The 42712-nt window shown below is 41.7% G+C and carries 39 protein-coding genes and 1 pseudogene; 34 read left to right on the plus strand and 6 right to left on the minus strand.

Going from position 1 to position 42712, the window contains the following annotated elements; genetic code table 11:
- A partial coding sequence (locus tag DS2_RS16055; RefSeq protein WP_235188634.1) for a TMEM165/GDT1 family protein occupies positions 1 to 331 on the plus strand: 331 nt, incomplete at its 5' end.
- 152 nt (positions 332 to 483) lie between these two features.
- On the opposite strand, the pseudogene DS2_RS16060 reads toward DS2_RS16055, so the two are convergent.
- Together DS2_RS16060 and DS2_RS16065 are read right to left on the minus strand one after the other, a co-directional pair.
- Positions 484 to 669: pseudogene (locus DS2_RS16060) on the minus strand (integrase core domain-containing protein); the annotation flags it as partial.
- Between the two features lie 236 nt (positions 670 to 905).
- Positions 906 to 1466, minus strand: coding sequence for a hypothetical protein (locus DS2_RS16065; protein ID WP_035015908.1), 561 nt, complete (start codon positions 1464 to 1466; stop codon positions 906 to 908).
- Between the two features lie 248 nt (positions 1467 to 1714).
- Here DS2_RS16065 and DS2_RS16070 point away from each other — a divergent pair, with 248 nt between their 5' ends.
- The 8 genes from DS2_RS16070 (at position 1715) to DS2_RS16105 (ending at position 13265) form a co-directional block, all read left to right on the plus strand.
- A complete protein-coding gene (locus tag DS2_RS16070) occupies positions 1715 to 5050 on the plus strand; it encodes a DUF2126 domain-containing protein (RefSeq protein ID WP_051479946.1) in 3336 nt (1111 codons plus the stop codon).
- 104 nt (positions 5051 to 5154) lie between these two features.
- Positions 5155 to 7677: a circularly permuted type 2 ATP-grasp protein gene (locus DS2_RS16075; RefSeq protein WP_035015909.1), complete on the plus strand. Its 2523-nt coding sequence runs from the start codon at positions 5155 to 5157 to the stop codon at positions 7675 to 7677.
- Positions 7674 to 8552, plus strand: a complete 879-nt coding sequence (locus DS2_RS16080; RefSeq protein ID WP_035015910.1) for a transglutaminase family protein — start codon at positions 7674 to 7676, stop codon at positions 8550 to 8552. The genes DS2_RS16075 and DS2_RS16080 overlap by 4 nt, the downstream gene beginning before the upstream one ends.
- 41 nt (positions 8553 to 8593) lie before the next feature.
- Complete coding sequence (locus DS2_RS16085; protein ID WP_051479947.1) at positions 8594 to 10099, plus strand: circularly permuted type 2 ATP-grasp protein; 1506 nt, start codon at positions 8594 to 8596, stop codon at positions 10097 to 10099.
- Positions 10050 to 10970: an alpha-E domain-containing protein gene (locus DS2_RS16090; RefSeq protein WP_035015911.1), complete on the plus strand. Its 921-nt coding sequence runs from the start codon at positions 10050 to 10052 to the stop codon at positions 10968 to 10970. The genes DS2_RS16085 and DS2_RS16090 overlap by 50 nt, the downstream gene beginning before the upstream one ends.
- Positions 10971 to 11228: 258 nt before the next feature.
- Positions 11229 to 11930, plus strand: a complete 702-nt coding sequence (locus tag DS2_RS16095) for an AAA family ATPase (RefSeq protein ID WP_035015912.1) — start codon at positions 11229 to 11231, stop codon at positions 11928 to 11930.
- On the plus strand, positions 11887 to 12237 hold the full coding sequence (locus tag DS2_RS16100; RefSeq protein WP_035015913.1) for a hypothetical protein: 351 nt from the start codon (positions 11887 to 11889) through the stop codon (positions 12235 to 12237). The genes DS2_RS16095 and DS2_RS16100 overlap by 44 nt, the downstream gene beginning before the upstream one ends.
- 134 nt (positions 12238 to 12371) lie before the next feature.
- Entirely contained in the window at positions 12372 to 13265 is an 894-nt protein-coding gene (locus DS2_RS16105; RefSeq protein WP_035015914.1) for a phosphoribulokinase, read from the plus strand.
- Positions 13266 to 13334: 69 nt separating this feature from the next.
- Here DS2_RS16105 and plsB read toward each other — a convergent pair whose 3' ends face one another.
- Entirely contained in the window at positions 13335 to 15788 is a 2454-nt protein-coding gene (plsB, locus tag DS2_RS16110; protein ID WP_035015915.1) for a glycerol-3-phosphate 1-O-acyltransferase PlsB, read from the minus strand.
- Positions 15789 to 15945: 157 nt separating this feature from the next.
- On the opposite strand from plsB, the gene lexA reads away from it, so the two are divergent.
- The 5 genes from lexA to DS2_RS16135 all read left to right on the plus strand — a co-directional run bounded on the left by lexA (position 15946) and on the right by DS2_RS16135 (position 21178).
- Positions 15946 to 16569: a transcriptional repressor LexA gene (lexA, locus tag DS2_RS16115; RefSeq protein WP_035015916.1), complete on the plus strand. Its 624-nt coding sequence runs from the start codon at positions 15946 to 15948 to the stop codon at positions 16567 to 16569.
- Positions 16570 to 16913: 344 nt separating this feature from the next.
- Entirely contained in the window at positions 16914 to 18059 is a 1146-nt protein-coding gene (coxB, locus tag DS2_RS16120) for a cytochrome c oxidase subunit II (protein WP_035015917.1), read from the plus strand.
- Between the two features lie 13 nt (positions 18060 to 18072).
- On the plus strand, positions 18073 to 19689 hold the full coding sequence (ctaD, locus tag DS2_RS16125; protein ID WP_419177450.1) for a cytochrome c oxidase subunit I: 1617 nt from the start codon (positions 18073 to 18075) through the stop codon (positions 19687 to 19689).
- 16 nt (positions 19690 to 19705) lie between these two features.
- Positions 19706 to 20281, plus strand: a complete 576-nt coding sequence (locus DS2_RS16130) for a cytochrome c oxidase assembly protein (protein WP_035015918.1) — start codon at positions 19706 to 19708, stop codon at positions 20279 to 20281.
- Between the two features lie 12 nt (positions 20282 to 20293).
- Positions 20294 to 21178, plus strand: coding sequence for a cytochrome c oxidase subunit 3 (locus DS2_RS16135; protein ID WP_035015919.1), 885 nt, complete (start codon positions 20294 to 20296; stop codon positions 21176 to 21178).
- 3 nt (positions 21179 to 21181) lie between these two features.
- Here the strand turns inward: DS2_RS16135 and DS2_RS16140 are convergent, their stop codons facing one another.
- A complete protein-coding gene (locus tag DS2_RS16140; protein WP_035015920.1) occupies positions 21182 to 21385 on the minus strand; it encodes a DUF2909 domain-containing protein in 204 nt (67 codons plus the stop codon).
- Positions 21386 to 21409: 24 nt separating this feature from the next.
- On the opposite strand from DS2_RS16140, the gene DS2_RS16145 reads away from it, so the two are divergent.
- The 12 genes from DS2_RS16145 to amrA all read left to right on the plus strand — a co-directional run bounded on the left by DS2_RS16145 (position 21410) and on the right by amrA (position 32325).
- Positions 21410 to 22177: an SURF1 family protein gene (locus DS2_RS16145; protein ID WP_035015921.1), complete on the plus strand. Its 768-nt coding sequence runs from the start codon at positions 21410 to 21412 to the stop codon at positions 22175 to 22177.
- Positions 22150 to 22731, plus strand: coding sequence for a hypothetical protein (locus DS2_RS16150; RefSeq protein ID WP_035015922.1), 582 nt, complete (start codon positions 22150 to 22152; stop codon positions 22729 to 22731). Before DS2_RS16145 ends, DS2_RS16150 begins: the two co-directional genes overlap by 28 nt.
- A gap of 9 nt (positions 22732 to 22740) precedes the next feature.
- The gene (locus DS2_RS16155; protein WP_035015923.1) at positions 22741 to 23760 is read left to right on the plus strand and encodes a COX15/CtaA family protein; all 1020 of its coding nucleotides are present in this window, start codon (positions 22741 to 22743) and stop codon (positions 23758 to 23760) included.
- Entirely contained in the window at positions 23757 to 24665 is a 909-nt protein-coding gene (gene cyoE / locus DS2_RS16160) for a heme o synthase (protein WP_051479949.1), read from the plus strand. The genes DS2_RS16155 and cyoE overlap by 4 nt, the downstream gene beginning before the upstream one ends.
- A 37-nt stretch (positions 24666 to 24702) precedes the next feature.
- Complete coding sequence (locus DS2_RS16165) at positions 24703 to 25317, plus strand: SCO family protein (RefSeq protein WP_035015924.1); 615 nt, start codon at positions 24703 to 24705, stop codon at positions 25315 to 25317.
- Between the two features lie 76 nt (positions 25318 to 25393).
- Positions 25394 to 25663 carry an STAS domain-containing protein gene (locus tag DS2_RS16170; protein ID WP_035015925.1) on the plus strand — a complete coding sequence of 90 codons (270 nt, stop codon included), beginning with the start codon at positions 25394 to 25396 and terminating at the stop codon, positions 25661 to 25663.
- A gap of 37 nt (positions 25664 to 25700) precedes the next feature.
- Positions 25701 to 26063, plus strand: a complete 363-nt coding sequence (locus DS2_RS16175; RefSeq protein ID WP_035015926.1) for a response regulator — start codon at positions 25701 to 25703, stop codon at positions 26061 to 26063.
- A 5-nt stretch (positions 26064 to 26068) separates the two neighbouring features.
- Positions 26069 to 28195, plus strand: coding sequence for a chemotaxis protein CheA (locus DS2_RS16180; protein ID WP_035015927.1), 2127 nt, complete (start codon positions 26069 to 26071; stop codon positions 28193 to 28195).
- Between the two features lie 2 nt (positions 28196 to 28197).
- Positions 28198 to 28701: a chemotaxis protein CheW gene (locus DS2_RS16185; protein ID WP_081754307.1), complete on the plus strand. Its 504-nt coding sequence runs from the start codon at positions 28198 to 28200 to the stop codon at positions 28699 to 28701.
- A 13-nt stretch (positions 28702 to 28714) separates the two neighbouring features.
- Positions 28715 to 31093, plus strand: coding sequence for a methyl-accepting chemotaxis protein (locus DS2_RS16190; RefSeq protein ID WP_035015928.1), 2379 nt, complete (start codon positions 28715 to 28717; stop codon positions 31091 to 31093).
- Positions 31094 to 31207: 114 nt separating this feature from the next.
- Positions 31208 to 31597 carry a DUF413 domain-containing protein gene (maoP, locus tag DS2_RS16195; protein ID WP_035015929.1) on the plus strand — a complete coding sequence of 130 codons (390 nt, stop codon included), beginning with the start codon at positions 31208 to 31210 and terminating at the stop codon, positions 31595 to 31597.
- Between the two features lie 125 nt (positions 31598 to 31722).
- Positions 31723 to 32325, plus strand: a complete 603-nt coding sequence (gene amrA, locus DS2_RS20050) for an AmmeMemoRadiSam system protein A (RefSeq protein WP_051479950.1) — start codon at positions 31723 to 31725, stop codon at positions 32323 to 32325.
- Here amrA and DS2_RS16205 read toward each other — a convergent pair.
- Positions 32318 to 33142: an EAL domain-containing protein gene (locus DS2_RS16205; protein WP_051479951.1), complete on the minus strand. Its 825-nt coding sequence runs from the start codon at positions 33140 to 33142 to the stop codon at positions 32318 to 32320. The genes amrA and DS2_RS16205 overlap by 8 nt on opposite strands.
- A 136-nt stretch (positions 33143 to 33278) precedes the next feature.
- Here DS2_RS16205 and DS2_RS16210 point away from each other — a divergent pair, with 136 nt between their 5' ends.
- From DS2_RS16210 to ilvN, 3 genes are all read left to right on the plus strand, one after another.
- Positions 33279 to 33485 carry a DUF1289 domain-containing protein gene (locus tag DS2_RS16210; RefSeq protein ID WP_035015931.1) on the plus strand — a complete coding sequence of 69 codons (207 nt, stop codon included), beginning with the start codon at positions 33279 to 33281 and terminating at the stop codon, positions 33483 to 33485.
- Positions 33486 to 33562: 77 nt separating this feature from the next.
- The gene (locus DS2_RS16215) at positions 33563 to 35281 is read left to right on the plus strand and encodes an acetolactate synthase 3 large subunit (protein ID WP_035015932.1); all 1719 of its coding nucleotides are present in this window, start codon (positions 33563 to 33565) and stop codon (positions 35279 to 35281) included.
- Positions 35281 to 35778 carry an acetolactate synthase small subunit gene (gene ilvN, locus DS2_RS16220; RefSeq protein ID WP_035015933.1) on the plus strand — a complete coding sequence of 166 codons (498 nt, stop codon included), beginning with the start codon at positions 35281 to 35283 and terminating at the stop codon, positions 35776 to 35778. The genes DS2_RS16215 and ilvN overlap by 1 nt, the downstream gene beginning before the upstream one ends.
- 120 nt (positions 35779 to 35898) lie before the next feature.
- Here the strand turns inward: ilvN and queG are convergent, their stop codons facing one another.
- Positions 35899 to 37050 carry a tRNA epoxyqueuosine(34) reductase QueG gene (queG, locus tag DS2_RS16225; RefSeq protein ID WP_152537632.1) on the minus strand — a complete coding sequence of 384 codons (1152 nt, stop codon included), beginning with the start codon at positions 37048 to 37050 and terminating at the stop codon, positions 35899 to 35901.
- Positions 37051 to 37140: 90 nt separating this feature from the next.
- Between queG and DS2_RS16230 the strand changes: the two genes are divergently transcribed.
- The 5 genes from DS2_RS16230 to miaA form a co-directional block, all read left to right on the plus strand.
- On the plus strand, positions 37141 to 38661 hold the full coding sequence (locus DS2_RS16230) for a bifunctional ADP-dependent NAD(P)H-hydrate dehydratase/NAD(P)H-hydrate epimerase (RefSeq protein ID WP_035015936.1): 1521 nt from the start codon (positions 37141 to 37143) through the stop codon (positions 38659 to 38661).
- Between the two features lie 2 nt (positions 38662 to 38663).
- On the plus strand, positions 38664 to 39128 hold the full coding sequence (gene tsaE, locus DS2_RS16235; RefSeq protein ID WP_035015937.1) for a tRNA (adenosine(37)-N6)-threonylcarbamoyltransferase complex ATPase subunit type 1 TsaE: 465 nt from the start codon (positions 38664 to 38666) through the stop codon (positions 39126 to 39128).
- Positions 39129 to 39160: 32 nt separating this feature from the next.
- The gene (locus DS2_RS16240) at positions 39161 to 40492 is read left to right on the plus strand and encodes an N-acetylmuramoyl-L-alanine amidase (protein ID WP_035015938.1); all 1332 of its coding nucleotides are present in this window, start codon (positions 39161 to 39163) and stop codon (positions 40490 to 40492) included.
- A complete protein-coding gene (gene mutL, locus DS2_RS20335; protein WP_081754308.1) occupies positions 40492 to 42330 on the plus strand; it encodes a DNA mismatch repair endonuclease MutL in 1839 nt (612 codons plus the stop codon). The genes DS2_RS16240 and mutL overlap by 1 nt, the downstream gene beginning before the upstream one ends.
- 8 nt (positions 42331 to 42338) lie before the next feature.
- A partial coding sequence (miaA, locus tag DS2_RS16250; protein ID WP_035015939.1) for a tRNA (adenosine(37)-N6)-dimethylallyltransferase MiaA occupies positions 42339 to 42712 on the plus strand: 374 nt, incomplete at its 3' end.

The raw sequence follows: 42712 nt of genomic DNA on the forward strand, positions 1-42712 counted from the left end.
GCGGCTCAGTAATGGGTCGTTCTACCATGACAGTGTCAGTCGAAGTGAAGTAGTAGATATGGATTGGAAAGTATTTTTAACAATTTTTGGGGCAGTATTTATAGCTGAACTCGGAGATAAAACTCAGTTGGCAACAATGTTGTTCGCTACTGATAAAGAGGTCAGTAAATACACTGTGTTTTTTGCAGCCTCAGCAGCGCTAATTGTAGCTTCAGCGCTGGGTGTACTCGCTGGTACTTTATTATCAGAATACATCAATGAAAAATATCTTCATTATGTAGCCGGTATCGGCTTTATCGGCATTGGTTTTTTTACTTTATATAATGCGTAAAACACATAACAAAGTGTTGCAGTTCGTTCCGGGGCTTCGCCCCTCCACCGGACAGCCATAGCTGCGCGCCTTTTGTGCATTTGCTCCGCAAATTATTGCACAAAATCCACACAATTTTGTCAGCCGCTGAACACGGCGTTCCTGTTGAAATTCTAAGCGGCATTTTTCATTTCAATATACTTTTGGTGCGGCGTCATGTAACCAAGGGCAGAATGCCTTCTTTGGTAATTATAAAACTCAATATATTTTTCAACTTCACACACCACTGATTCATGGTTAATAAAACTAATACTATTTAATCGCTCCGGTTTTAAACTTCTAACAAATCGTTCCATTACAGTTGGGTGCACCCCGGCTTATAACGACATTGTCAGGTGCGCTTCCAGCTTACCAGACCTACTACTTATGCAAAGTTTGAGTCGTTAAAATGTCAGCTTGTCACCGGTTAGCTGGCATTGAAAATTTAAAAGGTAGCTTCTGCTTTTGGCACTATGCTGCTATTAGATGTTTTTTGAAAATTATTCAATTAAAGGAATATAAAGGGCAATGCAGCCCTTAATATCCTCAAGCTTTATTAAAAGTTATAACGCACACCCACTTGGATTGTTTCGTCAGGCGTATTTTCTAATTTGCCACCAACCGACAGCCAATCTGTAATAGAAACAAACACTTCGGCAAATTCATAGTTGTTATTTTGTGACAATCCTTCATGAAAATATCTATTAATACCCAGCTTGTAATGCACTCGGCTGATATTGCCCGCTACACCGTAGTTTAAAACATAGGTTTTTGAATGATAAGAATCATCCCAGCGTTTGTCTTCTGTGTGCCCGTATCTAAAATTGGCTTGTGCAAAAGGAATCATGTATTGCATTATTTCAAATTTAGTGCCGATACCAATTTCTGAATTGTAAAAATCAAAATCGTCTTCCGTCCAATATTCCAATGCGCCAGCAAGATACAAGTTTTCTATCATGCTATATTGGCCAGTCACACCGCGGCCGGATAAGTGACCATAATCGTATCCGCTGACATAACCTGCGTTTAGCTCTACATAATTAAACTGTTTATGTTCGTTTGCAAATGCGCTGCCGGTTAATAATAGGCCGACGAGTGGAAGATAGTTGAATTTCATTTTCGTCCTTAACTTTCGAAAGAAGAATTTATTTAAATGGTTTGAAGTCCTAATTTTTGCGGCGAGAAATATAAAGCATATGCTGTTTTTTTCAAGTCAGTTCAATTGTTTGCTGATAGTTGAAATGCGCTAAAACAACAAGAATAGGTAGAAAAATTTATTAAAATTTAATCAATTCTTCTTGCAGTTTAAATGATTTACTGGGAAATTAACTGTATGGGCAATTGTTGCCAAAAGAGGAATTGATTATGACCATACGGGTTGGGGTCACCCACCATACGGAATATAACTACGACCGCGCTATTCAATTAGAGCCACATATATTTCGTTTACGTCCTGCACCACACAGCCGCACACCTATTGTTAGTTATTCATTAAAAATTTATCCTGAAAATCATTTTATCAACTGGCAACAAGACCCCTTTGGTAACTATTTAGCCCGCGTCGTTTTTCCTGAAAAAACCGATAAGTTCTATTTCACTGTAGATGTCGTCGCGGATATGACTGTGATTAACCCGTTCGACTTTTTTGTTGAAAGTTATGCGCAGCATTATCCATTTGCCTACCCTGAGCAAACTAAAAAAGATTTAGCCCCTTATCTTGAATGTCTAACGGTCAGCAAACAATTTGCCGAATTAATCGCCGAAGTCAAAAGCAAATATACTCAAGACGACGAAGTCGCAATTGTCGATTTTGTCGTTAACGCCAATCGCCATATATATGAAATGGTTAAATATGGCATTCGCTTAGAGCCGGGTGTGCAAACAGTTGACGAGACCTTAGAGAAAAAATCAGGCTCGTGCCGCGATTCAGCTTGGTTATTAGTGCAACTGCTGCGCAATTTAGGATTAGCAGCTCGTTTTGTTTCGGGCTATTTAATTCAGCTGACGCCTGATGAAAAATCACTCGATGGACCAAGCGGCCCAGAAGAAGACTTTACTGATTTGCACGCATGGGCTGAAGTGTATATTCCCGGCGCAGGTTGGATTGGGTTAGATCCAACTTCTGGTTTATTTGCCGGTGAAGGGCATATCCCACTTGCTTGTACCCCAGAGCCAACTTCTGCCGCACCTGTCTCGGGCGCGCTGGAAATGTGTGAAAGTGAATTTAGTTACTCGAATAAGGTAAAACGCTTGGTGGAAATGCCACGGGTGACTAAACCTTATTCAGAAGCGCAGTGGGCAGAGATGAATCAGCTAGGGATTAAAGTTGATCAATTGATGCAACAACATGGCATTGAATTAACTATGGGAGGCGAGCCAACTTTTATCTCAGTAGATGATATGGAAAGCGCCCAGTGGAATACCGCAGCTGATGGTGTTGAAAAACGTATTTTAGCGCACAAACTCTTTGTCAAAATGCAGCAAACTTTTACCAAAGGTGCGTTTAGCCACTTTGGTCAAGGTAAATGGTATCCGGGTGAACCTTTACCGCGTTGGCAATATGCTAGTTATTGGCGCAAAGACGGTGAACCTATTTGGCACAAGCCTGAATTATTGGCCGATGTGCATAAAGATTATCAAATAACCGAACAACAAGCGCAGCAGTTTAGCTCAGCGCTGGCAGAACAATTAGGTTTACCAGTGCAAGCTATCACCACAGCTTATGAAGATGTGCTTTATCACTTGTGGCAAGAAGGCTGTTTACCGCAAGACCCAAGTCCGAAACAACCTGAATTATTAGATGCGATGAGCCGTAAAGGCTTTTTAGCTAAAATGGAAAAAGGTTTAGATAAAGCTGCTGGTTTTGTGTTGCCTATTCAGTGGGACGTCGGACAAAATTGTTGGCAGGGTTGCCGGTGGACGTTTAAACGCGAGCATTGTTTTTTATTGCCGGGTGATTCACCTATAGGTTATCGTTTACCGTTAAATAGCTTAGGCGCAGCGGCCGAGTTTATCGAGCGCGATCCAACTGCCATCCCCGCGAATTTTGACCATGTTCTTGGTCAAGCTTATACAGAAAAACAAACCGGTTATTTAGGTAGCCAATTACTCAAAACAGCGTTGGCAATTGAGGCGCGAGAGGGCCAGTTGTGCATATTTATGCCACCACTCACTCATATTGAGCATTATTTAAAACTCGTTAATGCGATAGAAACAGTTGCAGATAAACTGGCGATACCTGTGGTGTTAGAAGGTTATACACCGCCGCATGACAGCCGTATTGAAAAATTTGCCGTTACGCCAGATCCAGGTGTGATAGAAGTCAATATCCATCCATCTACCAGTTGGTTACAGTTGGTAGAGCGTACACAAACCTTGTACAAATTGGCTAAACAAAGTCGATTAGGCACAGATAAGTTTATGGTAGATGGTCGCCATACTGGTACTGGTGGTGGCAACCACGTGACTATGGGTGCATCAACACCACTCAATAGCCCGTTTTTACGCAGGCCAGATGTGCTACGCAGTTTTATAACCTATTGGCAGCATCACCCTGGTTTATCTTATTTATTCTCAGGTTTATTTATTGGCCCAACCAGCCAAGCACCAAGGGTAGATGAAGCACGTGATGAATTATTGTACGAACTAGAAATAGCCTTTGCCCACATGCCACAAGGTGAAGTACCGCAGCCTTGGTTGGTGGACCGTTTGTTACGTCATTTATTAGTGGATTTAACCGGTAATACCCACAGAGCCGAATTTTGTATCGATAAACTGTATTCGCCAGACTCAGCGACAGGTCGTTTAGGCATAGTTGAGTTCCGTGGTTTTGAAATGCCGCCGCACGAGCGTATGAGCTTGATGCAAATGCTGTTGTTAAGAACGCTTTTGGTCTGGTTCTGGCAAACGCCGTATCACAAACCTTTAGTGCGTTGGGGTACAGAACTACATGACAAGTTTTTATTGCCCGAATATGTAAAACAAGACATAGCGCAAATTTGTCGTGATTTGCAAACAGCTGGTTTTAACATGCATTTGGCTTGGTTTGAGCCTTTCTTAGAATTCCGCTTCCCGGTTTGTGGTAAACGCGAAATTGATCAAGTGCAATTGGAATTGCGTACCGCAATTGAACCTTGGCATGTATTGGGTGAAGAATCGACCTCCACAGGTACAGCACGTAGTGTTGATTCGTCACTTGAACGTGTGCAGTTAAAAGTAAAAGGTTTAGTAGGTGATAGATATATAGTGACTTGTAATGGTCGTCGTTTACCGATGAAACAAACGACAGACAAAGGCGCTATGGTTGCCGGAATTCGCTTTAGAGCTTGGCAGCCACCCAATGCATTACACCCAACTATTGGTGTGCACGCACCTTTGGTATTTGATGTTTATGACAACTGGACTGGCCGTTCAATTGGTGGTTTTACCTATCATGTATCACACCCAGGTGGTCGCAGTTTTGCAACTTTCCCGGTGAATGCATTCGAGGCGGAAGGGCGCAGGTTAGCGCGCTTCTGGCAGCATGGGCATACGCCAAACACTTATGTGGAGTGGCAAGAAGATGCGCCTGTGTGGCATCCAAGCCAAATGCAATATAGAGTGGAAGCACACGAAGCAATTGCAGATTTTATTGTACCGGCGGAAGAGTCTTTTAATCAAGATTATCCACATACGCTGGATCTGCGCAGACCAATCCGTTAGCAATAAATGACTTGTGTTTATTTAACTGACCTAGTTTAGCTCAGTTTGAGCAAACTAGGTATATACTAGAGAGACAGCACTTGTACTACAGCGAATCTCACACAATGTTAGAAATGCCGAGCTGGCTCGCCAGCTATTTAAATGGCTCACATATCCATGATGAAGTGGAGCACCACTGCGGTGGTGACACCACGCATTGGGATGTTCTGTTTGCGCGTTTAGCCAATTTAACTGAAAAAGACATACACCTACGAAGCAATGAAATTAAACGCTTGTTGCAAGACAGCGGCGTCACCCATACAGGGACTCAGTCTAGCTGGCGGCTTGATCCTATGCCGCTGATGTTATCGGAAGGTGATTGGCAAATTATTCAAGATGGGATTAAACAGCGCACTCAATTGTTGATCCGCACAGCGCAAGATATATATGGCTCACAACAGCTCATGCTTAACGGTATTTTAGATGCACGAGCCATTCAATCTTCACCTTTATATATTCGTGAAAAAAACAGCTTCGCGGCAAATGCCAACCCAATTTTTATTGCAGCATTCGATATTTACCGCGATGCAGATGGTTTGTTTAAAGTTAAATCAGACCACCTACAAAGCCCACAAGGCCTTGGCTTATTATTAGAAAACCGCATTATTGCTCGTCGAGTAATGGGCGATGAATTTGCCGAATGTAATGTGCAGCGCATCGCCAACTTTTTTAATAAATTTCAGCAAAATATTAATGATTTAACCACTGGCTTGCGCGATCCGCGGGTGGTGATATTAAGTAAAGGCCCTGACGACCCTTATAATTCTGAACACGCGTTTTTGTCCTCATATATGGGTTACACGCTGGTCAACAGTGCTGACTTAACAGTGCGCAAAGGCAAAGTCTGGTTAAAATCGCTGAAGGGGTTACGCAAAGTTGATGTAATTGTACGCTGGTTAGCCGACAATGTGCTCGACTCACTTGAACAAACTGATTATTCAATTGACGGTATTCCTGGGTTATTCCAAGCCATTCGAGAGGGCTGTGTACATATAGTTAATCCTGTTGGTTGTGGCATACTCGAAACGCCGCAGGTTAAAAGTAAACTAGAACAAATTTCGCAGTATTTTAATCGCCAATCACTGATCTTGCCTGAAGCTCAACCTAGCTCACTGACCGCTGCTGACTTAGATAATTTATTACCTAATTTAGCCGATTATCAAATAGGTCGCTTTTCCGATGCTGAGTTTATGCTGGACGGCGAAGGTCAAGCTGAAAATATTATGTCTTTGTTTGATGGTTTATCTAGCGAGCAAATGGCTGACTATTATTATCTGAAAAAAGCTAAATATAGCAGTGCGCCATTTTGGGATGAACACAGCTTAGTCGCACAGCCGATTATCATGCGCTGTTTTGCGCTTGTTTTGGGTAACAACATTGAAGTTTTACCTTCGGCTCTGTGTTTTTCTACAACTGATATTAAAACAACGCCGACATCAGGTTGGATAAAAGACACATGGATTCGCAGCAGTACACCCCAAACCAGCATTCAAACTTTACCTAAATTAACCAAAGAGATGTCTGATTTAGCGCTGTTGGATGGGGTGATTCCTTCGCGTACAGCGGAAAATTTATATTGGTTAGGCCGTTATTTAGAGCGTGGTGAAAACACTGTGCGCATGCTCAGGGTTCTCATCGATAGATTCACCGAATTTGCCATTTACCCAGACAGTAACAATAAGGCGATTGTTAGCCGTTTGGTTGAGTCTGTGGTTAATCAAGCTGTGGTTTTTCCATATGCGGGACAAAATGTCAGCCAAAGTGAAACTCAATCGTACATTCCACGAGAAATCGCTAGTCAGTTATTTGCCGATCAAAAATTCAGCGGCAGCTTAATCAATACCCTGAAAGCTTTAAAAAATAGTGCTTTGCAAGTACGTGAATTATTGTCTTTGGATAGTTGGCGTATTATTGATGATATTAACGATGAAATTCGTCGTATCGCTAAATCGCCTTCATCAGCTTCTACTCGAGTGATGCAAGCCACCATTGACCGCATTATAGGCTTTTTAATGGCTTTTAATGGTTCAACTTCTGACAGTATGGCCAATAGCAATGGGTGGTTTATGTTGGATATTGGCCGCAGGGTCGAACGTTCAACCCAAATTGCCAGTGTTTGCCAGCACTTGTTAGGTCAGTCATTGTCGGAAATTGAGCAGCTAAGTATGTTGGAAGCTGTGTTGTCGACCCAAGTGAGTTTGATCACACACAAACGCCGTTATCGCATGTATCAAAGCACAGAAACTGGCTTGGAGTTGTTAATCTTAGATGGTGATTATCCACGTAGTTTGCTCTACCAAGTTGAACAATTGGCGCAGTTGTGTAAATTTTTACCTGACAACACAGCTCGTGGCATGTTACCAGCGCACGCTAAATTGTTATTAAAAATGCAAACCCAATGTCACTTAGCTGATAGAGAAACGTTAGCCCTTGATACAGATGGGCAGCGCGTTGAGCTAATTGAATTAATGCAATCAGTCAAAGTAAGCTTAGAACGATTTGGCGATATGTTGTTATTACAATATTTCTCACACACTAAAACTGCAACTCCACTTAATTCTATGTTTGGGAGTATAGATAAATCGTGAAATATACAGTCAAACACACCACCACATATAGTTACAGTGAACCAGTAAATTTGTGTCAAAACCATGCGCGTTTAACACCCTTAAGTAACCAGTATCAACAGTGTTTAACCACAGAAATAGTCACATCTCCCACTGTGGATTATTTACAAAGTTTTATTGACTATTTTGGCAACAGAGTGTCTGTATTTGACATTCCAACCCAACACGAAGTGCTACAAGTTACCGCTGTTAGTGAAGTGGAAATTTATAATCGTCAGCAAATTAATATGCTTGGTTGGCAAATGCCTTGGGAATCTGTAGTGAAGGCGTTGGCGAATCCTATTACTCCACAAACCTTGAAGGCAGCTGAGTTTACATTGGTTTCAGTTTTTACTCATTACCAAGCTGAAATGAGAGCATATGCTCTGCAATCGTTCACACCTAATCGACCTATTGTTGAGGCGTGCGAAGATTTAATGGCTAGAATATTCACTGACTTTCAGTACGAATCTGGTGCAACTACCATAAGTACACCACTTGCTGAAGTTTTTGCCTCTAAAAAGGGCGTTTGTCAGGATTTTGCACACTTTGCGCTCGCCTGTTTGCGCAGTATTGGTTTGGCAGGCCGATATGTCAGTGGTTATATCGAAACTTTTCCACCAGAAGGACAAGAGAAATTAGAAGGTGCAGATGCAACCCATGCATGGTTTGCCCTTTATTTACCAGATGTTGGCTGGGTTGATTTTGATCCAACCAATAATGTTTTACCCAATGACCAACATATAACATTAGCAGTTGGTCGGGATTTTGCAGATGTTACTCCACTTAAAGGTATAGTTTTTGGTGGTGGTATGCACCAATTAGCAGTTGCAGTAGATATGAAACGACACGATTAGAGTTTTACTATAAAAGCACAGCGGCATAGAAGGAGTTCGCCATGGCAATTGAGTGGCAAAAATATCAAACCAATCCATTTTATGATGAGTTAATTGGTTCTGATGGTAGAGCAAGAAAACAGTGTGAAATATTAGCGGACTATCTAGCCAAGCTAAAAGAAGATGAGTTGAACACAGCTAAAGCTGCATCTGAATTTGCAATAAAAGAAATGGGCATTAGTTTTACTGTGTATAGCGAAGGAGCGAATATCGATAGGTCTTGGCCTATGGATATTGTTCCACGGGTGATTTGCAAAAAAGAATGGCAACAAGTTGAAGCGGGTTTAAAACAACGTGTGCATGCGCTCAACTTGTTTATCGATGATTTATATCACAAACAACAAATTATTAAAGACGGCATTTTCCCTGCTGAGTTGTTGTCCAAATCAGTCAACTTTCGCAAACAATGTGTTGGTATTAATCCACCAAAAGGTATTTGGGCGCATATTTGTGGTTCAGACTTAGTGCGTGATGGCAAAGGACAAATGTACGTACTTGAAGATAATTTGCGTGTGCCTTCCGGTGTGTCTTATATGATAGAAAATCGCTCAGTTATGAAGCGAGTTTTTCCTGAAATATTTGAGCAATTAGAAATTGCCCCTGTGCATGATTATCCATCCCAGTTGTTTGATATGTTAGCCAATATGTCACCGCGCAGTGGCGATGCGCCAGAAGTGGTTGTATTGACGCCTGGTATTTATAACTCAGCTTATTTTGAACATTGTTATTTGGCACAAGAAATGGGCTGCGAGTTAGTTGAAGGCCGTGACTTAGTGGTAAAAGACGATGATTGTGTATATATGCGCACCATTTATGGCCTCAAACGTGTCGATGTTATTTACCGCCGTATTGATGATTTATTCTTAGATCCAGAAGCTTTTAACCCTGATTCTATGTTAGGTGTTGCAGGTTTATTGCGCGCATGGAAAAAAGGTAATGTTGCTTTGGTGAATGCGCCAGGTGCAGGTGTTGCTGACGATAAAGTAGTGTATTCATTTGTGCCAGAAATCATCAAGTATTATCTAGATGAAGAAATTAAATTGCCGAACGTGCCAACCTATAAGTGTATGAACAAAGATGAACTGGCTTATGTGATTGAGCATATAGATGAGCTGGTGGTCAAACCGGCAAATGAGTCTGGTGGTTATGGTTTGATGATAGGGCCAAAAGCGACTAAAAAGGAGCATCAAGAATGTATTAAACGCATTAAAGCTGATCCGCGGAATTATATCGCGCAGCCTACTTTAAGTTTGTCGACAGTGCCAACTTTAGTGGATGATCACGTCGAAGGTCGCCATGTTGATTTGCGCCCATTTATATTGTCCAGTGGTGATGATATTCAAGTGACTACAGGTGGTTTAACCCGTGTTGCTTTAGTTAAAGGTTCGCTGGTGGTTAATTCATCACAAGGTGGTGGCAGTAAAGATACTTGGATAGTCGATACGGAGGGTCAAAAACATGTTATCAAGAGTGGTAGAAACCCTATATTGGACTGCACGTTATGTTGAACGGGCAGAAAATGTTGCGCGTTTGGTCAATGTAAATAATCTCTTGTTGATGGATTTACCTAAAGGTGTATCAACTGGCTGGGAACCTATTATCGACATTATTGGTGCGAAAGAAGCATTTTATCAAAACCACAAAGAGTGTAACGACCGAAACGCAATTAAGTTTTTATTGGTTGGTAGTCACAATTCATCATCAATTTTAAATTCCATGTGGTTGGCACGCGAAAATGCCCGCACCGTCCGAGATGTTATCCCACGTGCAGTGTGGGAAGGTGTTAACTCTTTATATCATTACGTTAAAGAGAACCAAAATGAAGGTTTAGGTAAGCGTGGTCGTTTTGGTTATTTAAAACATGTTATTGAACAAGCGCACCTAATATTTGGAGCGCTAGATGCAACTATAAACCATGACATTGGCTATCGCTTTATCCGTTTTGGTTCAATTTTAGAGCGTGCCGATATGACCACACGTATTTTAGATGTGCGATCAGCGAGCTTAATTGAGTCGGATGTTAACCGCCCATTTGAAAATATTCAGTGGATCAGCGTATTGCGCTCTTTAAGTGCTTACCAAATGTATCGCCAGCAAATGGGTATTCGAGTCCGCCGTGAGGATGTGCTGGAGTTTATGTTACACAATGAGGTATTTCCACGTTCAGTGTTGTTTTGTTTAACAGAGTTGGAAGCTGTAATTAAGCCAATTCCAAATTCTGAGCAGCTGAATAGCACATTTGTGCAAGCAAGGAAAAAACTGACGCATGCCAATGTACGCAAACTGAAAAATGGAGAATTACACAAGTTTATTGACGATATTCAAATAGAGTTGGCAGAAGTGCACAGTAAGCTGGCAAAACTATATTTTTTGAAGTAACTCTCCGCAAATAGTATGAACTGACTTGTTTTGAATGGCAGTTAGATCATGTGTTTAGCTATAGTGTAGAAGAAAAAGCAATGTTTAATTAACAATTATCAGTAAGTTTTGGTTATAAAATAACCTATGGATGTTCCAAAACAGTCTAACAAACTTCAAATAAGCCACTAAACTGAGAAATGCAGCAAACGGTTTGTTGCTCATATATTCATTGGTGGCGAAGGGAACTTCGTTGCTTGTACCAAGAGGATAGTTGTTATGATTTTGTTAGTTGGTGGAGAGAAAGGTGGCAGTGGTAAAAGCTGTCTAGCCCAAAATATCGCGGTTTATTTAGCCAAAGAAAAAGGCGCTAACGTTATGTTAGTAGACTGTGACCCACAGAAAACCACATCAGATTGGATCCAAACCCGTCACAGTAGCCCTGATCTAGAGTGGATTAGCTGCGTGCAGTTGTTTGGTAAAGTTCGTTACGAGTTGCAAGGTTTTGAGCGCAATTATGATTACGTCATTATTGATTGTGGTGGCCGTGATAGTGCAACCTTACGTTCTGCCTTATCTGTTGCTACGCATGTGTTGATTCCAATGCGACCAAAGCGTCGTGACTTAAAAACAGTTCCGCATGTCGAGGAACTGATTAATACCTGTAAGATGATTAATCCAACCATGCGTGAAGCTGTGGTTATGACTCAATGTCCGTCTTTACCTAATCAGGCTAATCGAATTCTTGAAGCGAAAGATGTGTGCAAAAGTTATGGTTTAAACGTGTTGAATTCCGTTACTTTTAGTCGCAACGTTTACGATGATAGCGAAGAGCAGGGGTCTTCTGTCATTGAGCAAGATCCACAAGGTAAAGCTGCTGAAGAAATTCGCGCGATAATTCAAGAAGTAATGAGTTTGCCAATTGAGGAAGAAGATTATGGGCATGGCCGATCTGAAGAAAACTTGCTCAAAGCAGTATGAGTTGGCGGAGTTTGATGTCGACGATTTTATTGATGATGTAGACAACTATATTCATGGACGCCAGAGTTTTATTTTTCCACCACAATTAACTGTGGTGGAGGAGAGCAGTAGGTTGACGTCCTTGCCTGTGTGCAAGCAGGTTAGGAAGAATGCTACATTTTCATTGAATACTGAATGTATCGCACAATTAAATTCGCTATCTCAAGCTCAGGCCGTCAATAAATCTAAACTGATTCGCATCCTTATTAATCAGTTTGCTCAGTTGAGCCCAAGTGAACAGAAAAAAATTCTGATGAGTTTGGGCTAATACGGCTTATGTAGTTGCGCTGATGTGTAAATGCATTAATGGCGGCAAGTGTGAATTTTTTATTTGCTATCGCTTTTGCTACCCTGTCTGTGGTTAAATTAGGGCATCATTATTTATGTCTAGAGTAACCGTATATGTCAGCAAAGCATCCTATTATTGCAATTACTGGCTCGTCGGGTGCAGGTACATCTACCACTACTAAAGCGTTTCGGCATATATTTCGTAGCTTTGATATAAAAGCTGCGGAAGTTGAGGGTGATAGTTTTCACCGTTTTACTCGCGCTGAAATGGAAGTGGAAATTCGCAAAGCTGAAGAGCAAGGTCGTCATATCAGTTATTTTGGCCCTGAAGCCAATGATTTTGCGTTGTTGGAAGAGTTGTTCGAGGATTATGGTTCCACTGGCAGTGGAAAAATTCGACGCTACTTGCATTCATTTGATGAAGCTGTTCCGTACAATCAAATGCCAGGTACTTTCACTCCTTGGCAGGAGCTACCTGAGTCAGATCTGCTATTTTATGAAGGTCTACACGGTGGGGTGGTCAACGATGAAGTGAATGTTGCCGAACATGTCGATTTGTTGATTGGCATGGTTCCCATTGTTAATCTAGAGTGGATCCAAAAGATCATCCGCGACACCACGGACCGAGGCCACAGTCATGAAGCTGTTATGGCATCAATAGTTCGTAGCATGGATGATTATATCAATTACATAACGCCGCAATTTAGTCGTACCCATATCAACTTTCAGCGGGTTCCGACGGTCGATACTTCAAATCCATTTTCAGCCAAAGATATTCCGAGTTTGGATGAGAGTTTTGTGGTGATTCGTTTTAGAGGGACAAAAGGGGTTAATTTCCCATATTATTTGAGTATGATCGATGGCGCTTTTATGTCGCGGATTAATACTATGGTGGTGCCGGGTGGAAAAATGGGCTTAGCTATGGAGCTTATAATCACCCCTTTGATTGAAGACCTGATGAAGCGTAAGGGTAAAAAAATTACCCCAACAGAGTGGTTGTTGCGCTAACTTTTTGGCGGTAAATAACTCGCTATAAAGAGGGCAGCAATTGCTGCGCCCTCAATAGCGGAGTGGATGTTATTGCTTGTCTGACGAGGCGTGACGAATGGTATTAAAGACATCACCATCAATTAGATCATATATAATCGATGACAACTCAGCTAACGCTGGTGCACCAATAAAGCGCCCTTCTTCTTTTATCACAATCAGCTCGCGTGATTTTAACTCGCCTACAAATTGAGTGAGTATTGATTTATCAGTAAACTCAGGCCCTTTAATATCATGCATTTTGGCTAAATATTTAGCTGCTTCTTGTGCGGTGCGCTCAAGCTCTGAACGACTTAGGCCGTTCGGGTGAGTTTCAATGGTTTGCAATACAATTGCATATCTTTGCAAAGTTTCTTGCGCAATAGAACTTAATAAGTGTAGCTGTAGATAAGGCGGTTGTGCATGATCAACGGCACAAATTGTTTGCTGGTTAACCTCTACCAAGCCATAATTTTGCATTGTTTGTAAACAATGGTCGATATGCAGATCAAGTGCTTCTTGTTCAATTTCAAAAAAGTACTCATTTCCGAGGATGGGCGCAACCAATTGCAACACTGTATGAATTCGTTGTTTATCCACAGAATTATTTTCGAGCAGCAATGCAGCAATAATCGAAGGGATCACGTATAAGTGAATAATGTTATTGCGGTAGTAACTCATTTCTACTACTTGCTCTTCAGCAATGCTGATCGTAGTTTGTTCACCTTTTTCTTCAACAAACTTTTCCATCTTCAGCGCGTGTTCTACCAACTGAGTGGTATCTGTCTCTGGTGGTAATGTCATGTTGTCAAAAGGTGATTGGCTTTGGTGTAAATCAATCAACAACTTAAGTTGTGACTCTAAGTCATCTCTAAACAACGTATGTTTGTTAGCGAGCGCTAGAGTCATTGCAGTTAAGGTTACACCGTTTAATGCGGCTGCATGATTAATGTTGCGCATTATTTTGTCGCTCAGGTCTGTGATATAGCCATTCAACCAAGCGGGTTTTGGTGGGTAATACGGATCACAGTCTTTTTTCCAGTCAGGTTGATATTCAGTCATATCTTTATTGAGCTGAATCGGTTGACCAAAATTGACGTATCCGCGACCAAAGTGGCGGAGGTTTTTAATAATCGAAAACAGGTGTAGCCAAGATTCTTTTTTCTTCTTTTCGCCTTTTAACTCGCGTAAATAGGTTTTAACTTCCATTACATGCTCGTAGCCAATATATACAGGTACAAGCGTCACTGGTCGCTCAAGATTTCGTAGCATAGTTTGCACTGTCATTGCTAACATACCCGTTTTAGGTTTTAGCAATCGACCAGTGCGTGAACGTCCTGATTCAGGGTAAAACTTAATTGCATATCCTTTGCTAATTAATTGAGCTAGGTATTCACGAAAGGTCTCTGAATATAACTTGTTACCGCGAAAAGAGCGTCGAATAAAAAATGCCCCCGCGCGACGGAAAATTGGACCCATAGGCCAAAAATTTAAGTTTACCCCTGCGGCGATATGTGGCGGGACTAAACCTTGGTAATAAATGACATAAGTCAGCAATAGGTAGTCCATGTGGCTTCGGTGACAAGGCACATAGACCAACTCATGGCCATCTTGTGCTAGTTTTCTGACCGCCTCGCCATTTTTGACTTCAAGCCCTGAATAGAGTTTATTCCAAACCCAAGTCATAATTCGGTCTAGTAATCTAATGTGGCTTTCCCGATAATCTGCCGACATCTCATTTAAATACTGACGAGCGGTTTGGCGTGCCTTTTCAAGTGAAATATTTTTGCTTTTAGCCTCGTCGTCAATCGCCTTTTTTATCACAGGTGATGCCAACAAAGAGGTGATCAGGTTGTCCCTTTGCCACAAACGTGGGCCCGCCATCGCCAATCTTTGTCGTTGAAAGTGGAAGCGAGCAACACGCAACAACTTGTGGCTAATTTCGGCATCTGATCCATATTGTTCAACAACATGGCGGATAGATAAGGGCTCGTTTATCGAAATGAAATTATCTCGACCAGAAAATAAAACGATGAATAACTTTTTTAACCAACTGGGTTTTCTCTGGTCATTAAACAAGGTTTTTATATTGTTGGTTTCAATGCCTGGCGCCCGCCCCCAAGCGACAAAACACGGAATTAATTTCGCGTCCAGATCGTGATTGGTATTGTGCAAGTTAAGCACAGTTTGGATTTGTACTTTTGCATCGGTTTCGCCAGCTTGTTTTTGTAAAACTGGTTGTAGTTTGTCTAAACAAACATATCGTCTAAACAGTTGCTCACCAATTTTTACCGGTTTAAATGGGTTAGGTAACCCTGCTTGTTTACACGCACGCTTTAACACCAATAAATCGGTTATTGAGTCATGCTTTAATACATAAAAAATTGGTTGAGTCCCACAATCTTGCGCCAGTTTATCAAACTGGCCTAAAACCAGCTTTGATTTGGTTAACAAGCGTGTCGGGTATTCAATTAAATAGCTGAGTAGCTTTTTGTAGTCAGTCATCTAATAACACGTAGAAAAAAATTTGCCCATATTGTAGCACGGCAAATCAGGATATGGTTAGTTAGCCGCTGATCTAGCGATTTTTTCGCTTGGACTTGTGTTTTTATCTAGCCTGTATATACTGACAGTATTGAGTACTGTATGGATAAACATTGCTATGCGTCCACTAACGCCAAGACAGAGCGAAATTTTACAGCTGATTAAAGACAACATTCAAACTACTGGTATGCCACCGACACGTGCAGAAATTGCTAAAACGTTAGGCTTTAAATCTCCTAATGCGGCAGAAGAGCATTTAAAAGCTCTAGCTAAAAAAGGAGTGATCGAAATTATGGCTGGTACTTCACGTGGTATCCGCTTAGTTGCACAGGATGACGACCTAATGGAAGAAGAGGGGTTGCCCCTAATAGGCCGTGTAGCTGCGGGTAGTCCAATTTTAGCGACAGAGCATGTAGAGCAGCACTATAAAGTGGATCCTGCTTTGTTTAAACCCAATGCTGATTTTTTGTTGCGTGTACAGGGTGACAGTATGATAGATGTTGGCATTTTAGATGGTGATTTGCTGGCTGTACACAAAACTCAGACCGCGCACAACGGCCAAGTTGTTGTGGCTAGAGTTGAAGATGATGTTACGGTTAAGCGTTATCAACAAAAAGGCCGCAAAGTTATTTTAATTGCAGAAAATCCAGACTTCGCTCCGATTGAAGTTGATTTGACCACGACTCCTTTTGCAATAGAAGGTCTGGCCGTGGGAGTTGTACGCAGTACTGGCGGATTTTAGTTCCCCCCCATTAATCTTGTCGAATGATTAACTTGCAGAATATTGGTGGCTTTTGGCAATATTCTGCTTGACCCTTCTTTAACCAGTTATTTTTCTAAACTGTTAAAAAAAGATAAATTTTTTTGGTTTGTTATTGGATTAATTCCAAAACCTTGTCTATTTTTTATTCATAACCTTGTGTAAACGCATTGTTTGCGCACGCAGTCGAATAATAAAACTAATGTTGTGTTAATTGTTGAGGGGATAACCAACTGGATGATTGTGCCGTAATCGTATCCAGTTTAGCGCTAACCATTCCGGTTACCTCTTTTCGATTGAGCAGCAGATAACAAGGAGTTTTAGCTGTGGTCAAAAGAGTGGTTCTTAGTGTCTGTGCGTTAATCGCATCTAGCTTACCTTTCATCTGCCTTGGTGCGGAGAAAAGTGATCTCAATTTACCCGTTGGGGTCACTGATATCAGTCAAAAAGTTTACGACCTACACATGACAATATTCTATATATGTATTGCCATAGGTGTGGTCGTGTTTGGCGTTATGCTCTGGGCAATGATCTTTCATCGAAAATCACGAGGGGTAAAAGCTGCCAATTTTCATGAAAGTTTAAAGGTTGAGGTTGCTTGGACAGTGATCCCATTTGTCATTCTAATTGGCATGGCAATCCCTGCCACTAAAACCTTGTTTGAGATGGAAGATGCTTCGGAATCAGACGTCACCATAGTTGTTACTGGTTCGCAATGGAAGTGGCACTATAAATACTTGGATGATGACATCGAGTTTTATAGCTTAATGTCGACCCCGATGGAACAAATTAAAAACAAATGGGTAAAAGGTGATGACTATTTACTCGAAGTTGATAAGCCGTTGGTGATCCCAACCGACAGAAAAGTACGTTTCTTGATGACTTCTGATGATGTTATCCATAGTTGGTGGGTACCCGATTTTGCGGTGAAAAAGGACGCTAATCCGGGTTTTATTAACGAAGCATGGACTCGGGTGAACGAACCTGGCATTTACCGCGGGCAGTGTGCTGAGTTGTGCGGTAAAGATCACGCTTTTATGCCTGTTGTTGTTAAAGCGTTGCCGCCCGAAGAGTTTGATGCTTGGATGATAGAGCAAAAACGAATCAAAGCAGAAGCCGCAGCAGAAGAAGCACGCTTGCTTGCAATGAATATGAGTTTTGATGACTTAATGCAAGAGGGTGAGTCGGTTTATTTGGCTTATTGTGCCGCTTGCCATCAAGCTAATGGCGCTGGTTTGCCTGGCGTTTTTCCATCTTTAATTAATAGTCCAATTACTATTGGCGGTGTTGATGGCCATATCGACATTGTTGTGAACGGTAAAAAGGGCACTGCAATGCAAGCTTTTGTTAAACAGCTTAGTTTAAAACAAATTGCTGCTGTTGTGACATACGAGCGTAATGCTTGGGGCATGAATTCTGGTGATATTGTTCAGCCGAAAGATGTCTATCAGTTTATCAACCAAGGCGAATAAGGGAGATTAATGTATGAATTCAGTGACTAGCACACAAGATACGATTCAGCACGGATCCGACCAAGGACACGATTCGCATCATGGTCCAGCAAAAGGTATAAAACGTTGGTTGTATACAACTAACCACAAAGACATAGGCTCTTTGTACTTGTGGTTTGCATTTATTATGTTTTTAGTTGGTGGTGCAATGGCTATGGTGATTCGCGCCGAGCTATTTCAACCTGGTTTGCAAATTGTGGAACCGCACTTTTTTAACCAAATGACTACAGTACACGGACTGATTATGGTGTTTGGTGCTGTTATGCCTGCCTTTACTGGCTTGGCGAACTGGATGATACCAATGATGATTGGTGCTCCAGATATGGCATTGCCGCGAATGAATAACTTAAGCTTTTGGATTTTACCTTTTGCGTTTCTTATTTTATTGGCCAGTTTATTTGTTGAAGGTGGTGGTCCTGCATTTGGCTGGACATTCTATGCGCCACTTTCAACTACATACAGTGGTGATAGTACTGCACTATTTGTTTTTTCGGTTCATATCATGGGTATTTCGTCGATAATGGGCGCGATTAATGTGATAGTAACCATTTGGAACATGCGTGCGCCTGGGATGACTTGGTTTAAATTACCACTGTTTGTTTGGACGTGGTTAATTACAGCTTTTTTATTAATCGCAGTTATGCCGGTATTGGCTGGTGCTGTCACTATGGTGCTAACCGACAAATATTTCGGAACTTCGTTTTTTGATGCGGCTGGTGGTGGTGATCCTGTGATGTTCCAGCATATCTTTTGGTTTTTTGGTCATCCTGAAGTCTATATTATGATTTTGCCTGCCTTTGGCATTATTTCGACCATTGTACCTGCTTTTAGCCGCAAGAAATTGTTTGGTTATACCTCCATGGTCTATGCCACAGTATCTATTGCATTGTTGAGCTTTTTAGTTTGGGCGCATCATATGTTCACTACTGGTATGCCTGTTTATGCCGAATTGTTTTTTATGTATTGCACTATGTTGATATCAGTCCCCACTGGGGTCAAGGTCTTCAACTGGGTGGCGACAATGTGGCGCGGCGCAATTTCTTATGAAGTGCCTATGCTATTTTCGTTAGCTTTTATTGTGCTGTTTACCTTTGGTGGGTTTTCAGGGTTAATGCTTGCGATTACCCCTGTCGATTTTCAATACCACGACACTTATTTTGTTGTTGCTCATTTTCATTATGTGTTAGTGACAGGGGCAATATTTTCACTAATTGCAGCTGCTTATTATTGGTTACCCAAATGGACAGGGGTTATGTATGACGTTGGTTTGGCAAAGTTGCACTTTTGGTGTTCGCTGATTTCCGTCAATGTGTTGTTTTTTCCAATGCACTTTGTTGGGCTTGCTGGTATGCCTCGTCGTATCCCTGACTATTCCATTCAATTTGCCGATTGGAATCAGATTATAAGCTTAGGTGGTTTTGCTTTTGGTTTATCTCAGCTGATTTTCTTAGCTTTAGTGATTAAGGCTTGTAGAAAACAAGGTGAACCAGTTGCCGATAAAGTTTGGGATGGTGCTGAGGGGTTAGAGTGGACAGTCGCTTCTCCTGCACCGTATCACACGTTTACGACGCCACCCAAAATCCAAGATTAATCAAGGAGGCGTGCAAATGTCACAGCGTTCGGTGTCCGCAACACAACAGCAGGCGAATACTCGTTTGGTTAAACGTTTGTTGTTGGCTACTGCAATCATGTTTGGTTTTGGTTTTGCCTTGGTGCCACTATACGATGTGTTTTGTGACATTACCGGATTAAACGGACGGGTTTATCAAAAAGACACCCAACAGACACAAGCTGCACAAAATTTGGTTGCGCCATTGACTGAGGCTGAACAGGACAACATTGATGTAACGCGCTCGATTAAATTGGAGATGATGACCATTAGCCAAGCTGGAGGAGCAATTTTGTTCGAGCCAATCGACAAAACTTTACGGATTCACCCAGGGCAAATGGCTGAAGCACGTTTTCGCATAACTAATGTATCGAAGGACGCCAAATATGTGCAAGCCATCCCTTCAATTTCTCCAGGGCAGGCGGGATTGTATTTACATAAAACAGCGTGCTTTTGTTTTGAACAACAGCATATAGAAGCCAATCAACAAAATGAATTTGTTATGCAATTTTATCTAGATACGGATTTGCCCGAAGATATTTTGCAAATGACTTTGGCTTATACCTTGTATTAAGGAGGTTTAATCATGTCACAAACTGAACATTCAGAATACTATGTGCCGGCGCAAAGTCCATGGCCGATTTTGGGCGCGTTTGCGTTTTTTCTAATTGCCGTTGGTTCGGGAACCTTGGTTGCACAAATTGGCAAAACAGGTGAAGCTGGCTGGGGCCAGTGGGTACTAATTGTTGGCATAGTGGCAATACTTGCTATGTTGGTTGGTTGGTTCCGAGACCAAATAATAGAGTCTAGAACCGGTTTGCATAGTCATCAGTTGGGCGTGTCTTATCGACAAGGCATGAGTTGGTTTATATTTTCTGAAGTGATGTTTTTTGCAGCCTTTTTTGGGGCGCTGTTCTACGCGCGATTAATCTCTGTACCTTGGCTTGGCGGCGCAAGTAATAATGAAATGACCAATCTAGTTTTATGGCCTGACTTTCAAGCTATGTGGCCATTAACAACAACACCGGATGGCACGACCACTCAAGCTATGGGGCCTATGGGCTTGCCTTTAATTAATACGATAATCTTGGTTATTTCGTCGGTTACCATTCATTTCGCGCATGTAGGATTAGAGCATAACAAGCGCAAGCAGCTTGCCAACATGCTGTTGTTGACCATAGTGCTCGGGTGTATTTTCTTATTTTTACAAGTTGAAGAGTATATTCATGCTTATCGAGATTTAGGTCTTAAGTTGGATTCAGGTGTGTATGGCAATACTTTTTTCCTTCTCACTGGATTTCATGGCATGCATGTCACGTTGGGCACGTTATTTTTAATCGTAATGTGGCTGCGAGTGCTGAAAGGGCATTTTACCCCAGATAATCATTTTGCGTTTCAAGCGGCAAGTTGGTACTGGCACTTCGTTGATGTTGTGTGGTTGTGCTTATTTGTTTTTGTATATGTTTTATAAAACTTAATACGGTCTTGGGTTGGGCTCAATCCAACCCATAGAGAGTGCTAGCACAATTAATACTAAGGTCAGTGCAGAAAATAGTACTCTGCGACCTAAATTACGAGTCATTTGTTGTTGCTTATCATCTTTAGTCATTGCCATTAACGCTCTGAATAGGCTGAAAATGGAAATAAATAACATAATAACTATAAGCACTTTTAGCATCTTGTCTATCCTGTATGAGGTTGTATGAAGATTGCTGCAAATTTACATCTTCACGTTCGTCCGCTCGTCATTTTAATATGGTCTGTCTCGACAACTTTGCTGATTAGCTTAGGTGTTTGGCAGCTTAATCGAGCTGATGAAAAAGAGCATATTTTACACAGCTTAAACAGTCAACCGTTGATAGAGTCCGTCGGTGGTGACTATTTGCAACAACTTAGCGGCTCTGAGTTTTATCCACATCAAGTCAAGGTCAAAGGGTATTTTTCAGCTGATGACTTATGGGTATTAGACAATCAGGTTTATCAACACCAACTCGGTGGACGTTTAGTTAAGCCATTTATTTTGCCTGAAGGTGACGTGCAACAAGTCATTTTTGTAGATTTCGGGTGGTTGGCCTATACAGATGAGCGCATACCCAATCCGAGCGATTTTGCCGTTTGGGCAAGTCAACTCGCAACCGCAAACAAGCTCGTTGAAATCAAATTATATGTGCAAAATCTCAACAACAATTTGTTTAAGTCCAACCTAGTCGAGCAGCGAAGTGGTTGGCAGTTTGTTGGGCAATTATCTACTCAATTAATCCAAAATACAGCAAAAACTCAAGTTTTGCCTATACTCGGTATATTGGATGAAGAATCACCTTATGCTTTGTTGACTGAGCGGCCTCTAATCAATATGCCGCCAGCAAAACATACTGCTTATGCAGTGCAGTGGTTTTTACTCGCAATTGCGCTAAACCTAATAATTTTAATAAAGGCGGTGTCATGGAAAAAACAGACAATATTCAATTAACACCTGGTCAAAGTTCTATCAATAAGTGGCTGTTGCTTGTAGTTTTCATTGCGCCAGCTTGTCTTGCTTGGCTGGCGTTACAGAATAACTGGTTCAATATTGCGGTTACCAATCAGGGCAAGTTATTACAGCCTGCGGTGCAAATAGACATCGAAAAGTTTCCACAACACATGCAGCGCAAATGGGTTGTGGCTTATTTCGCTGACGCGGAATGTAGTGAGTGTCAGTCGGCCGCCTATTTAATCTCACAAGTAAAAATTGCGCTAGGCAGAGAACAAAGTCGTAGTGAGATCGCCTTTATCAGTCAGTCTCCTACTCCAAATCATGCTATCCAGTCCGCATATTCGGATATTTCGTGGATTTCGCTCTCACAGCTACCGCAGTTGACTAAACAGAGCTTTTACGTTATCGACCCGCTAGGCCAAGTTATTTTGCAATATAACATGAATATCAGTCACCCCGCAGGCGAGGCTTTAGCTGAACAAGACAAAAAGCTTGGTAAAGCGATACTCGCTGATTTACGCAAACTACTTAAACTGTCAAAAATTGGCTAGGGGGCATAAATGCTTTGGTTAACTCGTTTTGCCATCATGCTGGCTTTTGTTGTTGTTGTGTTAGGTGCGTTTACTCGCTTGACTGAAGCCGGCCTCGGCTGTCCAGACTGGCCAGGTTGTTACGGTTTTTTAACTGTGCCGACGGCTGAGCAATTTGATACTGCGCATGCACGTTTCCCAGAGCAACCAGTTGAAGTCGATAAAGCTTGGAATGAGATGATTCACAGATACTTTGCTGGCACGCTTGGCTTGGTTATTTTAGCGTTGGCGGTATTGGGCCGACGCAAAGCGCCAATACATACTGGGTCGCTACTATTGTTAGTTATCTTTCAAGCAATTCTTGGCATGTTAACCGTAACCATGGATTTAAAACCCATTATTGTTATGGGTCATTTGCTTGGCGGTTTTAGCATTTTTGTTTTGCTTGCGCTATTAGAGAGGCGGCTAGCGCATCAGCAAGCACCAACGACGAACAGTACGTTAAATAAAACAACATTACATTTTTTTACCGCCTGTGCTGCCTGTCTATTAATTACTCAAATCGCTTTAGGTGGTTGGACTGCAGCCAATTATGCTGCACTTGCATGTACTCAATTACCTATTTGTGAAGGAGATTGGCAAAACAAGCTTAATTTTGTTCAAGCATTTTCACCGACTCCACAAGCAGAAACCTACCAATATGGCGTTTTAGATTATGCGGCGCGTATGACCATTCATGTGAGCCATAGAGTGATGGCCATTGTTGTTGCTGTTAGCTTATTGTTATATTGTGTGATGCTGTTAAAAACTCGAGTTTTTGCTAAAAATGCTTTGGTTATTATGGTGTTACTGTCTGGGCAAGTTTTGTTGGGTATTGGCAATGTACTATTGAGTTTACCACTTGCAATTGCGGTCGCACATAACGCAGGTGGACTATTGTTATTGACCTCATTAATTGTCACTTGGTATCAAATTTATCAGCTGCAAGATGCCAAATCGAAAGAATCAATACGCGCTAACATACTAGTATCAGTTAAGGAGCTGTCATGAATGATAAAGTTTTATTAGGTACGCTTGCACAAGCGCGCTTCTGTATTAGTCATTGGCGAGATTTTTATGAGCTGACTAAACCCAAGGTGGTTGCGCTAATATTGCTGACGGCTGTGGTTGGGATGTTGGTTGCCAGCGAGCAATTACCAAGCTTGTCTGTGCTATTGCTGTCGTTAATCGGAATTGGTTTATTGTCAGGTTCGGCAGCTGCAATTAATCATGTCGTCGATGCAAAAGTAGATGCAGTGATGGCCCGTACGCACTGCCGGCCAATCGTGCGGGGGCGGGTTAGCCATTTACAGGCTATGTTATTTGCTGGGCTGATTGGCCTAGTCGGCTTTGTGGTGTTATATAGCGGAATCAACCCACTAACAGCTTATTTAACCTTGGCCAGTTTAGTCGGCTATGCAGTGATATACACCTTGTTTTTAAAACGGGCGACGCCACAGAATATTGTAATTGGAGGTCTGGCAGGCGCAATGCCGCCTTTGTTAGGGTGGACATCTGTTACCAACTCAATTGCGCCTGATGCGCTGCTATTAGTTTTGATAATTTTCACCTGGACACCCCCGCATTTTTGGGCGTTGGCAATCCATCGAAAAAATGATTATGCCAAGGCGAATATTCCGATGTTGCCTGTTACTCATGGGGTAGCGTTTACCAAAACTATGGTACTGCTGTATACCTTGTTGTTAACTGCTGTATGTGTATTACCTTGGTTAGCTGGCACTTTTAGTTATGTTTATTTAGTTGTGGTGACTTTACTTAATCTTCGTTTTATTCAATACGCATATAAACTTAAGTTCCATGCAAACGACGACACAGCTTTTGCGATGTTTAAATTTTCAATATGGCACTTATTGTGGGTGTTTGTTGCTATGCTGGTTGATCATTTTATCTTTTAGTTTATTGTGTAGTCGGTTCAGTAATAATAGGCTTTTCATGCGATTTATTGGTTTTTTGTTTTTGTTGGCTGCTGTTGTGTCTTGTTCCCCACAGAGTGAATCTAATATGCAAGCACAGCCATTTAATAATGTATTAATTTACCCAACCGCGAAGATTCTTCAGCCGTTTCAGCTCGAAGATGAAAACGGTGAGTTATACACAAATGCCAATATCCACGGAAAGTGGACGCTATTTTTTATGGGTTATACACATTGCCCTGATATATGCCCAACCACATTAATGGATTTGAACCGAGTCTATCCAGAGCTCGCTAAACTCGCCGAGCCGGTTGAAGTTGTGTTGGTGACCGCCGACCCCAAGCGCGACACAGCAGAGCGATTAAAACAGTATATAAACTTTTTTAATCCGGATTTTAAAGCGATACGCGCTGATCATGCACAGTTATTCCCATTTAGCCGCCAGCTCAACTTGGTCTATGCATTGGCTGAAAGTGATAAAAGCGACTACCTTGTAAACCATTCGGCGTCTATTGCTTTGACTAACCCTAAAGGCGCATTACAGGCGATTATAAAACCTGACTTTAACACTCAACCTGCAAAAATAGATTACCAACAAATTGTCAAAGTTATTGATAGTTTGATAAAAAATTAAAAAAATCCCTGCCTCCATTTGTTTTTTCACAAAGCCCTTCTAATATAAAAGTACGAGGAATATTAAAGGGCTAGTTATGCACAAGGTATTTTATTTACCTGAGCTTTGCACGGTAGCAGAAGTGGAAACTTACTATAAGGAACTGGATGCTTTTTATGTGCAACAGCAAGATGTTGAAATAGATGCAAGCAAAGTAGAACGAATGGACAGTGCATTTGTTCAACTACTGATCGCATTTGAGCAAGCAATAAAAAGTGCAGATAAAGAATTGCGCTACGGCCCATGTAGTGAGGTGTTCAAAAGTTCATGTCGAATACTTGGTTATTCAGTCTTCCCCAACAATTGATTTAACTAAAACTATAACGGAATTAAGGTAATTGAAGATGAAGAAGATTCTAGCAGTTGACGATTCAGCATCTATGCGTCAGATGGTCAGTTTCACTTTACAAAGAGCTGGCTACAAAGTGACTGAAGCCAAAGATGGCGTTGAAGCGTTAGGAATAGCAAAAAACGAAACGTTTGATTTGGTGTTATCCGATGTCAATATGCCAAATATGGATGGTATTTCTCTGATTCGAGAGCTCAGAACTTTACCCGAATATAAATTTGTACCCTTGCTGATGTTGACCACAGAATCGGGTTTGGATAAAAAAACCGAAGGTAAACAAGCTGGGGCGACTGGGTGGATAGTTAAGCCTTTTAATCCAGACCAATTGATAGCAACGTTAGGAAAAGTGTTGAGATAAAATTTATGACAGTGGATCTAAGTCAATTCTATCAGGTCTTTTTTGATGAGAGTCTTGAAGGTTTGGATGCAATGGAAGCAGAATTATTACGCTACAGTGCAGGCACCCAAGATGATGAGTCAATCAATACAATTTTTCGCGCTGCTCATTCCATCAAGGGTGGGAGTGGAACGTTTGGTTTTGACAGCATTGCGGGATTCACTCATGTTTTAGAAACTTTGCTAGATCAAATTCGCGAGGGCCAGCGTGAGCTAACTAACCAGCATATAGACTTGTTACTACAATCTATCGATTGTTTGCGCGATATGATCAATAGATTAAGTGCTGGTGACGACAGTGTCCCTGACTCGGCAGCGCAACTCAAAGCTGCATTTGAAGCCATTCTAAATGATGAGAATGAGCTCGGACCTGAGCCTGAAGCTCTACAAGCAAAGCAAATTCTTGAAGAAACAAGTTCACTTGAACAGTTGGCAGATACGCAGACACTTGGATGGAAAGTCACTTTTGTACCAAGTGAAGATATTTTAATGACAGGGAATGAACCCTTGTTTTTAATTCAAGAGCTAACTGAATTGGGTGATCATGAAGTTGAGCTGATTACTGAGCACATACCGCAATGGCAGCAATTAAAACCAGAATATTGTTATTTACGCTGGGTGGTTAAATTATATTGCGATTGTACTGAGCAGCAGATAAATGAAGTTTTTGAATGGGTTGCAGATGAATGCGAAATTAAAATAGAAAAGCTGCAGACTAAAAGCGAACAATCAATACCAGCAAAGCATCCTCCGCTGACTAGTACACAGCCGCAAACGGCAATGCAGTCAGTCACACAAACGACTGACAGCAATGAGCAAATTGAGCAAACCAAACCTGTGGTTAACAAGCCTGCCAAATCTAAACAAGCGGATGCCAATTCAATTCGGGTGGGTATAGATAAAGTTGATTCATTAATTAACATGGTTGGTGAGCTTGTTATTACTCAAGCAATGTTGAGTCAACTATTTGAAAGTGAAATGACCAGCCAAACCCTTAGCCGTATGAAAGAAGGCTTAGCCCAGTTAGAGCACAATACGCGTGATTTACAAGAGAGTGTGATGCGCATTCGTATGTTACCTATTAGCTTTGTGTTTAGTCGATTCCCGCGACTGGTCAGAGATACAGGGCAAAAGCTAGGCAAAAAGATAGAGTTGGTTCTGCAAGGTGAAAGCACCGAGTTAGATAAAACTGTAATGGAGAAAATCTCTGATCCCCTTGTTCACCTTGTTAGAAATGCAATCGATCATGGTTTAGAGCTGCCCGAACAAAGGTTGGCTGCGGGCAAACCTGAAACGGGCAAGGTTACGTTAAATTCCTATCATCAAGGTGGTAATGTAGTGATCGAAATCATTGATGATGGTAAAGGACTAGACCCAGTTAAAATTAAGAATAAAGCGATTGCTAATGGGTTGATTAGTGCCTCAGATGAATTGTCGGAAGAACAAGTTAATTTACTTATCTTTGAAGCTGGCTTTTCCACCGCAGAAGCTGTTTCCGATCTCTCTGGTCGAGGGGTTGGTATGGATGTGGTGAAAAGCAATATCCAAGCGCTAAATGGTACAGTTGATGTTGAGTCTGAAGTTGGTAAAGGCACAACATTTAGGATTAGGTTACCGTTAACTTTGGCTATTCTGGATGGCCAATTGGTGCGGATTGGACAGCATATCTACATTATCCCCTTAGTGAATATTATTGAATCACTTCAAATTGACCCTAAAGGCGTCAGTCGAATTGGTGGTGAGTATGACGTTCTTCATCTTAGGGGCGAATATGTCCCAATTGTTTGTTTAGCGGATGTGTTTTTGCACAAAGCCGATGCGCAATCTTTGACCGAAGGTTTGTTAGTTGTTGTGGAAGTTGATGGCGGCAAAGTTGGAATTTTTGTTGATGACCTGCTGGCCCAGCAACAAGTGGTCATTAAAAGCTTGGAAGCAAATTACAATAAGGTTGAAGGAATATCGGGGGCGACTATTTTAGGCGATGGCACCGTCTCACTCATTATTGATATTATCAGCTTGGTACGAATGGCTGGTGTTAAAAGTATGGCGACTGCGAACTTAGTTTCGACGGACGTTAATGCTGAAGGAGTGTAGGCATGAGCGAAGATATCAATGTAGACGAGCTCAATCAAAGGTTAGGTTTGCTAGAAGGGGTTGAGAATGCAGATGTCGAGCAATACTTATCGTTTTTTTTAGACAACGAAGAATACGCAGTCGATATTTTGCGAGTGCAAGAAATTCGATGTTGGGAAGGCGCAACGGTTATTCCTAACTCACCCGTCAGTGTAAAAGGGGTTATGAATCTCAGAGGTACAATTGTACCTGTTATGGACTTACGTTTACGTTTGGGGTTGCCAGAGCAAGCGTATAAACCGCTCACGGTGGTGATAGTTTTAAAGTTTGAGACCTCAGACGGCAGGGAAAAAATCAGTGGGGTCGTGGTTGATGCAGTGGCAGACGTGCATAGCATTTCGCCTGACGATATACAACAAGCCCCAGAATTAAGTTCAAATGTTAATGCAACTTTTGTTAAAGGTTTAGGCTGTACTGAGAGTGGTGCTCTTATTTTGCTTGACCCAGACACGCTATTAGCGATTTAGCTAGGAGATAAATATGTTATCAGCACTTTTAGGACACGGCAGTAAACAAGAAATATCTGAATTAAAACAGCAGTTGGCCGAATATACTGGCAAAGTGCAAGCACTAGAACGCTCGCAAGCTGTAATTGAATTCACACCAGATGGAACTATTCTCGATGCTAATGACAATTTTTTAGCTGCAATGGGCTACAGTAAAACTGAAATTGTGGGCCGTCACCATTCTATGTTTGTTGATCCAAGTTATGCAGCTGGTGCCGAATACCAAAGGTTCTGGCAAAGGTTAGCTCAGGGAGAATTTTTCTCAGATCAGTTTTTGCGCTTTGCTAAAGGCGGACGAAAAATTTGGATTCAAGCAACCTACAACCCCATTTTAGACGAATCGGGTAAACCCTATAAGGTGGTTAAGTTTGCGTCGGATATCACTCAGATAAAAGAGAATGAACGCAAAAGTGCTGAGTTGGCTGATTTAGCAAATGCACTGAAAATTTGTCAAGCCAGCGTTATGCTGGCGGATAATGATTTAAATATAGTGTATGTGAACGACGAGAACTTGCGTATGTTGCGCAGCCGACAGGCTGAAATTCGCCAAGAATTGCCCAATTTTGATGCGGATAGACTTGTAGGAACCTGTGTCGATGTTTTTCATAAACAACCAAGCCACCAACGTGAAATAATGGCTCGTTTAACTGAACCTTATTTTACCCGTCTGACAATTGGTAAGCTTAAATTCGATTTAATTGCCACACCTTGGATCAACGCGGACGGCGAGCGATTAGGTACGGTTGTCGAGTGGCAAGATGTGACTGAAAAGTTAGCTGAAGAGCAGCGGTTTGTGCAAATCGCTGAAGAAAACCGCCGAGTTCGCCAAGCGCTTGATAGTGTTTCCACGAATGCGATGATTGCAAATAAAGACAATGTTATTGTCTACATGAATGAAGCAATAGTTGAAATGATGCAAAACGCAGAAGCGGATATTCGTACTGCCTTGCCTAACTTTAGTGCCAACAATTTAATGGGACAAAACATCGATGTTTTCCATAAAAACCCAGCCCATCAACAAAACTTATTGGCACGCTTAACCACAACTTATAAAACTGAAATCTATGTGGGTGGCCGCACATTCTCGCTGGTGGCAAACCCAATTATCAATGATGATAATCAACGTATTGGTACAGTGGTTGAGTGGCAAGATAGAACTTTTGAAGTTCAAATGGAGAAAGAAATTGCCGCTTTGGTAAAACAAGCATCACACGGTGACTTATCTACTCGCTTGCAAGTTGACGGTAAAAAAGGTTTCTTCAAAACATTAGCTGAAGGATTAAACTCATTAATTGACTCATGCGACGGTGTGATTAACAGTACAGTTGAAGTGTTAGATGCGATGGCGCATGGTAATTTAAGCAAGCGCATCAATGGTGATTATGAAGGAACTTTTGCAAAATTAAGAGATGATGCCAATACCACTTTAGACAAGTTAACTGAAATTATTTCTCGAGTGAATCAGTCAGCCTCAACTGTCGCCTCTGGCGCGGATGAAATTGCTCAAGGCAATGCAGATTTAAGCCAAAGAACCGAAGAACAAGCATCTTCGTTGGAAGAAACAGCAGCGAGCATGGAGCAGATGACCAGTACTGTGAAGCAAAATGCGGATAACGCAGTGTTAGCCGATGATTTAGCTGAGCAAGCGCGTAAGAAGGCTGTAGAAGGCGGTCAGGTGGTTGAAAATGCCGTGACGAGTATGGCGCAAATTAATGATGCGAGTAAAAAAATAGCCGATATTATTGGGGTAATAGACGAAATCGCATTCCAAACTAACTTGCTAGCATTGAATGCCGCTGTTGAAGCCGCTCGAGCAGGCGAACAAGGGCGCGGATTTGCAGTGGTTGCTGGCGAAGTAAGAAATCTTGCACAACGCAGTGCTGAAGCCGCTAAAGAGATTAAGAACTTAATCAGGGATAGTGTGGCAAAAGTTGAAGATGGTTCTGCATTGGTTAATCAATCAGGTGAAACGCTAACTGAAATTGTTGAAGCGGTTGAAAAAGTCAGTCGTATGATTGCGGATATTTCTATAGCGTCAAAAGAGCAAAGTTCAGGGATTGAACAAGTGAATAAAGCCATTACCCAAATGGATGAGATGACTCAGCAAAATGCAGCCTTGGTCGAGCAAGCTTCAGCAGCCGGTGAATCAATGGCTGAACAAGCCGCTAGCATGAGTCAAATATTGTCATTTTTTACGCTAGACAATGCAAGCAGTATCAGCCGTAAGCCGAATATGTCGCCTGCAACACTGGAAGCTCGTCGACCTATTCAAGAGCGCAGCCAAACACGGCCAGCTAAAAGAGATATCGCCAGTTTAGCTTTTGATGAGGATGAAGATTGGGAAGAATTTTAATTAATAAAAAAATTCATCATTTAATCTTTGACAGACGTGCAATTTACCGCTAAAAGTCAATCCGCATTCAATTGTTTGAATGCCTGAATACTTTTCTTATTTGAGAGGTCCTAAATGGCAAAAACTAAGCAGCAATTGTTATCTCGTATCTATGATGATCCAAAGAATTACCCCTATGGTTTCCGTCGCTCTGGTGACTTTTCTATAAATGAGGCTGAATCATTGTCTAAGTATGGGCATTTGTTTAATGCTCTGTACAAAGGAGAGGTTGAGCCTAGTGACCCTGAAGACGAACGTATCATGAGCGTTATGCGCGGTGATACAAAACCTGAAACTGTCAATGAAAGAGCGTGGCTGAAATATCAATCTCGGCTAAATCGACCGAAACTTGGTAGCCTTTATGGCAACAAAAAACAAGTTGTGGCTGATGACGATGACGACTCGGACAGCGACATTGAGCTTAATGACGATTTAGGAGATTCAATCGACACCGACGACGATTAAATAACCGAAAGCGCATAGCAAAAAGCCTCGATTGTTTGCCTGTTATTAATTTACTTTTGAACAATCGGCTTTTTGCTATACTCAGATAGTAGGCATTGCCAATTATTTTCTATCTGGAGGCTTGTATGGTTGCAACAGCACATTTTGCGCAGTCAGAGTTTGAACAACCTGAAATCGCTGAACATATTATTCAGCTGGTTAAAGATGCACTTGAATATGCTTATCAACACAACCAGAGTCGATTACCAGAACGACTAGTATCGACCCACCCTGTTTTAGCCAAGCCGCTTGCCTGTTTTGTTAGTCTGAATGACCATAGTGGCTTACGAGGGTGTGTTGGCACAACGGTTGCGAATGGCCGACTAGATAAAAATATTGCTTGGTATGCACACGAAGCTGCTTTTCACGACCCGCGGTTTGATCCCATTCCTGCTAAAGACTTTGCCGAGTTAACTTGTGTGGTATCGATAATGTCAATGCCATTAGCCTTGCAAGCAGACGACGAGCAACAACTATTGCAACAGCTTATTCCACAGCGTGATGGATTAATTATCCAATACGGACAAGCAAGTGGGGTCTTTTTACCCTGTATGTGGACCCAATACCCTGACGCAGCAGATTTCTTGCAAGCTCTAAAACAAAAAGCGGGTTGGCCCGAACATGGCTGGACGCATGCGATGAAAGCCAGTGTTTTTCAAACTTATCGGATAAGCGGTGCACTCAGTTAAGCAACCTTTGGCTTGAACGTTCTGTTTGTTGTATTAGCTGGTTAATCGCGTCACTAATCAAACTTTGCATTACTTTAGGTGTGGAAAGTGTTGGAGCCGCTTTAGGTTTTGCAAGATAAAAACCTTGAGCGAAATTAAAGCCTAAATTATAAATACACTCTAATTCTTCTTGTGATTCTATTCCTTCCACTATGGTTAGCGCATTTGTATTTGTTGCAAGGTCAAGCAGGGCGCTTAGAAATTGTTGCTTGTGACTCTTTAAATGGCAATCCTGCACAAAGTGACGATCAAGTTTGATTATGTCGGGTTGAAGCTCACTCCATTGAATTAGACCTGAATAGCCAGCGCCTAAGTCATCAATGGCAAATTGAATTCCGAATTTACGTAAATTTGCTAACGCTGATTGTAATAGTGGGATATTTTCTGCTTGAGTTTGTTCGGTTAATTCAATAACAACTCGATTTGGTGAAACACCTTGTTGTTTTAACAAGTTCACTAGCCAATTGGTATTGTTGAATTGGTTAGCCGCAAAATCTGGGGTTATATTTATAAAAAGTTTGCCAGGTAAAGCCAATTGGCTAAATTTTTCAATAGCTTTTTCGATGCACAATGTTTCTAACTGGTTACGCATGTTAGCTGCATCTGCGGCCTTAAATAGATGAAAAGGATTATGCAGCTTAGAGTTTTTTGGACCTCTAATTAGTGCTTCGTACCCCAAAATACTGTTGGTAGCCAAGTTATATATTGGCTGAAGCAGGCTAGAGACCTCGGCTTGGTTTATAATTTGAATAATTTCACGATAAGCTGGTGGATTCATAAATACAACTTCTTCAGGTTACATCAATTTGGCAAATGGTGTAAAACCTGCTTTATTTAAAAGGCAAACAGGCCCTAGTGGGCAAAAGTAACAAAACTTTGGCCACTGTAATCTAGATTTATGAAAAGTTAATGACATGCGTTCAATTAAGCAAGAGTCGAGTGTACAGGTGCAATCTCCTTGTGTGAGAAACTGTTGTTTAGACTCAGTTGATATCTGTATCGGTTGTGGTCGTTCAATTGACGAAATCACAGGGTGGACGCAAATGACTGCGCAACAAAAACGTCAAACTATAGAGGTGGCAAAACAACGCCTTAATAATCTGACGAATAATTTAGTTTAAGCAAGGTGTTATACTTTTTAAAAACCAATTAAATTGGTATCCTTGCGGCAATTATTTGAATTTAGGGGAAAACTATCGTGGAAATGATGTCTGGTGCGGAAATGGTTGTTCGCGCACTCACCCAAATTGGGGTTAAACACATTTTTGGTTATCCAGGTGGTGCGGTGTTAGATATTTACGATGCTTTATTTGAAGCTGAAGGTATCGAACACATTCTAGTTCGCCATGAACAAGCTGCAGCACACATGGCTGACGGTTATGCACGCGCTACTGGTGAAGTTGGTACTGTACTGGTCACGTCGGGCCCAGGAGCAACAAACACCATTACCGGTATTGCTACGGCGTACATGGATTCTATCCCTATGGTGATATTGTCCGGCCAGGTACCTACCAGTGTAATTGGTGAAGACGCGTTCCAAGAGTGTGACATGGTTGGCTGTTCTCGCCCAGTGGTTAAACATAGCTTTTTAGTCAAAAAAGCGGAAGACATTCCTGCAACTATTGCTAAAGCCTATCATATTGCTGCAACTGGTCGCCCAGGTCCTGTAGTGGTTGATTTGCCAAAAGATATAGTTAACCCAAAAGAAAAACATCCGTACACTTTCCCAGATTCAGTGCACATGCGCTCTTACAACCCAAATGTCAAGGGGCATAGAGGGCAAATCAAAAAAGCGCTCAATACTTTATTAGCGGCTAAAAAACCGGTTTTATATATTGGCGGTGGTGCAATTGCGGCTAACTGTAGTGACTTGATTACTGCGTTCGCTGAGCGCTTAAATTTACCTGTTACCAATACTCTGATGGGCTTAGGGGCATTCCCTGGTACACATAAACAATGTGTTGGAATGTTAGGGATGCATGGTACGTATGAAGCAAATAAAACCATGCACAACTCAGACGTTATATTTGCTCTAGGTGCGCGATTCGACGACCGTGTAACCAACAACGTGCAAAAATTCTGTCCGAACGCAACCATTTTGCATGTTGATATTGACCCAACCTCTATTTCAAAAACAGTTTCTGCCCATGTACCCATTGTTGGTTCTGTTGATCAAGTATTAACTGATATGACTGAAATGTTAGATGTATCAGGCGACAGCATTGATGCACAAGCATTAACCACTTGGTGGCAGCAAATCGAAGAATGGCGCGGCCAAAACTGTTTAGCATACGAGAAATCTGACAAGGTTATTAAGCCACAGCAAGTAATTGAAAGCTTGTATAAAGCGACCAAAGGCGAAGCATACGTTTCATCTGATGTTGGCCAGCACCAAATGTTTGGCGCATTGTATTATCCGTTTGCTAAACCGCGCCGTTGGATTAACTCTGGTGGTTTGGGCACTATGGGATTTGGCTTCCCAGCCGCTATGGGGGTTAAAGTTGCTTTACCTGAGTCGGTTTCTGTGTGTATTACCGGTGACGGTAGTATTCAAATGAATATCCAAGAGTTATCCACTTGTATGCAATACGGTATTCCAGTGAAAATCATTTCATTGAATAACCAAGCATTGGGTATGGTGCGTCAATGGCAAGACTTAATCTATGGTGGTCGTCATAGCCATTCATACATGGAGTCGTTACCAGACTTTGTTAAGTTGGTAGAAGCCTACGGTCATGTGGGAATCCGAGTATCTGACCCAGCAGATTTAGACGAAGCAATGGAAAAATGTTTTGCAATGAAAGACAAGTTGGTCTTTATGGATATTTTGGTTGATCAAAACGAACACGTGTATCCAATGCAAATTAAATTTGGTGCAATGGAAGATATGTTATTAAGCAAACCGGAGTCTAAATAATGCGCAGAATTTTATCCGTCTTATTAGAAAATGAACCGGGTGCATTGTCTCGTATCGTTGGTTTGTTTTCACAGCGTGGCTACAACATTGAGAACTTAACCGTTGCGCCAACAGATGATGAAACTTTATCACGCTTAACCGTAACTACGACAGGTGATAATCGAGTTATTGAACAAATTACTAAACAAGTAAATAAACTTGTTGATGTTTTAAAGGTTCAAGATATCACCGAAGGTGAGCACATTGAGCGCGAACTGATGTTAATAAAAGTAAAAGCGGAAAGTAGCGAAGACCGAATTGAAATGAAAGGTTTAAGTGACATTTTCCGTGCACAAATTGTTGATGTAACTTCATCTACTTACGTTGTGCAACTTGCGGGCACAACCGCAAAGTTAGATGCTTTTATTGAAGCAATTCGCACCGAAACAGAAATACTTGAAGTGTCTCGTACTGGGGTTACTGGCTTATCACGAGGTGAGAAATCACTCAGAGCCTAATCTTACTTCCCTAAAACTCAATGGGAGCTTTTTTTATACGCTCCCATGTCATTCCACTGATTGATTAAACCTAATATCCGAAGCAAACTTTGACGTAATAAAATTTACATGTATTGCTTGTTAAGCATCTCTTGCTAATCCTTTTTCAACTACTCTCACCAGTCGCTGAGTTTTTTTATCAAGCCCGGTATTTAAGTTTGTATCAGTTATCTTTTGCTGCTGTTGCTCTACCGCCCAGTGAATATGTTCGTCCACTAGTTCAGAAATCGTGCCGAGTTTTTGTTGTAGTTGTTGAATAATTGCTTCGCTGGCAGGTGCGTTGCCAAGCGCAACGGCTAGGTTACGTAGCCAGTATTCGTAACCAATACGCCGAATGGCGCTACCTTGTAGTTTGGTTAAAAAGTCTTGCTCTTGCCAACTCCACAAGTCCAATAAATCGCTAGAATCTAAATTATGCCTTGCTTGAAAGTCGTCTTCTGCTGTTAAGCTGGCATACCTGTTCCATGGGCAGACTAGTTGGCAATCATCACAGCCATAAATACGATTGCCAATCGCATGGCGAAATTCCTGTGGAATTGGGCCTTTTTTCTCAATGGTCAAATAGGAAATACAGCGCCGAGCGTCTACCTCATAGGGAGCAACTATTGCTTGGGTTGGGCATATGGTCATGCAAGCGACGCAGTTTCCGCACTTTTCTTCCACGGGGTTATCTGTAGGAAGTGGTAAATTAATCAATAATTCACCTAAGAAAAACCAGCTGCCACCCGTTTGATTAAGGATTAAGCTGTGTTTACCTGTCCAACCAATACCCGCCTTTTCAGCGAGAGGTCTTTCTAAAATCGGCGCTGAATCAACAAAAGGACGAAAACCAGTGTTTAGCTCGGTTTGCTGTTCAATTTTTTGTCCAAGTTGTTTGAGTTTGTTGCGAATCAATTTATGGTAATCGCGCCCAAGCGAATAACGGCTGATGTAACCTTTATGCTTATCCTTTAGAGTTTTAGCAAACTTAGCTGATTGTGGTAGATAGTCCATTCCAATACTAATAGAGCGCACTGAACCAGGGTGCAATTCGCTAGGCCGGGCTCTTAACAAACCATGGTTTTGCATATATGCCATTTCACCGTGGTAATTTTTGTCCAGCCAATCTAACAGTGGCTGTTCGTGCTTAGTTAAGTCTAAATCACTGATGCCAACATAACTAAATCCTAACTCGGTCGCCCATAGTTTTATATTTTGCGCAAGTTGCTCGAGTTGTTGATTAGATAAAGGCATAAACATAGGCTGATTCAATACTAGATTGCTGTTTATTTTACGTTAAATTGGCATAGAATAGACAGCAACAATTATAAATAAGCCATTTTTATGAAGTTATCGAGCATTCGCCATTGGCCAACAAATTTATATACACCTGAGCAAATTCGTAGTACAGAAGCTAAAGCTGCTGAGTTAAATAATTTATCGTTATTTCAATTAATGCAGCAAGCTGGCAAAGCCATATTTGAATTGGTGGAGGGCACTTTTGATGCGTCTGCACATATCGGCATATTATTAGGAAAAGGGAATAATGCTGGTGACGGATTAGTTGTTGCAAAATTGGCCGTTGAAGCTGGCTGGCAGGTTAGTTTAGTTTATATGCCTAATTGCCAAGCGTTCAAGGGCGAGGCCGCTCAAGCGCAAGCTGAGCTAATGGCATTAGACCAACCTAGCCTAAGTCGCTTAAAGCAACAAAATGCAGTTGCGGCAGATTTTAGTCAATTTGATCTGCTAGTTGACTGTGTATTAGGCACAGGGTTTACTGGCAACTTGTCGGCAGAGTGGGCGGATATTTTTCAACAAGCCAATCATTCGAGCCGAATGATTATTAGCGCTGATATCCCCAGTGGTGTAAATGGATTAACTGGTGAAGCTGACTCAAATGCGATTCAAGCGCAACATACCGTGACGTTTTTAGCATTAAAAACGGGTTTGTTTACCCATGATGCCGCGGACTATTGTGGGCTTATCCACTATGCATCACTTGGTTGTCAACATCAAATAGAACAGCTCAATAAAGCTTATTATCAATTGAGTGACTGGAACCAACTTAAAACATTCTTGCCAGCTCGACGGCGCAATAGCCACAAAGGTAGTTTTGGCCATGTTGTGTGTATCGGCGGAGATAAAGGCATGGCTGGTGCGATTCGATTGTCTGCTGAAGCTGCATTGCGCTCGGGCGCTGGCAAAGTCACTGTTTTAACTCATCCTGACAATGTTTTGTTGGTCGCAACAGGTCGCCCTGAATTAATGGTTCGCGGTATCAATGGTATAACGAGCGAAGTTAGAAAATTAATTGAACAAACCGACGTCATTTTAATTGGACCAGGTCTAGGTAAAACTGGTTGGGCAAATGGCTTAATGCAGCTTGTTGTTGAGTCGAATAAAAATACTGTGGTGGATGCTGATGGGCTAAATTGGTTGGCTTCCTACCGATACAAAAAACAAAATTGGATTTTAACGCCGCACCCGACAGAAGCAGCTAGAATGTTGAATCAGAGTACTAATCATATCCAACACAATCGATTTGCTGCAGCAACTGAGTTGCATGCACATTTTGGTGGGGCGATTGTGCTCAAGGGCTGTGGCAGTTTAATTGCATCTGAGCAGGGAATAAAAGTATCTAGATATGGCAACCCTGGTATGGCAAGTGCTGGTATGGGCGATTTGCTTGCTGGTATTTGTGCAGCTATGTTAGCTCAAGGTTACACTACTGAGCTTGCTGCTGAGCTTGCGGTAAATATTCATGCCAAAGCAGGTGATTTAGCAGCAAAACAAGGCGAACGTGGTATGATCGCCAGCGATTTATTGCAGTACATGCGCGAAGTTATTAACCCGAGTAAAGCTTAAAGATGAATAGTTATCACATAAATTTGGTTGATGCTGATGCAACGGTTGCATTAGGCAAACGACTGGCTGAGTTACTGACAGCACCATGTGTTGTTTATTTAGTTGGTGATTTAGGTGCAGGTAAAACTACGTTTTCACGTGGCTTGATTCAAGGATTTGGTTATCAAGGGAATGTTAAATCGCCCACTTACACCCTAGTGGAACCTTATGAATTGGCTAATGTCTCAATTTATCATTTTGATTTATACCGTTTGGCTGATCCACAAGAGTTAGAATTTATCGGAATTGAAGAATATTTTAATCAGTCGAGCATTTGTTTAGTTGAATGGCCCGATAAAGGGCAAGGTTGGTTGGCATCTGCGGATATTCAGATTAATATTGAACATAATAATGAACAGCGTTCGGCAACTATCGATGCTATGTCGGCACTGGGTGAAACTATAGTTGCAACATTAAATGCTGATTAGTCAATCAGTCTGGATATAGAATTATTGAGTCTATGCGAAAGATTATACGAAAAACATACAGTTTGTGTGCACTCTTGGTGGCAACTAGCATTGCGTTTGCCAGTTATGCTGCCAATCAAATTGAGAGTGTTCGTATTTGGCCTTCTCCAGACAAAACCCGTGTAGTGTTTGATCTTGCTGAAAAACCTCAATATAGCTACTTTTTTCTGCAAAAGCCTCATCGACTGGTGATAGATCTACGTGACACCGACAAAAAATTCGATTTAACTAAAACCTTTATCAAAGGTAAGTTGATAAAACGTATTCGTTATAGTCGGCCAGAATATGCTAATTCACAACGCATTGTTTTAGATTTAAACAAAGGGTTACAAGCTGGAATATTTTCGCTTAAACCAATTGGTAATTATGGCGACCGTTTAGTGGTTGATCTGACCGACAATAGCCAAAAAGCGGAACAAACTGCAAAAAAACAAGCGTTGTCTTTTGGTGAGCGCGATATTGTCATTGCGGTTGATGCTGGGCATGGAGGTGAAGACCCAGGCTCCATCGGACCAACAGGTCTATACGAGAAAAAAGTAACCTATCAAATATCAAATCGGATAACCAAGCTCATCAATGCCGAATCTGGTTTAGCGGCGCATATGGTTCGAACGGGCGACTACTATGTAGATGTGAACAAACGTTCAGTTATTGCTCGGCAACACAAAGCTGACTTGTTGATTTCTATTCATGCTGACGCTTTTACTAGCCCGCAACCAAAAGGTGCTTCCGTGTGGATGTTATCGCTGAGACGAGCCAACACGGAAATTGGTCGATGGATAGAACAAACCGAACAACACGGTGAATTATTAGGTGGTGCTGGCGAGATTATAGTTGATACACAAAATGAAAAATATTTGGCTAAAGCTTTATTAGATATGTCGATGGACCATTCGATTACGACAAGTTATGCACTCAGTCAAGAAATGGTCAACCAGCTGAGCAAAGTCACTTACATGCATAAAAAATCACCACAAACTGCCAGTTTAGGGGTTTTAAAGTCGCCAGATATTCCTTCGCTACTCATTGAAACAGGTTTTATTTCGAACCCAACAGAAGAGCGTAAGTTAAATCAAAGAGAGCATCAGCAGAAAATAGCTGCAGCGATTGTAAAAGCAATTAAAAATCATTTTAGAAGATATCCTCCTGAGGGTACGTTATACGCGTCTAAATATCGCGGTAAAGATCATATTGTTGCTAAAGGTGAATCGTTATCAGTTATTGCTAAACGCTATGCAACTTCAGTATCCGCACTTAAACGTGCAAACAAACTTAAGTCTGATATGTTGCGTATTGGCCAAACGTTAAAAATTCCACAATCATAATGCCCATTCAAATATTATCGCCACAGTTGGCTAACCAAATTGCTGCGGGTGAAGTAGTAGAGCGTCCTGCATCTGTAATTAAAGAGCTGGTCGAAAACAGTTTAGATGCAGGTGCAACTAAAATTGATATCGATATCGAGCGCGGCGGCAGTCAATTGATGCGTATTCGCGACAATGGTAAAGGCATAGCTAAAGAAGAGTTAATGTTGGCACTAAGCCGCCATGCTACGTCTAAAGTGACCAGCCTCGCAGATTTAGAACAAATTTTAAGTTTGGGTTTTCGTGGCGAAGCTTTGGCTAGTATTAGTTCTGTATCGCGATTAACCCTTACTTCAAAACCGGCCACACAGAATGAGGCTTGGGCTGCGATTGCCGAAGGGAGAGATATGCAGGTGAATATACAGCCTGCTGCACACCCTGATGGCACAAGTGTTGAAGTCGCTGATTTATTTTTTAATACACCGGCGCGGCGACGCTTTTTACGCTCAGACAAAACCGAATATCAGCATATTGACGAAGTGGTTAGACGTATTGCCCTTAGCCGCTTTGATGTGCAAATTAAACTTACGCATAACGGCGCATTGCAGCGCAGCTATAGAGTTGCCAATCAGAACAATGCGGATGCACGTATACAAGCTATTTGTGGCCGTACCTTTGCCGAAGGGGCAGTGTATATAGAGAGTGACTATCAAGATATTAATGTGTCGGGTTGGTTGGGTTTGCCGCAAGTGGCGCGCAATCAAAACGATATGCAGTACTGCTACATTAATGGTCGGATGATGCGCGACAAGCTCATAAATCATGCCATTCGGCAAGCTTATGCAGATGCGCTGCCGAGTGATATGTACCCAGCCTATGTATTGTATTTAACCATAGACCCTAAGCAGGTGGATGTGAATGTTCATCCAGCTAAACATGAAGTACGTTTTCATCAAGCACGTCTTGTACACGATTTTGTTTATCAGACTCTACATAAGGCTTTGCATAATAGTCAGCAACAAATTTGGCAAGAGCAAGCCCAGCCTTTATCTGCTGGCGCCGAGGCGCAAAATCCGCCAGTTAACCACAATCACCCGTCCAATCATGCTATCAATTCGCCTGATACGGATGTAGGCTCATCCAATAGCCCTGTCGAGTTATCTGGCATAGCAACCCAATTGTTTCCAGGTCAACAACGGCCGACGCAATTTCAGCAAAAACAGCCAAATGCATATTCAGCACCAGCCGCCAAAGTGCAAGAGCGTATGATTAACAACTACGCCGAGCTTGTTGCGCCAGAGGAAAATACCCAGAGCCGGGCACAACAAACGACTTCTTCATGGCAGTTAGTTGATTGTATTCAGCAAAGTTGGTTGGTATTTACTTACAATGAAATGCTATATGCAGTAGCGTTTGAAGCAATTTTGCAACAAGCTGTCAGTTATAAATTGTTAGAAAGTCAAACTGTCGCTAAACCTTTGTTAGTGCCCGTTTCGTTAAAATTGTCAGTTGCCGATAAGCAGATATTCACTGCGCATCAAACCTGGTTGACACAATTTGGTTTTTCGTGGCGCTGGCTTAAAGACAGCACTTTGGTAGTTACACAAATACCTTCTATACTCACTAACATTGATTTAGCCAATTTGTTTTCTGCTTGGGTTGAAAAGGCGACCACGCAAACAAACTTGGGTAATGACAGTGTTCAACAGGCATTTATCCGCGCTGTTGTTGGGCAAATTCAACATAAACTAGATTTAAGCAAAACATGGTTAAGCAGTTGGCAAAATCAAGCAGCCACCGAGTTTGATAAATGGATGCACAATAATAGTCGGCAAATCGATTTAGATAAATTATTTTGAGAGTAAACATGCAGCAGCTTGAAACACAAGCTATCTTTATTATGGGTCCGACTGCTTCGGGCAAAACCGCTTTAGCGCTTGAACTGGCGCAGCACTTTCCGATTGAAATCATCAGTGTTGATTCGGCGTTGGTGTATAAAGGCATGGATATTGGTAGTGCGAAACCCACCAAAGCTGAACAAGCGATTGCACCGCACCACTTGATCGACTTTTTAGATCCTGCACAAAGCTATTCGGCAGCCGATTTTCGCAACGATGCGTTGAAACTTATTGAGCAAATCCATGGTCGTAATAAATTGCCGGTGTTGGTCGGTGGGACCATGCTGTATTTTAAGGCCTTGTTAGAAGGGTTGTCTGAATTACCAGCGGCTGACGAAACTAT

The organism is Catenovulum agarivorans DS-2, from assembly GCF_000568405.1.
GTDB lineage: Bacteria > Pseudomonadota > Gammaproteobacteria > Enterobacterales > Alteromonadaceae > Catenovulum > Catenovulum agarivorans_A.

Bases quoted from the DNA above. Each gene is read 5' to 3' on its own strand.
- DS2_RS16090 (WP_035015911.1), top strand. From the start codon at position 10,050: ATGTTATCAAGAGTGGTAGAAACCCTATATTGGACTGCACGTTATGTT.
- DS2_RS16210 (WP_035015931.1), top strand. From the start codon at position 33,279: ATGCGTTCAATTAAGCAAGAGTCGAGTGTACAGGTGCAATCTCCTTGT.
- ilvN (WP_035015933.1), top strand. From the start codon at position 35,281: ATGCGCAGAATTTTATCCGTCTTATTAGAAAATGAACCGGGTGCATTG.
- maoP (WP_035015929.1), top strand. From the start codon at position 31,208: ATGGCAAAAACTAAGCAGCAATTGTTATCTCGTATCTATGATGATCCA.
- DS2_RS16105 (WP_035015914.1), top strand. From the start codon at position 12,372: ATGTCAGCAAAGCATCCTATTATTGCAATTACTGGCTCGTCGGGTGCA.
- DS2_RS16140 (WP_035015920.1), bottom strand. From the start codon at position 21,385: ATGCTAAAAGTGCTTATAGTTATTATGTTATTTATTTCCATTTTCAGC.
- DS2_RS16100 (WP_035015913.1), top strand. From the start codon at position 11,887: ATGGGCATGGCCGATCTGAAGAAAACTTGCTCAAAGCAGTATGAGTTG.
- DS2_RS16190 (WP_035015928.1), top strand. From the start codon at position 28,715: ATGTTATCAGCACTTTTAGGACACGGCAGTAAACAAGAAATATCTGAA.
- queG (WP_152537632.1), bottom strand. From the start codon at position 37,050: ATGCCTTTATCTAATCAACAACTCGAGCAACTTGCGCAAAATATAAAA.
- DS2_RS16205 (WP_051479951.1), bottom strand. From the start codon at position 33,142: ATGAATCCACCAGCTTATCGTGAAATTATTCAAATTATAAACCAAGCC.
- amrA (WP_051479950.1), top strand. From the start codon at position 31,723: ATGGTTGCAACAGCACATTTTGCGCAGTCAGAGTTTGAACAACCTGAA.
- DS2_RS16145 (WP_035015921.1), top strand. From the start codon at position 21,410: ATGAAGATTGCTGCAAATTTACATCTTCACGTTCGTCCGCTCGTCATT.
- mutL (WP_081754308.1), top strand. From the start codon at position 40,492: ATGCCCATTCAAATATTATCGCCACAGTTGGCTAACCAAATTGCTGCG.
- DS2_RS16065 (WP_035015908.1), bottom strand. From the start codon at position 1,466: ATGAAATTCAACTATCTTCCACTCGTCGGCCTATTATTAACCGGCAGC.
- DS2_RS16175 (WP_035015926.1), top strand. From the start codon at position 25,701: ATGAAGAAGATTCTAGCAGTTGACGATTCAGCATCTATGCGTCAGATG.
- DS2_RS16075 (WP_035015909.1), top strand. From the start codon at position 5,155: ATGTTAGAAATGCCGAGCTGGCTCGCCAGCTATTTAAATGGCTCACAT.
- plsB (WP_035015915.1), bottom strand. From the start codon at position 15,788: ATGACTGACTACAAAAAGCTACTCAGCTATTTAATTGAATACCCGACA.
- ctaD (WP_419177450.1), top strand. From the start codon at position 18,073: ATGAATTCAGTGACTAGCACACAAGATACGATTCAGCACGGATCCGAC.
- DS2_RS16185 (WP_081754307.1), top strand. From the start codon at position 28,198: ATGAGCGAAGATATCAATGTAGACGAGCTCAATCAAAGGTTAGGTTTG.
- DS2_RS16170 (WP_035015925.1), top strand. From the start codon at position 25,394: ATGCACAAGGTATTTTATTTACCTGAGCTTTGCACGGTAGCAGAAGTG.
- DS2_RS16155 (WP_035015923.1), top strand. From the start codon at position 22,741: ATGCTTTGGTTAACTCGTTTTGCCATCATGCTGGCTTTTGTTGTTGTT.
- DS2_RS16130 (WP_035015918.1), top strand. From the start codon at position 19,706: ATGTCACAGCGTTCGGTGTCCGCAACACAACAGCAGGCGAATACTCGT.
- DS2_RS16165 (WP_035015924.1), top strand. From the start codon at position 24,703: ATGCGATTTATTGGTTTTTTGTTTTTGTTGGCTGCTGTTGTGTCTTGT.
- DS2_RS16095 (WP_035015912.1), top strand. From the start codon at position 11,229: ATGATTTTGTTAGTTGGTGGAGAGAAAGGTGGCAGTGGTAAAAGCTGT.
- DS2_RS16180 (WP_035015927.1), top strand. From the start codon at position 26,069: ATGACAGTGGATCTAAGTCAATTCTATCAGGTCTTTTTTGATGAGAGT.
- DS2_RS16070 (WP_051479946.1), top strand. From the start codon at position 1,715: ATGACCATACGGGTTGGGGTCACCCACCATACGGAATATAACTACGAC.
- cyoE (WP_051479949.1), top strand. From the start codon at position 23,757: ATGAATGATAAAGTTTTATTAGGTACGCTTGCACAAGCGCGCTTCTGT.
- lexA (WP_035015916.1), top strand. From the start codon at position 15,946: ATGCGTCCACTAACGCCAAGACAGAGCGAAATTTTACAGCTGATTAAA.
- DS2_RS16135 (WP_035015919.1), top strand. From the start codon at position 20,294: ATGTCACAAACTGAACATTCAGAATACTATGTGCCGGCGCAAAGTCCA.
- DS2_RS16085 (WP_051479947.1), top strand. From the start codon at position 8,594: ATGGCAATTGAGTGGCAAAAATATCAAACCAATCCATTTTATGATGAG.
- DS2_RS16150 (WP_035015922.1), top strand. From the start codon at position 22,150: ATGGAAAAAACAGACAATATTCAATTAACACCTGGTCAAAGTTCTATC.
- DS2_RS16230 (WP_035015936.1), top strand. From the start codon at position 37,141: ATGAAGTTATCGAGCATTCGCCATTGGCCAACAAATTTATATACACCT.
- DS2_RS16240 (WP_035015938.1), top strand. From the start codon at position 39,161: ATGCGAAAGATTATACGAAAAACATACAGTTTGTGTGCACTCTTGGTG.
- tsaE (WP_035015937.1), top strand. From the start codon at position 38,664: ATGAATAGTTATCACATAAATTTGGTTGATGCTGATGCAACGGTTGCA.